59 protein-coding genes (1 of these 59 cut by a window edge) are annotated in these 57,671 nt (G+C 44.4%); 29 read left to right on the top strand and 30 right to left on the bottom strand.

Annotated elements, in window-relative coordinates; genetic code table 11:
* Nucleotides 1-222: 222 nt before the first annotated feature.
* Nucleotides 223-2,238: an NAD-dependent DNA ligase LigA gene (gene ligA / locus L4D09_RS03265; protein WP_428456058.1), complete on the bottom strand. Its 2,016-nt coding sequence runs from the start codon at nucleotides 2,236-2,238 to the stop codon at nucleotides 223-225.
* Between the two features lie 137 nt (nucleotides 2,239-2,375).
* Nucleotides 2,376-3,560: a cell division protein ZipA gene (zipA, locus tag L4D09_RS03260; RefSeq protein WP_428456057.1), complete on the bottom strand. Its 1,185-nt coding sequence runs from the start codon at nucleotides 3,558-3,560 to the stop codon at nucleotides 2,376-2,378.
* 350 nt (nucleotides 3,561-3,910) lie between these two features.
* On the opposite strand from zipA, the gene cysZ reads away from it, so the two are divergent.
* The 5 genes from cysZ to crr all read left to right on the top strand — a co-directional run bounded on the left by cysZ (nucleotide 3,911) and on the right by crr (nucleotide 8,667).
* On the top strand, nucleotides 3,911-4,672 hold the full coding sequence (cysZ, locus tag L4D09_RS03255) for a sulfate transporter CysZ (protein ID WP_428456056.1): 762 nt from the start codon (nucleotides 3,911-3,913) through the stop codon (nucleotides 4,670-4,672).
* A gap of 122 nt (nucleotides 4,673-4,794) precedes the next feature.
* Nucleotides 4,795-5,763, top strand: a complete 969-nt coding sequence (gene cysK / locus L4D09_RS03250; protein ID WP_428456055.1) for a cysteine synthase A — start codon at nucleotides 4,795-4,797, stop codon at nucleotides 5,761-5,763.
* Between the two features lie 313 nt (nucleotides 5,764-6,076).
* Nucleotides 6,077-6,334, top strand: coding sequence for an HPr family phosphocarrier protein (locus L4D09_RS03245; RefSeq protein WP_428456054.1), 258 nt, complete (start codon nucleotides 6,077-6,079; stop codon nucleotides 6,332-6,334).
* A gap of 54 nt (nucleotides 6,335-6,388) precedes the next feature.
* Complete coding sequence (ptsI, locus tag L4D09_RS03240; RefSeq protein WP_428456053.1) at nucleotides 6,389-8,116, top strand: phosphoenolpyruvate-protein phosphotransferase PtsI; 1,728 nt, start codon at nucleotides 6,389-6,391, stop codon at nucleotides 8,114-8,116.
* Between the two features lie 41 nt (nucleotides 8,117-8,157).
* Nucleotides 8,158-8,667, top strand: coding sequence for a PTS glucose transporter subunit IIA (gene crr, locus L4D09_RS03235; RefSeq protein ID WP_428456052.1), 510 nt, complete (start codon nucleotides 8,158-8,160; stop codon nucleotides 8,665-8,667).
* A gap of 177 nt (nucleotides 8,668-8,844) precedes the next feature.
* On the opposite strand, the gene L4D09_RS03230 is transcribed toward crr, so the two are convergent.
* From L4D09_RS03230 to L4D09_RS03220, 3 genes are all read right to left on the bottom strand, one after another.
* Nucleotides 8,845-9,741, bottom strand: coding sequence for a Dyp-type peroxidase (locus tag L4D09_RS03230; RefSeq protein WP_428456051.1), 897 nt, complete (start codon nucleotides 9,739-9,741; stop codon nucleotides 8,845-8,847).
* 202 nt (nucleotides 9,742-9,943) lie between these two features.
* Nucleotides 9,944-10,354 (bottom strand): hypothetical protein, encoded by a 411-nt coding sequence (locus tag L4D09_RS03225; RefSeq protein WP_428456050.1) that lies wholly within the window; start codon nucleotides 10,352-10,354, stop codon nucleotides 9,944-9,946.
* Nucleotides 10,355-10,360: 6 nt separating this feature from the next.
* Nucleotides 10,361-10,813, bottom strand: a complete 453-nt coding sequence (locus L4D09_RS03220; RefSeq protein WP_428456049.1) for a DUF2919 domain-containing protein — start codon at nucleotides 10,811-10,813, stop codon at nucleotides 10,361-10,363.
* 517 nt (nucleotides 10,814-11,330) lie between these two features.
* Here L4D09_RS03220 and L4D09_RS03215 point away from each other — a divergent pair.
* From L4D09_RS03215 to L4D09_RS03205, 3 genes are all read left to right on the top strand, one after another.
* Nucleotides 11,331-11,678 carry a DUF2956 domain-containing protein gene (locus L4D09_RS03215; protein WP_428456140.1) on the top strand — a complete coding sequence of 116 codons (348 nt, stop codon included), beginning with the start codon at nucleotides 11,331-11,333 and terminating at the stop codon, nucleotides 11,676-11,678.
* A 25-nt stretch (nucleotides 11,679-11,703) separates the two neighbouring features.
* On the top strand, nucleotides 11,704-12,183 hold the full coding sequence (locus L4D09_RS03210; protein ID WP_428456048.1) for a DUF1499 domain-containing protein: 480 nt from the start codon (nucleotides 11,704-11,706) through the stop codon (nucleotides 12,181-12,183).
* A 68-nt stretch (nucleotides 12,184-12,251) separates the two neighbouring features.
* On the top strand, nucleotides 12,252-12,449 hold the full coding sequence (locus L4D09_RS03205; protein ID WP_428456047.1) for a hypothetical protein: 198 nt from the start codon (nucleotides 12,252-12,254) through the stop codon (nucleotides 12,447-12,449).
* 66 nt (nucleotides 12,450-12,515) lie between these two features.
* Here L4D09_RS03205 and L4D09_RS03200 read toward each other — a convergent pair whose 3' ends face one another.
* The 6 genes from L4D09_RS03200 to napF form a co-directional block, all read right to left on the bottom strand.
* Nucleotides 12,516-12,650, bottom strand: coding sequence for a TIGR02808 family protein (locus tag L4D09_RS03200; protein WP_428456046.1), 135 nt, complete (start codon nucleotides 12,648-12,650; stop codon nucleotides 12,516-12,518).
* Nucleotides 12,651-12,672: 22 nt separating this feature from the next.
* Nucleotides 12,673-13,248 carry a NapC/NirT family cytochrome c gene (locus tag L4D09_RS03195; RefSeq protein WP_428456045.1) on the bottom strand — a complete coding sequence of 192 codons (576 nt, stop codon included), beginning with the start codon at nucleotides 13,246-13,248 and terminating at the stop codon, nucleotides 12,673-12,675.
* Between the two features lie 31 nt (nucleotides 13,249-13,279).
* The gene (locus L4D09_RS03190) at nucleotides 13,280-13,747 is read right to left on the bottom strand and encodes a nitrate reductase cytochrome c-type subunit (RefSeq protein WP_428456044.1); all 468 of its coding nucleotides are present in this window, start codon (nucleotides 13,745-13,747) and stop codon (nucleotides 13,280-13,282) included.
* Nucleotides 13,748-13,844: 97 nt separating this feature from the next.
* Nucleotides 13,845-16,331 (bottom strand): periplasmic nitrate reductase subunit alpha, encoded by a 2,487-nt coding sequence (gene napA / locus L4D09_RS03185; protein WP_428456043.1) that lies wholly within the window; start codon nucleotides 16,329-16,331, stop codon nucleotides 13,845-13,847.
* A complete protein-coding gene (locus tag L4D09_RS03180) occupies nucleotides 16,328-16,600 on the bottom strand; it encodes a chaperone NapD (RefSeq protein ID WP_428456042.1) in 273 nt (90 codons plus the stop codon). The genes napA and L4D09_RS03180 overlap by 4 nt, the downstream gene beginning before the upstream one ends.
* A gap of 2 nt (nucleotides 16,601-16,602) precedes the next feature.
* Complete coding sequence (gene napF, locus L4D09_RS03175) at nucleotides 16,603-17,091, bottom strand: ferredoxin-type protein NapF (protein ID WP_428456041.1); 489 nt, start codon at nucleotides 17,089-17,091, stop codon at nucleotides 16,603-16,605.
* Between the two features lie 376 nt (nucleotides 17,092-17,467).
* Here napF and narQ point away from each other — a divergent pair, with 376 nt between their 5' ends.
* Genes narQ through L4D09_RS03160 form a run of 3 tightly spaced genes read left to right on the top strand, consistent with a single transcriptional unit; the run spans nucleotide 17,468 to nucleotide 20,136 of the window.
* Nucleotides 17,468-19,165 carry a nitrate/nitrite two-component system sensor histidine kinase NarQ gene (gene narQ, locus L4D09_RS03170; protein WP_428456040.1) on the top strand — a complete coding sequence of 566 codons (1,698 nt, stop codon included), beginning with the start codon at nucleotides 17,468-17,470 and terminating at the stop codon, nucleotides 19,163-19,165.
* 5 nt (nucleotides 19,166-19,170) lie between these two features.
* Nucleotides 19,171-19,797 carry a response regulator gene (locus tag L4D09_RS03165; protein ID WP_428456039.1) on the top strand — a complete coding sequence of 209 codons (627 nt, stop codon included), beginning with the start codon at nucleotides 19,171-19,173 and terminating at the stop codon, nucleotides 19,795-19,797.
* A 3-nt stretch (nucleotides 19,798-19,800) separates the two neighbouring features.
* Nucleotides 19,801-20,136: a DUF4156 domain-containing protein gene (locus tag L4D09_RS03160; RefSeq protein WP_428456038.1), complete on the top strand. Its 336-nt coding sequence runs from the start codon at nucleotides 19,801-19,803 to the stop codon at nucleotides 20,134-20,136.
* 41 nt (nucleotides 20,137-20,177) lie between these two features.
* On the opposite strand, the gene L4D09_RS03155 is transcribed toward L4D09_RS03160, so the two are convergent.
* Both L4D09_RS03155 and ompW read right to left on the bottom strand, forming a co-directional pair.
* Nucleotides 20,178-20,459 carry a winged helix-turn-helix domain-containing protein gene (locus tag L4D09_RS03155; RefSeq protein ID WP_428456037.1) on the bottom strand — a complete coding sequence of 94 codons (282 nt, stop codon included), beginning with the start codon at nucleotides 20,457-20,459 and terminating at the stop codon, nucleotides 20,178-20,180.
* Between the two features lie 226 nt (nucleotides 20,460-20,685).
* Entirely contained in the window at nucleotides 20,686-21,339 is a 654-nt protein-coding gene (ompW, locus tag L4D09_RS03150) for an outer membrane protein OmpW (protein WP_428456036.1), read from the bottom strand.
* A 412-nt stretch (nucleotides 21,340-21,751) separates the two neighbouring features.
* Between ompW and L4D09_RS03145 the strand changes: the two genes are divergently transcribed.
* The 5 genes from L4D09_RS03145 to L4D09_RS03125 all read left to right on the top strand — a co-directional run bounded on the left by L4D09_RS03145 (nucleotide 21,752) and on the right by L4D09_RS03125 (nucleotide 26,835).
* A complete protein-coding gene (locus L4D09_RS03145) occupies nucleotides 21,752-22,150 on the top strand; it encodes an MAPEG family protein (RefSeq protein WP_428456035.1) in 399 nt (132 codons plus the stop codon).
* Nucleotides 22,151-22,322: 172 nt separating this feature from the next.
* Entirely contained in the window at nucleotides 22,323-24,761 is a 2,439-nt protein-coding gene (locus tag L4D09_RS03140) for a DMSO/selenate family reductase complex A subunit (RefSeq protein ID WP_428456034.1), read from the top strand.
* Nucleotides 24,762-24,773: 12 nt separating this feature from the next.
* The gene (locus tag L4D09_RS03135; protein WP_428456033.1) at nucleotides 24,774-25,391 is read left to right on the top strand and encodes a DMSO/selenate family reductase complex B subunit; all 618 of its coding nucleotides are present in this window, start codon (nucleotides 24,774-24,776) and stop codon (nucleotides 25,389-25,391) included.
* Nucleotides 25,392-25,394: 3 nt separating this feature from the next.
* Nucleotides 25,395-26,171, top strand: a complete 777-nt coding sequence (locus L4D09_RS03130; RefSeq protein WP_428456032.1) for a dimethyl sulfoxide reductase anchor subunit family protein — start codon at nucleotides 25,395-25,397, stop codon at nucleotides 26,169-26,171.
* 40 nt (nucleotides 26,172-26,211) lie between these two features.
* A complete protein-coding gene (locus L4D09_RS03125) occupies nucleotides 26,212-26,835 on the top strand; it encodes a molecular chaperone TorD family protein (RefSeq protein WP_428456031.1) in 624 nt (207 codons plus the stop codon).
* Between the two features lie 68 nt (nucleotides 26,836-26,903).
* Here the strand turns inward: L4D09_RS03125 and L4D09_RS03120 are convergent, their stop codons facing one another.
* Nucleotides 26,904-28,148, bottom strand: a complete 1,245-nt coding sequence (locus tag L4D09_RS03120; protein WP_428456030.1) for a leucine-rich repeat-containing protein kinase family protein — start codon at nucleotides 28,146-28,148, stop codon at nucleotides 26,904-26,906.
* A gap of 234 nt (nucleotides 28,149-28,382) precedes the next feature.
* On the opposite strand from L4D09_RS03120, the gene L4D09_RS03115 reads away from it, so the two are divergent.
* From L4D09_RS03115 to L4D09_RS03100, 4 genes are read left to right on the top strand one after another with little or no spacing between them, the layout of a single operon-like run.
* Complete coding sequence (locus L4D09_RS03115; protein WP_428456029.1) at nucleotides 28,383-28,742, top strand: ArsC family reductase; 360 nt, start codon at nucleotides 28,383-28,385, stop codon at nucleotides 28,740-28,742.
* A 14-nt stretch (nucleotides 28,743-28,756) separates the two neighbouring features.
* Nucleotides 28,757-29,887, top strand: coding sequence for a succinyl-diaminopimelate desuccinylase (gene dapE, locus L4D09_RS03110; protein ID WP_428456028.1), 1,131 nt, complete (start codon nucleotides 28,757-28,759; stop codon nucleotides 29,885-29,887).
* A gap of 37 nt (nucleotides 29,888-29,924) precedes the next feature.
* Nucleotides 29,925-30,635: a M15 family metallopeptidase gene (locus tag L4D09_RS03105; RefSeq protein WP_428456027.1), complete on the top strand. Its 711-nt coding sequence runs from the start codon at nucleotides 29,925-29,927 to the stop codon at nucleotides 30,633-30,635.
* Nucleotides 30,636-30,857 carry a DUF2897 family protein gene (locus tag L4D09_RS03100; RefSeq protein WP_428456026.1) on the top strand — a complete coding sequence of 74 codons (222 nt, stop codon included), beginning with the start codon at nucleotides 30,636-30,638 and terminating at the stop codon, nucleotides 30,855-30,857.
* A 77-nt stretch (nucleotides 30,858-30,934) separates the two neighbouring features.
* Here the strand turns inward: L4D09_RS03100 and L4D09_RS03095 are convergent, their stop codons facing one another.
* The 6 genes from L4D09_RS03095 to L4D09_RS03070 all read right to left on the bottom strand — a co-directional run bounded on the left by L4D09_RS03095 (nucleotide 30,935) and on the right by L4D09_RS03070 (nucleotide 37,418).
* Nucleotides 30,935-32,191 carry a glutamate-5-semialdehyde dehydrogenase gene (locus L4D09_RS03095; RefSeq protein WP_428456025.1) on the bottom strand — a complete coding sequence of 419 codons (1,257 nt, stop codon included), beginning with the start codon at nucleotides 32,189-32,191 and terminating at the stop codon, nucleotides 30,935-30,937.
* A 33-nt stretch (nucleotides 32,192-32,224) separates the two neighbouring features.
* Entirely contained in the window at nucleotides 32,225-33,424 is a 1,200-nt protein-coding gene (proB, locus tag L4D09_RS03090; RefSeq protein WP_428456024.1) for a glutamate 5-kinase, read from the bottom strand.
* A gap of 115 nt (nucleotides 33,425-33,539) precedes the next feature.
* Nucleotides 33,540-33,944: a sigma factor-binding protein Crl gene (gene crl / locus L4D09_RS03085; RefSeq protein WP_428456023.1), complete on the bottom strand. Its 405-nt coding sequence runs from the start codon at nucleotides 33,942-33,944 to the stop codon at nucleotides 33,540-33,542.
* Between the two features lie 160 nt (nucleotides 33,945-34,104).
* A complete protein-coding gene (gene frsA, locus L4D09_RS03080) occupies nucleotides 34,105-35,364 on the bottom strand; it encodes an esterase FrsA (protein WP_428456022.1) in 1,260 nt (419 codons plus the stop codon).
* Nucleotides 35,365-35,616: 252 nt separating this feature from the next.
* The gene (gene gpt, locus L4D09_RS03075) at nucleotides 35,617-36,075 is read right to left on the bottom strand and encodes a xanthine phosphoribosyltransferase (protein ID WP_428456021.1); all 459 of its coding nucleotides are present in this window, start codon (nucleotides 36,073-36,075) and stop codon (nucleotides 35,617-35,619) included.
* A 53-nt stretch (nucleotides 36,076-36,128) separates the two neighbouring features.
* Nucleotides 36,129-37,418, bottom strand: a complete 1,290-nt coding sequence (locus L4D09_RS03070) for an NCS2 family permease (RefSeq protein ID WP_428456020.1) — start codon at nucleotides 37,416-37,418, stop codon at nucleotides 36,129-36,131.
* A gap of 1,056 nt (nucleotides 37,419-38,474) precedes the next feature.
* Here L4D09_RS03070 and L4D09_RS03065 point away from each other — a divergent pair.
* Nucleotides 38,475-40,118, top strand: a complete 1,644-nt coding sequence (locus L4D09_RS03065; RefSeq protein WP_428456019.1) for a methyl-accepting chemotaxis protein — start codon at nucleotides 38,475-38,477, stop codon at nucleotides 40,116-40,118.
* A gap of 132 nt (nucleotides 40,119-40,250) precedes the next feature.
* A complete protein-coding gene (locus tag L4D09_RS03060) occupies nucleotides 40,251-41,711 on the top strand; it encodes an aminoacyl-histidine dipeptidase (RefSeq protein ID WP_428456018.1) in 1,461 nt (486 codons plus the stop codon).
* Nucleotides 41,712-41,782: 71 nt separating this feature from the next.
* On the opposite strand, the gene dinB is transcribed toward L4D09_RS03060, so the two are convergent.
* The 10 genes from dinB to bolA form a co-directional block, all read right to left on the bottom strand.
* The gene (gene dinB, locus L4D09_RS03055; RefSeq protein ID WP_428456017.1) at nucleotides 41,783-42,874 is read right to left on the bottom strand and encodes a DNA polymerase IV; all 1,092 of its coding nucleotides are present in this window, start codon (nucleotides 42,872-42,874) and stop codon (nucleotides 41,783-41,785) included.
* A gap of 170 nt (nucleotides 42,875-43,044) precedes the next feature.
* Nucleotides 43,045-43,266, bottom strand: a complete 222-nt coding sequence (gene nqrM, locus L4D09_RS03050) for a (Na+)-NQR maturation NqrM (protein WP_428456016.1) — start codon at nucleotides 43,264-43,266, stop codon at nucleotides 43,045-43,047.
* A 9-nt stretch (nucleotides 43,267-43,275) separates the two neighbouring features.
* A complete protein-coding gene (locus tag L4D09_RS03045; protein ID WP_428456139.1) occupies nucleotides 43,276-44,268 on the bottom strand; it encodes an FAD:protein FMN transferase in 993 nt (330 codons plus the stop codon).
* A 172-nt stretch (nucleotides 44,269-44,440) separates the two neighbouring features.
* The gene (nqrF, locus tag L4D09_RS03040; protein ID WP_428456015.1) at nucleotides 44,441-45,664 is read right to left on the bottom strand and encodes an NADH:ubiquinone reductase (Na(+)-transporting) subunit F; all 1,224 of its coding nucleotides are present in this window, start codon (nucleotides 45,662-45,664) and stop codon (nucleotides 44,441-44,443) included.
* Between the two features lie 24 nt (nucleotides 45,665-45,688).
* Complete coding sequence (gene nqrE, locus L4D09_RS03035) at nucleotides 45,689-46,285, bottom strand: NADH:ubiquinone reductase (Na(+)-transporting) subunit E (RefSeq protein WP_428456014.1); 597 nt, start codon at nucleotides 46,283-46,285, stop codon at nucleotides 45,689-45,691.
* Between the two features lie 7 nt (nucleotides 46,286-46,292).
* Nucleotides 46,293-46,925, bottom strand: coding sequence for an NADH:ubiquinone reductase (Na(+)-transporting) subunit D (locus tag L4D09_RS03030; protein WP_428456013.1), 633 nt, complete (start codon nucleotides 46,923-46,925; stop codon nucleotides 46,293-46,295).
* Nucleotides 46,918-47,712, bottom strand: a complete 795-nt coding sequence (locus tag L4D09_RS03025) for a Na(+)-translocating NADH-quinone reductase subunit C (RefSeq protein ID WP_428456012.1) — start codon at nucleotides 47,710-47,712, stop codon at nucleotides 46,918-46,920. Before L4D09_RS03025 ends, L4D09_RS03030 begins: the two co-directional genes overlap by 8 nt.
* Nucleotides 47,702-48,946, bottom strand: a complete 1,245-nt coding sequence (locus L4D09_RS03020) for an NADH:ubiquinone reductase (Na(+)-transporting) subunit B (RefSeq protein WP_428456011.1) — start codon at nucleotides 48,944-48,946, stop codon at nucleotides 47,702-47,704. Before L4D09_RS03020 ends, L4D09_RS03025 begins: the two co-directional genes overlap by 11 nt.
* Nucleotides 48,947-48,949: 3 nt before the next feature.
* Complete coding sequence (locus tag L4D09_RS03015) at nucleotides 48,950-50,290, bottom strand: Na(+)-translocating NADH-quinone reductase subunit A (protein ID WP_428456010.1); 1,341 nt, start codon at nucleotides 50,288-50,290, stop codon at nucleotides 48,950-48,952.
* A gap of 673 nt (nucleotides 50,291-50,963) precedes the next feature.
* Nucleotides 50,964-51,281: a transcriptional regulator BolA gene (gene bolA, locus L4D09_RS03010; protein WP_428456009.1), complete on the bottom strand. Its 318-nt coding sequence runs from the start codon at nucleotides 51,279-51,281 to the stop codon at nucleotides 50,964-50,966.
* Between the two features lie 259 nt (nucleotides 51,282-51,540).
* Here bolA and L4D09_RS03005 point away from each other — a divergent pair, with 259 nt between their 5' ends.
* The 7 genes from L4D09_RS03005 to L4D09_RS02975 form a co-directional block, all read left to right on the top strand.
* Nucleotides 51,541-52,671, top strand: coding sequence for a methyltransferase (locus tag L4D09_RS03005; RefSeq protein WP_428456008.1), 1,131 nt, complete (start codon nucleotides 51,541-51,543; stop codon nucleotides 52,669-52,671).
* 76 nt (nucleotides 52,672-52,747) lie between these two features.
* Nucleotides 52,748-53,317 carry a YajG family lipoprotein gene (locus L4D09_RS03000; RefSeq protein WP_428456138.1) on the top strand — a complete coding sequence of 190 codons (570 nt, stop codon included), beginning with the start codon at nucleotides 52,748-52,750 and terminating at the stop codon, nucleotides 53,315-53,317.
* Nucleotides 53,317-53,871 (top strand): peptidylprolyl isomerase, encoded by a 555-nt coding sequence (locus L4D09_RS02995; protein WP_428456007.1) that lies wholly within the window; start codon nucleotides 53,317-53,319, stop codon nucleotides 53,869-53,871. The genes L4D09_RS03000 and L4D09_RS02995 overlap by 1 nt, the downstream gene beginning before the upstream one ends.
* A 49-nt stretch (nucleotides 53,872-53,920) precedes the next feature.
* Nucleotides 53,921-54,283: a hypothetical protein gene (locus L4D09_RS02990; RefSeq protein WP_428456006.1), complete on the top strand. Its 363-nt coding sequence runs from the start codon at nucleotides 53,921-53,923 to the stop codon at nucleotides 54,281-54,283.
* A 174-nt stretch (nucleotides 54,284-54,457) separates the two neighbouring features.
* Complete coding sequence (locus L4D09_RS02985; RefSeq protein ID WP_428456005.1) at nucleotides 54,458-55,813, top strand: AmpG family muropeptide MFS transporter; 1,356 nt, start codon at nucleotides 54,458-54,460, stop codon at nucleotides 55,811-55,813.
* 368 nt (nucleotides 55,814-56,181) lie between these two features.
* The gene (locus L4D09_RS02980) at nucleotides 56,182-56,940 is read left to right on the top strand and encodes an outer membrane protein OmpK (RefSeq protein WP_428456004.1); all 759 of its coding nucleotides are present in this window, start codon (nucleotides 56,182-56,184) and stop codon (nucleotides 56,938-56,940) included.
* A gap of 388 nt (nucleotides 56,941-57,328) precedes the next feature.
* Nucleotides 57,329-57,671, top strand: the 5' end (the start) of a protein-coding gene (locus L4D09_RS02975) for a nucleoside-specific channel-forming Tsx family protein (RefSeq protein WP_428456003.1). The gene runs 485 nt beyond the window's last position; the window shows 343 of its 828 coding nt (coding positions 1-343); it begins with the start codon at nucleotides 57,329-57,331; the stop codon falls past the right edge of the window.

The raw sequence follows: 57,671 nt of genomic DNA, 5'->3' as shown, positions 1-57,671 counted from the left end.
ACCCATGATAAGTTTATCTTTGAGATCTCCGTCGGTTATTTATGACTTTAACTGTAATTGATTACATCAAAGATTCACCTCCATATAGCGCATTAACCCCAACTTACATTCAAACCAAAAAAAACATCAATCATGATCGTCACCTTAAAAAAAGCCCCTTAATACCAAGGTATTAAGGGGCTATATTTAAAATGTATTGTAAAAAAAGCGATTTTGACGGTTTTAACGAGTCATCAAATCAACTAATGCCTGTTCATCCCAGACTTCGATCCCAAGATCTTGTGCTTTTGACAATTTTGACCCCGCGGATTCACCGGCCACAAGCAAATCTGTGTTCTTAGATACACTGCCAGTTACTTTCGCGCCTAGCTGCTGAAGTGCTGCTTTCGCATCTGAGCGTGTCAGTTGAGAAAGTGACCCCGTTAATACAACCGTTTTCCCTTCTAGAGGTTGCTCGACCCCCTCTTCAGCTTTTTCAATCGCAGGCCAATGGATACCAACCTCTAGCAGTTCTTGAATAACGGTCAGGTTATGCTCTTCTCTAAAGAAGTTATAAAGGTGCTCTGCAACAATCTCACCGACGTCTTGAACCTTAATCAGCTGGTCTTTATTTGCAGCCTGAATGGCATCAAGGGTTTCAAAATGATTAGCAAGATTTGCTGCGGTTGCTTCACCCACTTCACGAATGCCTAATGAATAGAGAAAACGCGCTAACGTCGTCTGCTTTGATGCAGCTAAAGCGTCGACAAGTTTCTGAGCAGATTTCGGTCCCATGCGCTCCAGCACAGTGACAACGCCAGCAGAAAGTTTGAACAAGTCGGCAGGTGTGGCCACCATTTCACGATCGACCAATTGTTCGATCACCTTAACACCACACCCATCAACATCGAGTGCCTTACGTGAAACGAAATGCTTCAAGGCTTCTTTACGTTGTGCTTGGCAGAAAAGGCCACCAGAGCAACGCGCCACTGCCTCGCCTTCAACCCGCTCCACTTTAGAGTCGCAAACTGGGCACGTTTCCGGAAATACAATCGCTTGGGCATCTGCTGGACGTCGGGATTCTACAACCGAAGCAATTTGCGGGATCACATCACCGGCACGGCGGATAATCACGGTATCGCCGATCATAACGCCAAGGCGCGAAATTTCATCAGCGTTATGTAATGTCGCGTTACTAACGGTTACGCCACCAACAAAAACAGGTTCAAGTTTTGCGACAGGTGTTATCGCCCCTGTTCGGCCAACCTGAAACTCCACATTATTCAATAATGTCATTTCTTCTTGAGCTGGGAATTTATAGGCAATCGCCCATCGCGGTGCACGAGCAACAAACCCTAAGCGTAATTGAATCGCAACATCGTTGGTTTTGATCACGACACCGTCGATTTCATAAGGTAGTGATTCTCGCTTCTCACCGATTTCTTGATGGTAAGCAATCACTTCATCCATATTCGATAATCGACGTATTTCAGGGCACATCGGTAGGCCCCAATCTTTCAGCTGCAATAAGCGTTCGTACTGTCCTTCGGCTAATGCTAAGCCTTCCACAACACCAACCGAATAAGCATAAAAGCTAAGCGGTCGCGTCGCGGTTATTTTCGAATCTAGTTGACGTAAACTGCCCGCAGCAGCGTTGCGTGGGTTAGCAAAAGGTTTGTCCCCCTTCTTCATCGCTTTTTCATTCAACGCTTCAAAGCCTTTTTTCGGCATGAAGACTTCACCGCGAACCTCTAAACGAGTAGGCCAACCATCACCACATAGCTTTAAAGGAATTGAGCGTATAGTGCGTACATTTTCAGTAATATTTTCACCGGTAGCACCGTCACCCCGTGTCGCTGCCTGCACTAATAGGCCATTTTCATACATCAAACTAACAGCAAGCCCATCCAGCTTTGGCTCACAGCAATAGGTTAGTGCTGATTCAGACATAAGGCGATCAAGCATACGCTTTTCAAACGCGACAAGATCGTCATCATTAAATGCGTTGTCCAGTGACAGCATCGGAATTTCATGGGCAATTTGGGTAAAACCATCGAGCGGAGTACCACCGACACGCTGACTCGGTGAGTCTACCGTGATCAATGCAGGATGCTCACTCTCTAATGCCAGTAGCTGCTGCATCATACGATCATACTCAGCATCTGGAATTTCAGGGTTATCTTCGACGTAATAACGATGACCGTGATATGCAAGTTGTTCACGCAGTTCATTAAGTAACTGCTGAATGTCATGACTCATTGTTTTTCCTACCGTAATACGCCCCTGACGAACTAGGGGTACTCAATAATACAAATCTGTATAAGTTAAAAAAAATAAAGCCCTTTATACCGTAATGTATAAAGGGCCAGATTGTTCTCAATAAATAAAAGCTGTCGCTAGTGATTAGCGTACTTTTGGGCTTTTTCTCGATATTCCATAATACGATGTGGCGTGATCAAGGCACGATTTTGATCAAGTACATCGGCACCTAATGTATCGGCAATAAGCTGAACCGTTTGCAACATCTGCTTAAAGTTCAAATCGGCACGGCCAACCTGGCATGGAAGCATCAGATAAAAAGCGACACCTGGAGTTTCAAAATTATCGTTTCCACCTTCAGGGAAATGCGCCGGATGCACCATGTTCGTCACCGAATAAATGACGGGGCCTGTTCCCGCGACGTCGGCATGATAGTGATAAACCGAATTTTCACCAAACACCAAATTATGCTGCTCAAATGCATTAAACAATTTATTGCCACGCAAAGTGTCGCCATTTCGCGCATGAATATTAAGCACGAGGTAATCAGGTGGTAACTGTTCAGGCTCTGGCTCTGGCTCTGGCTCTGGCTCTGGCTGCGTAACAACAACCGATTCAACAACTGGCTCAACCGTTTCAGCCAAGTTTGCACTTGGTTCAACGACGATCATATCCTCAGCAGGTGTTGTTTGTTGATTTCGTTCGATATCTTCTATCGTTAACGCTGGCTCAAATACCGTATCTGGTGACATTGAAGCTGTGCTGGTTGATTGAACCTTGTTAATTGGTTCAGCCTCAACATTAACCTGAGGTTCAAGAGCAACCTCCGATACTGATTGCACGGCTACCGTTTCGGCACTCGGCGCGACTTCCGTTTGCTCTATATTAATAGGCTGCTGGATTGGCTGAGTCGTCTCTTTTGATGCCGTAACTTCATCGACAGTTACATCGACATTTGCTGATGAGACCATAGGCTCTTCAGTCGCAGACATCGCTGGCAACTCATCCTTTTGTTCAGAAACCACGGTTTGAGTATCCATAAGCGGATCTGCTTGCAGCTTTTGACCAAAATGAAGCTCGGGCTCTTTTCTTTCCGGACGGCTTACTTCTGGCTCCTTGCCATCATGGTTCATTACTCTAACATTGCCGATACCATCGTGATCAAAACCTTCTTGGTCACGAGGCGATTTATCCAGCTTTCCTAATGGCTTCTCGCCAAATTTAGCGGGTTTTTCCTTACGGCTGCTCCATAACCCATGCAACAATAAAGCTGCAATCGCTAGTGCACCCACAATAATAAGAACCAGACGCAATTCCTGCATACGAATACTCTGAATTTACATGTTACCCCTAAAGGGGGAAAATCAATTTATTGAGTACCATCAAGGGTTGATTAGAACCTTAAGTGATATCTCTACATTACTGCCCTTCTTGGTCAAAAAAGAAGGGTACAACCTCTAATGTATCAAAACTCAAAACAGAATGAGAAGGCGAATGTGGTTATTCGTGCAAGATAGTGCTCTTGAGCACAAAATCGGGCAATCCTTAAACAATTATTTCGCTATTTCTGCATTTTATCCTAGACCTAATTTGCTTCTAAGTAAGCTACACCGTTAATATCAGCATTCATTAAAGCAAATATGTGCCGCCAGAAACACACCAAGGAGCTAATATGCAACAACACAGTAATTCCCCTACCTCACTGAGTGGTGCGGGCTATTTCTTTAAAGGCATGTCACTAGCAATGCAGCCCGGCACCCGCAGGTTCGTTTTACTGCCTTTAATGGTCAATATTGTTTTATTTGGTACAGCTTTTAGTTTAGTTCTCACCCAGCTTGATACTTGGATTAATGGTTGGATGGGATATCTACCACAATGGATGGAGTGGTTATCATACGTACTATGGCCATTGCTGGCTATCGCAACGTTAGTCACCTTCTCTTATCTATTTAGCACAATAGCTAACTGGATTGCAGCGCCATTTAACGGCTTACTCGCCGAGCACCTTGAAGCTAAACTAACGGGGAAACCAGCCCCTGACACAGGCATGGTAGACATTTTTAAAGATCTACCGCGGATCATGAACCGAGAGTGGATCAAATTAAAATACTACCTCCCTAAAGCACTTGGCCTATTTATCCTGTTGTGGATCCCCGCGATTGGTCAAACCATAGGCCCTGTCTTGTGGTTTTTATTTAGCGCTTGGATGATGAGCATACAGTACGCCGATTATCCATTTGATAACCACAAAGTGCCTTTCCCGACCATGCGTGACGCACTTAAAGAAAAACGTGGGAAATCACTTAGCTTTGGCAGTTTAGTCATGGTTTTCACCATGACGCCATTACTCAACCTTGTTGTTATGCCTGTTGCAGTGTGTGGCGCAACGGCCATGTGGGTCGACCAATACCGTGATCAATATAAATTACATTAACCGTCCGTTATAACAATAAGATATAACCACAAATTCCTTCTCAATCATGAATCTGCGGTTATGCTTATTATCACACACCCAATCGTGTCATTTTTTGAACGTGTTACGAAGGAACGATTATAATGAGCAAGATTTACGAAGATAACTCCCTGACTATTGGTAACACTCCGTTAGTTCGCCTAAACCGTGTTAGTAAAGGTAACGTATTAGCGAAGGTAGAGGCTCGCAATCCAAGCTTCAGCGTCAAGTGCCGTATTGGTGCCAACATGATTTGGGATGCAGAAAAGCGCGGTATTCTAAAAGAAGGTGTCGAGCTAGTTGAACCAACAAGTGGTAATACAGGTATTGCCCTTGCCTTTGTTGCAGCAGCTCGAGGCTACAAGCTTACACTAACAATGCCTGAAAGCATGAGCCTAGAGCGTCGTAAGCTCCTTAAAGCCCTTGGTGCTAACCTTGTTTTAACTGAAGCACCAAAAGGCATGAAAGGTGCCATCGAAAAGGCAGAGGAAATTGTCGCTTCCGCTCCAGAGAAATATTTGTTGCTTCAGCAGTTCAATAACCCTGCTAACCCAGAGATTCACGAGAAGACAACGGGCCCTGAAATTTGGGAAGCCACGGAAGGTGAAATCGATGTCTTTGTATCAGGCGTTGGTACTGGCGGTACACTAACAGGTRTCAGCCGCTTTATTAAGCAACAAAAAGGTAAAGCGATTACAACCGTTGCCGTTGAACCTACTGAATCACCAATTATTACCCAAACATTAAATGGTGAAGACCCTAAACCGGCCCCTCACAAAATTCAGGGGATTGGTGCAGGCTTTATCCCAGGTAACCTTGATGTGTCATTAATTGATGAAGTTCAGCAGGTTAGCTCTGAAGATGCGATAAACATGACACGTCGTTTGATGGAAGAAGAAGGCATTTTAGCAGGCATTTCATCTGGCGCAGCAGTGGTAGCAGCAAATCGCATGGCAGAAAAGCAGGAATTTGCAGGTAAAAATATCGTTGTTATCTTGCCAAGTTCAGGCGAACGTTATCTGACATCTGCACTGTTTGCTGGTATTTTCACCGACAAAGAAACCCAACAGTGATCACACTTTTTGATGTTAAAACATCAATAGCGATTCAAAAGCTCCCTTAAGGGGGCTTTTTTGTTGCATTTGTAGCGTAGCTTTAATATAAATCGTTCGTGCTTTATTTTTAGCTTCGAATTAAAAGACCATTTATTGGTCTTCACGAAGCAATAAAAGAGAGAAAAGTCACAAAAAGTTGACTTAGATTAACCTCTCGCACCGAACTGATGGGGTAATTTATACTCCTAGTTAGCGAGCATAGCTTAAACAGGTTAAGCTTACTTTCAGTTACGTTAATATTAAATAAATAATATCTATATCGGGGTGAAAAATGTATCAGAAGCAAGTTGAGATCACTGCAGAAAACGGCCTACACACTCGTCCAGCGGCTCAGTTCGTTAAAGAAGCAAAATCTTTCGAAGCAGACATCACAGTGACTTCAAACGGTAAAAGCGCAAGCGCTAAGAGCCTGTTTAAGCTTCAGACTCTAGGTCTAGTTAAAGGCACAGTAGTTACTATCGCTGCTGAAGGTGCTCAAGCTCAACAAGCTGTTGACCACCTAGTTGCTCTAATGGACGAACTGCACTAATACGCAGTCTGTTTATTAACTTCCCCTAGTTTTAAGTATATTTAAGGTAAGGCTATGATTTCAGGTATCCTGGCATCTCCTGGTATTGCTTTTGGTAAAGCACTACTTTTGCAGGAAGAAGCGATTGTTTTAAACAAAGCGCCAATTACTGCGGACCAAGTTGAGAGCGAAATTCAGCGTTTCTTCGACGCTCGAAAAAAATCTTCTGAGCAACTAGAAGTAATCAAAGAAAAAGCACGTGTAACCTTCGGTGAAGAGAAGGAAGCCATCTTTGAAGGCCACATTATGTTGCTAGAAGATGAAGAGCTAGAAGAAGAAATCATAGCCTTCATTAAAGATAACAATGCATCTGCAGATCTTGCTATTCACAGCATCATCGAAGAGCAAGCTGTAACGCTAGAATCTCTAGATGATGAATACCTAAAAGAACGTGCAACCGACATCCGTGATATCGGTAACCGTTTTGTGAAAAACGCACTGGGTATCAGCATTGTTAATCTTAGCGCTATCAATGAAGAAGTTATCTTGGTCGCTAACGACCTAACACCTTCAGAAACTGCGCAAATCAACCTAGATTACGTTCTTGGCTTCATTACTGATATTGGTGGTCGTACTTCACACACCTCTATCATGGCGCGTTCTTTAGAGTTGCCTGCAATCGTAGGTACAAACGATATTACAACTCGTGTTCAAAACGGTGACATGCTGGTTCTTGATGCTATCAACAACCAAGTAGTGATTAACCCAACTGAAGGCGAGTTAGCTAAATTCAAAGCTATCCGTGACAAGCACCAAGCTGAAGTTGAAGAACTTGCTAAGCTGAAAGACCTGCCTGCAATTACCCTTGATGGTAAGCACGTAGAAGTCTGCGGTAACATCGGTACGGTTAAAGACTGTGACGGTATCAACCGTAACGGCGGTGAAGGTGTTGGTCTATACCGTACAGAATTCCTGTTTATGGACCGTGATGCGCTACCGACTGAAGAAGAACAGTACAAAGCGTACAAAGATGTTGCAGAAGCAATGCACGGCGAAACCGTTATTATCCGCACAATGGATATCGGTGGTGACAAAGATCTTCCATACTTAGATCTGCCTGAAGAAATGAACCCGTTCTTAGGCTGGCGTGCAATTCGCATCAGCTTAGATCGCCGTGAAATTCTACGTGACCAACTACGTGGTATTCTACGTGCATCGGCACACGGCAAGATCCGCATCATGTTCCCGATGATTATTTCTGTAGAAGAAATTCGTGAACTGAAAGCGGCTATCGAAGAATACAAAACAGAACTACGCGCTGAAGGCCTTGCTTTTGACGAGAACATCGAAATCGGTGTTATGGTTGAAACGCCAGCAGCTGCAGCAATTGCACACCACCTAGCGAAAGAAGTTGAGTTCTTTAGTATTGGTACTAATGACTTAACCCAGTATACTCTTGCTGTTGACCGTGGTAATGAGCTGATTTCTCACCTTTACAACCCACTATCTCCTGCTGTTCTTACCGTGATTAAGCAAGTTATTGATGCTTCTCACAAAGAAGGTAAGTGGACAGGTATGTGTGGCGAGCTAGCGGGTGATGAGCGTGCAACCCTACTACTTCTTGGTATGGGTCTGGACGAGTTCAGCATGAGCGGAATTTCTATTCCACGCATTAAGAAAATTATCCGTAACGCTAACTTTGCTGATGTAAAAGCTATGGCTGAGCAAGCGCTTGCTATGCCTACTGCTGCTGAAATTGAAGCACACGTAGAAAAATTCATCGCAGAAAAGACCATCTGCTAATATAGCAGCAGGTAAAATAACAACGCTTAGGAGCAACGATTATGGGTCTGTTTGACAAATTGAAAAAGCTGGTTTCTGATGATAACTCTGAAGCTGGTGCTATTGAAATTATTGCACCGCTTTCTGGTGAAATCGTAAACATTGAAGATGTGCCAGATGTCGTTTTCGCTGAGAAAATCGTTGGTGACGGTATCGCTATTAAACCTGCTGGCAACAAAATGGTTGCACCAGTAAACGGTACTATCGGTAAAATCTTCGAAACGAACCACGCTTTCTCTATTGAGTCTGACGATGGCATCGAGCTATTCGTTCACTTCGGTATCGACACTGTTGAACTGAAAGGCGAAGGTTTTACTCGCATCGCTGAAGAAGGTCAAACGGTTAAAGTTGGTGATACTATCATCGAATTCGATCTAGCACTTCTAGAAGAAAAAGCGAAATCAACTCTTACTCCAGTTGTTATCTCTAACATGGATGAAATTAAAGAGCTGAACAAGCTAGCTGGTGCAACAACTGTGGGTGAAACTCCAGTTCTACGCATCAAGAAGTAAGAGTTAAATCATCTTACTGAAAGCGCTACCCTCGGGTGGCGCTTTTTTGTTTTTGGGAAGAACCTAAGGGCGAGAGCTTAGTTCCTAGAAACAAAAAATCCCCGATAGATATCGAGGATTTATCATTCACTCTGGTTCTGCTTTTGCTCTTCCTAGGATCTAGAACCTAGGAACTTTTTACAGCGAATTTAGCATCTCAACTGATGGGGCAAAGAAGTACGCACCTGTCACTGCCGTTGTAAAACGCAGTAACTGGTCGGTTTTACCGTCCGTTTCGCCGTACATACTTTCAAGCATTGTCTTGAAGTTATGCTGAGTATGGCAGTATGCGATAAACAATAGGCCATGATCGCCACTTACCGTGCCGTATGGCAGGCTATGGCGGACAATTTTAAGCCCCTTCCCTTCTTCTTTGATATCGACACGGCCAACATGCGATGCCGCTGGCACATCTTCTAATTCAATAGAGTCCGGTTTTGTGCGGCCAACAACCTTTTCTTGGGCCTGAATATTCAAACGGTTCCAAGCTGGTAAGTTATGCACGAAACGCTGGAGCATGACAAAGCTACCACCAGCAAACTCACCGTCTTTGATCAAAGCCACATCTTGGCGCGCTTCTGTCGTCTTTGGATTCTCTGTACCGTCAATAAAGTCGGTCATATCACGTGAATCAAGATACTTGAAACCGTATGTTTCATCGATGATCTCAACAAATTCTGCAATTGGCTCGATAAATTGACGTAGTAGGTAGAAATTCAGATCGTGGCGACTTGAGTTTACATGCAATAAAATGTCACCACCTGTTGCCGGTGCGGTGATATCACCCTGCCCCAGAGGCCTGAAATCGTCAAACCCCGCTGGCGTACCTTTATCCAGCGACGTCCAGAATGCTTTACCAAAGGCAAGACTTGCTCGTAGTTCAGCATGAGGTTGCTGCTCATTCAGTGATGAAACTAACTGATGAAGTTGCTGGCATTGCTTGATCACCGCCGAAGTCTCAGCCTTCACTTTCATCACGACATACAGTGCGAAAGGACCGGCTTCTGGTAAAATCAATGGTTGTGCCGTTGCCATATTTTTCTCCTAAGTGAACAACTTATAATTCTTTGGTCATGGACCTTACTTACATAACCTTAAATTATACCTCGAATAATTAGAGTAACGTTGATCATTGTCAGCGCTTAATCGTAACCATTCTTTATTTCATCGCTTTATAAATAAAAAACGTCCCAAACGGGACGCTCTTATGTCGATCTTTGTTGATAACAACTGGCTTCTATACTGATGTGACTTCAACCTGTAATTTCACTTGCTTGTCACTATTATCATCAATCGTTTCAAATAACGCTGGTGAATTTAATCCAGTCGATAATGTTGGCGCAATAATCGTCCGCCATCCACCATCATCTAAACGTTCCTGTACTTTAAAAGCGATTTTCACTTCTTCAGCAGAGACTTCCAGCAACTCAGCACTGCCTACAAGCTCTCGTGCTGTTTGGTTAGCGACATCACTGGTACCAAAAAATACCGTTTCCTCACCGGGAAGCAAAGAAAGCGACGTGTTCACCGACTGTGTATTACCACTTGCGCCAGTGAGCTCAAAATTTACATCAAGTAGCCAGTCAGCCATCGCTAACGGGCTCAATAGAGCACTAAAAAGGACGAGGCCTTTACTCCATTCATTCATTTGTCTTTACCTCTCTAAGGGCTTATCAGCAAATGTATTTTTTACTCGTGAGCTACGGCATAGGTAAATTCCTATCCACACAGTCAGTAACAAGCTGACTGCACGAGTCCAACTGAACGCCCCTTGGGTTAAGAACAGTTGATACACTTGCAAAGCACAATCTGCCGTATAAGACACCAGCAAAAATGTTTTGCCATGGTGCCAAACGATATTTATTAATTTATTATTTTTGTGTCTTTGTCCGGTTAGCCACATCAAAATGACAGCAGGTAAACCGAGTACCATCGCGAGATATAAATTCTCACGTAATGGATACAATATTTCTAATACTTGAGCCCCCTGTTGACGGCTTGCTCCTGCCATGGCAAAAATCACCCACGCCTTGGCACTGAAAAAAAAGCATAACCACAACATTTTGGATGGCTTCAATAACCCGTGTTTATCATAAGCCTCAATCATATAGTGCAAAACCCGTCCTCATAACTCTCCCGCTTAGTTAGCAATGGAGGTAAGTAAACGTGTTTTCAATAGCTAAGGCTTTCACGCTAAAAATATATGCGACCCATGATGATACGCATCATCAATATTGTGTAGCCACGATAAATCATCCCACTATAACTGCCAGCCATAGAGGTAAATTCTGTGGTTCAACGCACGATTTGAGTAGCCATCTTGCTAAGATGATCACATTTTGCAAAGTGGCAAACTCATTTTTCTAGTTTTATTTCAGAAATCAGCACAAAACAGAAAAGTATAACCAAACCATAACAAACACAATTAAGTCATTATTATTCATAAACTTAACGATATGACTGACATGTTTTCTCCATTTCAATTTTTCATTAAAAAACTGAAATATTCCTACAAAACATTCAATATGGAACAACCGTATGACATAGCAAGAATAGCAATCAGAGATGCCATTCAATGTGGTCAGCGGTATAATTGCAGCAACATAAACTATTTATATCAAGCTATGACCATTAAAAAACAGCAAAGTACCCTGTCACCTGAAACGCAAGCAGAAGCTATGAAAATTGCCAAAGCGACCCAGAAACCAGGACAAACAAAAGAACAGACAAAATTAGTTGCTCAAGGTATTCAGCATGGTATTGAGCTATATAAAAAACAACAAAAAGCAAAATCTCGTGAGCGTGATAAACTTCGAAAAAAACAAGTAAAAGAAAAGACTCAACCTCAACTCGAAACCTCTCAACAAGAAGAAGTTAACGTAGTCGTCGCACCACCAAAGACGCAATGGCTTCCATGGGGGCTACTGGTCATCTCTTGGATAGGTTTTATCGCTTACACTCAATGGCTATAGCATTACTTCAAGCGAGGCGTTCAGGATGATTAAAAAGACCTTCATTGGCTTTTCTACACTCTTTGTTGCCACCTTGATTTCGGGGTGCAGCGACAGCAATAGACATATCAACAGTGAGGACGAAGCCAGTTTTCACTATCAAATAAACCAATTATGTGGCGACAAACCCAACTGTGTTTCTACCTTAGATACACGTAAAGAACACTTCATTGAGAGTTTTGTGCTGTCAGACTCAGGGCTATCACATTGGGATCAAATCAAACAGATCGCACTCACATTACCAGGTGCAGCATTAGCAGCCGAGGCCGATGGCTACTTTCGTATTGAGAATACTAGTAGTATTTTTCGCTTCGTTGATGACTTTGAAGTAAAACTGTCAGGAAAAAAGCTAGATATCCGATCTGAATCGAGGGTGGGATATTCAGACTTTGGTGTAAATCGAGAACGAGCGGAGCAGTTTCGCCAATTACTGCTTAACGCTGGCTACCTTTACAGTCAAAAATAAACCCGACAACAATTGATAATGATTATCAATTGCATATATACTTCACTTATCACCTTGTGGGGTATTGTATGAATAGGATCAGCTTTTTACTCTTTAGTTTGCTTGGCTGTTTATGTATCGCGCTACTTCAACTGGGCGATATCCTTAGTGCTGAGCGCACCATGGCAAGTTTGATCGTCGAATGGGCTTCTATTGATCTGATTTGGCTCGCATTACTCATCTTTGCGATTCACCAGTATTGTGACTATTCCGCAAAAAACGGCTAAACAATAAAAAAGCCACGCCCTAAATATTAAGACGCGGCTTTTCTAATCAATAGACCAATACTTGGACTATACGTTTTTATCTTTACCCAGCGAAAGTAGCCATACAGACAGTACCGCTACAACAGCAAAACCGGATAAAATGATCACTGGCATGGCAGCATAGCCAAGCACATTCCAAATGATTGATTCAAGTGTACTCATCTCACACCTCTTTTAACTCGGGTTACTGCCAGCCTTCAATATCTTTCATATCAGGCAGTTTATGGGCAATACCTTTATGACAATCGACACAGGTTTTATCACCCGAAGCCAATGCCGTTGAGTGTTGTTTCACACTACGAGGGCCTTGCTCGGAGAAGTCCATGAATTCGAATTCGTGACAGTTACGGCACTCCTGCGAATCATTTTCTTTCATCCTATGCCATTCTCGGTTAGCAAGGTAACCCCGCCGCTCCTCAAATTTCTCTTTCGTGTCAATCGTCCCCATGGCATGGGCAACTAATTCTTTTGATGCCTGTACCTTACGAACCATTTTATCGGTCCAGTTGTGCGGTACGTGGCAATCAGAACAAATAGCACGAACACCCGAGCGATTAGCAAAGTGAACTGTTTCACGAATTTCTTCTACGATTGGCGCATGGCAGCCAGCACAGAATTCTTCTGTGTTCGTGGCTTCCATTCCGGTGTTAAACGCACCCCAGAATAGTAGACCGCCCATAAAACCCATAAACAGCACTAAGCCAACAGCAACTTTACTTGGTGACGTTATCCTGCGCCAAAATGTTTTTAATAGCTTCATCTTATAGCCTCTCTTTGATTAATGGCTATAACTAGCGCAGTGCATCAACACGCTGGAAGTCATTTTCAACCAGTGGCTTAGCATCAGCTTGAGGCACGTGACACTGCAGGCAGAAATAACGAGCCGGTGATACATCAGACAATACTTGGCCTTCACGCGGTGACTGATAGTGGGTCACACTGATCTTAGTTGCGCCCATTTCATTCGCGTTCTTCCAGCTGTGACAAGCCAGACACTTATTTGCGTTTTGAGATACTTCATAGTTACGAGTTGTGTGTGGGATCAGTGGTGGCTGATACACGTAGTCACTATCAATCGTGCCTTGATCTCGCGGGTAACGTTTCATTGGATCAGCAGCACGTGTCGCTTCAAGCTCACTTGCACCTCGTAACGATTCTACCCCGCCAATACCACCAGGGTTATGCAATGCTTCTTCACTGTGTACCGTACCGGCCAGCATCATACCGATAGCCATGACTGCTAAGACTAGTCGTTTCATTTTTTTCTCCGCCTACAGGCTAAATTCGAGTCAAAGATGGTCTGTCTATCGCTTAAATCTTGAGATAGACAGCCAGCCTTTTCATAAAATTGAATCGTTATACTTTGGTAATCTTAATTGGGCACTTCTTGAAATCGGTCTGCTTCGACAGCGGATCGGTTGCATCCATGATCAATTTGTTCACCAAAATACGTGCATCAAAGAAAGGTACGAAAACCAAACCTACTGGTGGGCGGTTACGACCACGCGTTTCAACACGACAACGTACTTCACCCCGGCGAGATTCTAACAACACTTCATCACCGCGACGTAAACCACGCGCTTGTGCATCCGTTGGGTGCAAATAACACAGTGCATCTGGTACCGCTTTGTATAGCTCAGGAACACGGCGCGTCATGGTACCGGTATGCCAATGTTCAAGTACTCGGCCGGTACATAGCCACAAGTCATATTCGCTATCTGGCACTTCTGGAGCGGGTTCAAACGGCGCAAAGATAATGTCTGCTTTGCTGTCTGGCTTACCATAGAAACTAAAACCAGCGCCTTTCGGCACATACGGATCATTGCCTTCAGAGAAACGCCACTGGGTTTCTTTGCCATCAACAACCGGCCAACGAAGACCACGAACTTCATGGTAAGTATCGTAAGGGGCTAAATCATGCGCCTTACCGCGACCAAAGGCAGCATATTCTTCGAACAAGCCTTTTTGAACGTAGAAGCCCTGTGCTTGAGCATCATCGTTAAGTGCTTGTGCTTCTGATAGCGGGAACTTATCAATCTGGCCATTCTTGAACAGCACATCGTACATTGTTTTGCCACGGTACTGAGGTGCGTTAGCGAGTAGTTCATCGCCCCACACTTCTTCGACAGTGAAGCGCTTTGAGAACTCCATGATTTGCCACAGATCAGACTTTGACTCGCCCTGTGTTTCTACCTGCTGGTACCAGGCTTGAGTACGACGTTCTGCGTTACCGTATACACCTTCTTTCTCTACCCACATTGCTGTTGGTAGAATAAGATCAGCGGCTTGTGCCGTTGCGGTTGGGTACGGGTCAGAACATACAATGAAGTTCTCAGGGTTACGGTAACCCGGTAGACGCTCTTCATTAATATTCGGGCCGGCCTGCATATTGTTATTACACATAATCCAGTAAGCGTTTAGCTTGCCGTCTTTCAACATACGGTCTTGCAATACAGCATGGTAGCCAGGTTTTGGTGGAATTGTACCTTCAGGCAATTTCCAAATTTTCTCAGCAACTGCACGGTGCTTAGGGTTTGCAACAACCATATCGGCAGGTAAACGGTGAGCAAACGTACCCACTTCACGCGCAGTACCACATGCAGAAGGCTGACCGGTTAGCGAGAATGGGCTGTTACCTGGTTGAGAGATCTTACCGGTTAGCAAGTGAATGTTGTAAACAAGGCTGTTCATCCACACACCACGTGTGTGCTGATTCATACCCATTGTCCATAGTGACATTACTTTGGTTTTCGGATCAGCATACTGTTTCGCCATTTCAATCAGTTTTTCTTGCGAAACGCCTGACATTTCAGATGCTTTTTCTACCGTATACTCAGCTACCGAGGCTTTATACTCTTCGAATGTCATTGCATGCATTGCGCCAGAGTTCGCGTTTTTCGCTTCCTGCTGCAGTGGGTGCTCATCACGAAGACCATAACCAATATCAGTTTCAGCACGCTTGAAGTTAGTGTGCTTATTCACGAAATCCCAGTTCACTGCATCATTCTGGATAATGTAGTTAGCAATAAAGTTCGCAATTGCTAGATCGGTTTGAGGTTCGAAGATCATACCGTTATCAGCCAGTTCGAACGAACGGTGATAATAAGTAGACAGCACATTCACTTTAACATGCGGATTGCTTAAGCGACGGTCAGTAATACGCGTCCATAGCACAGGGTGCATTTCTGCCATATTTGAACCCCAAAGCACAAACGAATCTGCATGTTCGAAATCATCGTAACAACCCATTGGTTCATCAATACCAAAAGTACGCATGAAACCAACAACAGCAGACGCCATACAGTGACGCGCATTTGGATCAATGTTATTTGAACGGAAACCCGCCTTCATCATTTTTGATGCGGCATAGCCTTCCATTACTGTCCACTGACCAGAGCCAAACATACCAACGCCAGAAGGGCCTTGCTTCTTCAGGGCTTCTTTCCATTTGTCAGCCATTACATCAAAAGCTTGATCCCAAGAGACAGGTTGGAAATCACCGTCTTTAGCATACTCACCATCTTTCATACGCAGCATTGGCGTTTGTAGACGATCCCTTCCGTACATGATCTTTGACAGGAAGTAGCCTTTAATACAGTTAAGGCCCTTGTTAACTGGTGATTCAGGATCACCCTGAGTAGCTACAACACGACCATTCTGTGTACCCACTAACACTGAACAACCTGTACCACAAAAACGACAAGGCGCTTTGTCCCACTTAATTTTTGTTTCATCAGAGCTAACAATTAAGTTAGTCGCTGTTGCTGGCAGTGAGATGCCTGCGACAGCTGCTGCCGATGCAGCGGCGTTTGCTTTCACAAACGCACGTCTTGTCATTTTCATGAATCATCCTCAGATTGCGAGTCAAAGTGTTCAATTTGGTGATACACTAAAAACGTCGTTAATACGTGTTCTAAGTTATTTATTTTATCTATTGTGTCAGTTACATAGCCTTGATTTTCTGTTTCCAAAACTACGATAACCTTCCCTTCTTCACTGTCGCCGTATATTTCTGCATTTGGCATTGCCGAAATCTGGGTCTTTATCGATGCCAAATATTCCGGCTTTACATGAACAACTAAGCTTGAGATGTGTACTTCTTGTAATGCCATCGCTAATTCTCTTCGTTATTATTCATTACCATGGTGATTGCCGATGTCGGACAAACCGACACACATGCGCCACACCCCGTACAATCCACCCAATTCAACTCTGGCTTAGCCACCCCGCCAAACTGGAGCTTAAAATGAATGGCTTGTACATCACACATATCCCCACAGCTGCGGCACTCAATATTTTTATGGGCTAAGCACCCTTCATTGATTTGTGCCACCAACGGCCAAGGTTGCTCCGTCTGTGGTTGGAATAGTGGCTCTGGGCAACTATCTGCACAGCGGTAGCAAAACGTACATTCACCACGGTTAAAGTCGACAATAGGAAACCCACCATCGCCTTTAGTAATAATTTGTGTTTCACAGGCACTAATGCATTTATTGCAGCGTGTACAACTGTCAGTAAATACATCTTCATCCACGACCCAAGGCATTCTCTGTAAGTCAGGTCGGCGCCGAGTTAGCAAGCGGCGACGGGAGCGATCAAACATAGATTCTATCCTCGTGAAATATTATGAATAAAAATGGGTATTACGAGCTAATTGTGACCCGTTGAAATAACATAATACCTGTGACCAACGAATGAACATTCAAAACCATTCATAAGTTGTCTTTTTTTTACACGGCAAGTTTAAATCTAGTAATAAATGCTTAAATACCCACTTAGGGCTAAATACCGGGGTAAATTGTTTTGGATCAATAAATTTAAACAGCAACGCTCACACTATGAGCCCAAAAACACTTTTGAGCCGGAACAAAAAATCACTCACCAAAGTTAAAAAAACACAACTTATAATTAATATAGACCAGCCATGATTTAAAATGGCCTTTGCTTACGAGTAACCCAACGATTCATAAGGAAAATACGTGCAAAATAGGCCGCTTAAGCCCGTTACCACTACGATTGCCCGTGCGATGCTCGCAATTTTATTGCTATCGGTCGCTACCACGAGCTTTGCGCTACTCACATTAGCCTCAAGCTTGAATGATGCAGAAGCTGTTAATGTCTCGGGCTCACTCCGAATGCAAAGCTATCGATTAGCATATGATATAGAAACAGAGTCACCGACCCTGATCGAGCATCTCGACCAATTCGAACGTTCCCTGTTTTCTCCCTCTATGGCAGCACTAGAACACTGGACAGTGCCAACCGACATAAAAGTACATTACTACAACCTGATCGGCCGCTGGGAGAGTCTTCACCCACTGCTACACAATGGTAATGAGCTGGCTTTTTTAGGGGAAGTGAAACAGTTTGTTGATCGCATTGATCAGTTTGTTTACGAGCTACAAGAATTTTCTATCATCAAACTGCAAATACTCTCTGTTGTCGGAGGTCTTGGCCTTAGCCTGATATTGATCGTGGCACTGTTTACCATTCACTTTACTCGACGAAAAATTGTTACCCCACTCAACCAATTAGTGAGTGCGAGTGAACAAGTTCAAGAAGGCCAGTTTAACCTGAACCTCAACGTTAAAAGTGATAATGAACTTGGGATCCTCGCAGAGGCTTTCACCACAATGACCTCAGAACTGGGCAAACTTTATCGAAATTTAGAACAAACCGTCGATGAGAAAACACGTCGATTACAGCAAGCCAATGACTCATTGCAGGTACTTTATGACTGCTCACAAGAACTAAAAGAAAGCCGATTAACATCAAAAAATTTCTCAGCTATGCTCGACACGCTATTAGCTATCGAAGGCCTTACGGCAACCAAGTTAGTTATCGAAGAAAGCAATGGGCTTAACACTGAGATTTCCTCTGGACACCCTTCAAATGCAACTTGGCATTTTCAAGATCTAGAGTTGGATGGCCAAATCCTTGGACAACTTTGGTGGCAATACACCCTACCTTGCCCAGATAAGATCCTACTGGAAAATATATCGCGAACACTGGCTCGAGGTATCTATTACAACAGAGCACAAAAACAAGCTGAGCAATTATTATTAATGGAGGAGCGTGCTACGATAGCCAGAGAGCTTCATGACTCACTCGCCCAATCTTTATCGTATTTGAAAATTCAGGTGACCTTGCTTAAGCGCCAACTTGGGAAAGATGAAATGGAAAATGCGATGGCGATTATTGGTGATATTGATACGGGGCTGTCTAGCGCCTATACACAGTTACGTGAATTGTTAAGTACATTCCGCCTGACCATTAAAGAGGCTAACTTTGGTGAAGCCTTAGTTGAAATGCTCACTCCTCTTGAAGAGCAGAGTGATGCTTTATTAGTGATTGATAACCAAATTTCATCACTGAATCTGGATGCACAACATCAAGTTCACCTATTGCAGCTGATCAGAGAAGCAGTACTAAACGCGGTTAAGCATGCTAAAGCTGATGAAATTATTGTCACTTGCCATCAAAACAATAATGACATCACCATCAGCATTAAAGATGATGGTGATGGGTTTGATCCTAACACCGAAAAGCTTAATCATTATGGTCTGACGATCATGGCTGAACGATCTTCGCGACTAAACGGTAAGCTCGATATTAAAACAACCCAAGGTGCAGGAAGCGAAGTCATTCTAGATTTCCAGCTTGAGCCTCAAGGATAAAAATTATGACGTGTTGGAAAATTATGATTGTGGATGACCACCCGCTTATGCGCCGTGGAATAAGCCAGTTATTAAGCTTTGAGAGCGATTTTGAGATCATTGGAGAAGCCAGCAATGGGGCTGATGCCGTCCTGCTCGCCTGCGAAACCGAGCCTGATTTAATTCTATTAGATTTAAATATGAAAGGCATGTCTGGTCTTGATACGCTCAACGCAATGCGAGCAGAAGGTGTACAAGCCAGTATTGTCGTATTAACGGTATCAGACAGCCGATCTGATGTGAAAGCACTCATTAATGCTGGTGCTGATGGCTATTTACTTAAAGATACCGAACCCGACCAACTGATAGAGCTACTTAAACAAGCCTTATGTGGTGGTAAAGCCTATAACGATATCGTGCGTGAGTACTTGGAAGAAAGCGATGAGCAAGACTCGCTTCTCGATAGTTTAACAGACCGAGAAACGCAAATATTACAAGAGGTTGCAAAGGGCTATCGCAATAAACAAATTGCTGATACGTTGTTTATTTCAGAAGCGACGGTAAAAGTACACATGAAAAGCTTGTTGAAAAAGCTGCAGGTTAAATCACGCACAGCGGCAACCGTGTTATACCTTGAGTCGCAAGGCCAATAAACAGTGAAATTATCTCGATGCTTGGTACCACTGATTGGACTGACACTCTCTGGCTGTGCTGTGAAGCCGCTCATGCCAGAGGCTCAGTCTGTTGATATTCGCTGGGGAAATCAGCCAGAGCTGTCGAGTTGTATTAAGCAATCTGACTTGATCGGCACCGAAGGACATTGGTATACATTCTGGTTTATCAGCAATAAAGATTTAATGCAGGGTGCGCTTAACGACCTACGTAACCAAGCCTATTTGTCCGGCGCTAATACGGTATTACTGTATAGCCCACAATCGTTTGATACCTCAGTAACAATCCTAGGTAACAGCTACCACTGTGCGAAACCTTAAGAAAATAGAGCATAAAAAAACCGCATCACTGCGGTTTTTTATTAGCAAGAGACCGAAGTGATGATATCCCTCTCTCTCGACTCAACCCATTGGAGATCAAAAGGCCCCCAATCGCTTAACTGATAATAGCCATCATTGTGGCGCTTACCATCCTGAACAAAAGCCAATTCAATACCAAAGCCTGGCAGGGCTTTCAATACATCTTGAATGGTACGACGTGGCCAGCCAGTGATTTCAATCAGTTTAGGAACGTTGGGACGTTCTAGCTGCTCAACCAATAATGCGAGATAAAGACGACGGGCAAAAACCGGATTCAATTCCATTGAGACCTCCATAATTTGAGGTTTCATTATTCCGACTTCTACAAAATGGTTGTTGAGTTTGATCAAAATGAGGGAGGATTCCCCCATTTATCAAAAGAAAATTAGTGATCCAACTCTCACTAACGATTATCACTCACAATCTTAAAACAAAAAGTAACATGCAATCAATTACTTGCAAGATGAACATTTAAAGGTCATTTGCATTTTGAATCCATGTCATTAAGGGTTAAAAAGTGTAACCAACAGCAAGCATAAAGACCCAGGGGTCAATATCTGTACTCACTTTCTTCTGAACGCCATCCTGTTTGAACTTTACATCGGTACTAATATCAGCATACCAAATCGATGCGCCTGCAAACCATTTATCGTCAATCATGTAATCAAGCCCGACATTTGCCGCCAGCCCCCATGAATCATCCAATGAAAGATCGCTTAAACCAACACTTTTCCCCGTGCCGTTAAACTCTTCATTGAAGAAAGTGGTGTAGTTCACACCAGCCCCAACATAAGGGCGGAACTTGCTTCCACTGTCCATAAAGTAGTACTGCAACATAAAGGTCGGTGGTAGATGCTCGACCTCAGCAATATCACCAGTTGCATCAAGTGATACCTTGTGTCTGAACGGTGTGGCGGCTAACACTTCCAAGCTAATATTATCAGTCAGCATATAGCCAAAGGTCAGGCCGAGTTGGGTATTTGACCCAACGCCAAACTCACCCATATTACCGGCACCATCAAGAATAACATCATCGCTACTTTCGTTAGGCACAACGGCTGCCGCGCCAGCACGGACGAGGATGTCCCCTTTCTTATGAGCAAATGCTTGAGGGGCTGAAACGATAGCGGTCAAAATCGCTAAAGTACAAAGGGTCTTTTTCATTATTATTGACTCCATTCATGTGTATAAATAAACAAACCATTTTTATGGCTTTTCGACATTCACTTTTGAATGGAGCAGAATGTAACCAGTTTAATATGCAACAACAYTGATTAAAATCAATTTACAAAAATTAACAATAACAAATAACTTTTGATACAGATCAACAACCTTAAATCACCATTTAACCATGTAGAAAAACACGTCCAAAATGTCACCAAAGCTCCCCTTAATGCCTAGCCCAGCTCACAGAACAGACACATAAAATACACGCCTGACTATATAACCTTGGCAAATAATGCACTTAATTGCTTTCTCAAAAAATCTGAATACAGCATCAGCTTTAACAAGCTTTCACTTTGGATGGTCTCACCTAAACTAATGGCATGTACTTCCCGTTCGTTGAGAAGCCGATATGACCCCTGCATTCTGGTGCATCCTGATCATTATTTTTATCAACTATCTACTTGCTGGAATTGGTGGCTGGCTGACCATCAAACAAACAGGCAAGTTTGATATCAATCAGCCGAGGATCCAAGAACGTGAGCTCACAGGCGCAGCCGCGAGAGTCAAAGCCGCCCAAGCAAATGGCTGGGAAGTCACAATCGTATTTGCAAGCTGTGTGTTTATCGCACACTTAGCGGGAGTTCCCGAAGCAGAAGCCACTTTACCAGCCTCGGCTTTCGTTATCTCCCGTCTGGTATATATGATCTGCTACGCGTGTAAACTCAGTCCATGGCGAACCATTGTTTTCTTGGTTGGTATTGCTAATTGTTTATGGCTTATCAAACTCGCTATGGTTTACAGTACTTAAGCCCTCCTTCCTCGTCATCAAACTGATTTACACCCTGCCTTACCTGAGCCTCATTAATAGCGTGTTACAAATTATGACGAGATATGAAAACCCTCTTGATGATGATCATATTTGTATACCTCTAAATAGTTAATAGTTAATAGTGCTCATAAGTAATATAGAGGCATTATTAATGACAATAACCAATAAAATAAAATCGCACCTATTAAGTCGCCGGAAGTTCATGCAAAACTCAGCTGTCCTATCTGGAGCGGCCGCAGCAGCAAGTGCAATCTCACTCCCATTTAAAACTCACGCAGCCTCAGTCGACGTTCAAACTGAAGAAAGCATTAAATACAGCGCTTGCTTAGTCAATTGCGGCAGCCGTTGTCCATTTAAAGTACACGTTCAAGATGGTGTCGCCGTTAAGATCTCCCCTGAAGACGGGGTTAATGAAGCCATCTTTGGACAGCACCAAATTCGTCCTTGCCTCCGCGGCCGCTCAGCCCGCTGGCGTACTTATAACCCTGACCGCTTAAAGTACCCAATGAAACGTGTGGGTAAACGCGGTGAAGGTAAATTCAAGCGTATTAGCTGGGATGAAGCGACAACCATCGTGGCAAAAGAATTACGTCGCGTGATTGATACACATGGCAATGAAGCAATTTATTACCAATACGGTTCGGGCCTAACGGGTGCCAACCTGCAAGGCCGTAATACCTGTAAGCGTTTACTCAACTTAGCTGGCGGCTTCTTGGATATGCATAATACATATTCAGAAGCGCAGCTAAATACTGTCCAGCCTTATATTTTTGGTCAAGCTGGCAACATCTACGGCACGGAGCAACAAACGTTATTTGCCGAGATCAAAAACTCGGATTTAGTCGTTATGTTTGGCCAAAATTTGGCTGAAACACGTATGTCGGGTGGCGGCCAAATTGCTGAAATTTATCATGCTTTAGAGCAAAGTAACGCCAAGGTCATTATCATCGACCCACGCCGTACCGATAGCGTGACAGCCTTTGACAGTGAGTGGCTACCAATCCGTCCGGGTACCGATGCAGCACTGGTTGCCGCTATGGGTTACACCCTGATCACCGAAGAACTGATCGACGATGAAATGCTTAATCAGTATGCCATCGGCTGGGATGAAAATACCCTTCCAGCTAGCGCCCCAGCTAATTCATCTTACAAGTCTTACATTCTTGGCTTAGGCGAAGATAACACACCGAAAACGGCTGAATGGGCGAGTGAATTAACAGGGATCCCTGCGGTACGCATTAAACAATTGGCTCGTGAAATTGCCAATGCCAAAGCTGCCTGGATATCTCAAGGTTGGGGGGTACAGCGTACCCAAACGGGTGAGCAAGCTTCCCGTTCAATCATGATGCTGCCAATCATGACCGGTCAGTTCGGCCGCCCAGGTACCAACATCGGCACATGGGGCGGAAGCGTGCCTTACGGCCTTTCTGGCTTAGCGCTTCCTAACCCAATAAAAGTCTCTATTCCTTGCTTCTTATGGACTGACGCGATTGTTCGCGGTAAAGAGATGACCGCGAAGGATGATTACGTCCGTGGCCGTGAAAAGCTGACTACCAATGTCAAAATGCTCTGGAATTACGCGAGTAATATTTCAGGGAATCAGCATTCCGACCTAAACCGTACCCATGAAATCCTCACGGATGAATCGCTGGTTGAGTTTAATCTGGTTTGGGATAATCACATGACCCCAACCGCAAAATATGCCGATTTGCTGCTACCTGATGTCTCGACATTAGAGTCGGATGATCTGATCAATAACTCATACCAGTCAGGCTCATACCATTACCTTGTGCGCCTACAAAAAGCCGTTGAGCCTATGTGGGAAAACCGCCCGACCTATGATGTATTAGCTGAAATCGCGGGGAAAATGGGCCTGAAGGAGCAGTTTACTGAAGGCCGCACTTATCAAGAATGGGTTGAGCATGCCTACAACGAAGTTCGCAAGAATAATCCTGCCCTCCCAACATTTGCAGAGACTGATGGTATGGGGATCATCGATCGCCGTATTGCCGACAGCAGCCAGCATATTGCGCTGAAAGATTTCCGAGATAACCCGAAGGCAAACCCTTTGAAAACGCCATCAGGAAAAATTGAGATGTACTCAGAAGCACTCGCACAGCTTGCTGAAGTACGTACGGTACTTGAAGGTGACAAGATCTCACCCATTGCAGAATACCACCCTGCAATTGAAGGCATTGAAGATGTTGAAACACTCAAGAGCTACCCACTGCAATTAACTGGATTCCATACCAAGGGCCATTGCCACTCGACCTACTCTTCTGTCGCACAACTGCAAGAAGTTGCGCCTGATGTTGTATGGATCAACGACATTGATGCCCAGCAACGTAACGTCAAGAATGGTGATGTAGTCGAAGTGTTTAATCATCGAGGCCGATTGCGTATGCCTGCGAAAGTAACGGCTCGAATGATGCCGGGCACTGTGGCTATCCCCGAAGGCGCTTGGGCACAGAAAAACAAAGATGGCGTTGATGTCGGTGGTTGTATTAATACATTAACGACGCAACGCGCGACAGCCTTAGCGAAGGGTAACCCACAGCACACCAATCTAGTTGAAATCAAGCGAGTCTAAGGAGAATAACAAATGAAGCAATACGGTTTTTTCGTAGACTCAGCGAAGTGTACTGGCTGTAAAACCTGCTCGGTAAGCTGTAAGGATGAAAAGGATCAAGATATTGGTCCTAAATTCCGTCGCGTGTACGAATACGGTGGCGGTATCTGGAAGAAAGATGGCAATACTTGGACTCAAGATGTTTTCAACTATTACCTGTCTATTTCATGTAACCATTGTGACAACCCAACCTGTGTTGAAGGCTGTCCAACGGGGGCGATGCATAAACGTAAGGAAGATGGCCTTGTGGTCGTCAACCAAGATGCGTGTGTGGGTTGTCGTTACTGTGAAATGCGCTGTCCGTATGGCGCACCGCAGTTCGATGCCGAGAAGAAGGTGATGTCTAAGTGTGATGGTTGCTTTGAGCGTGTCGCAGAAGGCAAGAAGCCAGTATGTGTAGACTCATGTCCACAGCGCGCACTGGACTTCGATGAAATTCAGGTGCTGCGTGAACGCCATGGCCAGCAAAATGCCTTTGCTCCACTACCCGATCCAGGTCTGACTCAACCGAACTTGATCGTTAAACCACACTCTGATTCTCGCCCTAGCGGCGATGAAACAGGTGCAGTGCAAAACCCGGCGGAGGTATAAACAATGCATGAATTACCATTAGTTTTCTTTACGGTATTTGGTCAAGCCGCTGCCGGTATTTTTGTTTTATCTTTACTGGCGCACACAACAAAGCAAATTGACGCAGAGCAGCTCAAAAAAGCCAATCTTGTCGCTGCCATTTTACTGGTTATCGGCTCTGCAATTGGCGGTTTACACATGGGCCAACCACTGCGTGCTTTTAACTTACTCTTCGGCTTAGGCCGTTCACCAATGAGTAACGAAATCGTACTGAGTGGCTTGTTCATGGCCAGTGCCGCAGCGACTGTTGCACTCAGCTACTTACCAGGAAAAGAAACCCTGCATAAATTCAGCAATCAACTGGCCGTTGTTAGTGGGCTACTTTTTGCGGGTTCTATTCCTCAGGTTTATCAACTCACCACCGTTGCGAGCTGGGATACCGCCCATACCACACTACAAATGTGGCTATCGGTATTGGTGATCGGCGGTGCTTTCTCGTTAATGCTCGGTGCACATAAACTTGGCGTTGCAACATTAACGATTGGCGCTTTAATCTCATTGTTCGCTAAACCAGACTACATTGGTTTTGTGACGAAAGTTGTGCCTGATTTGGCCGTACAACAATATGGCCTTTGGGGTATGCAAGCCGCAGCGTTATTGATTGCAGTCGCGATTGGTGGCTATGCCTTAACTCAAAAAACGGTTGCAAAACCCTTGTTGATGACAGGTGCAGGTGTGGTATTGGCAGGCGAATTAATCGGACGTATCGCCTTCTACAATTTGTGGGCTATCTCAATGTAATATCATTGCCCGGCGTTAAGCCGGGCAATCAAGCAGACACATGACACAACAAATCCGTTCAGGAGAAAATAGGATGATAACCGTTGTACCGAGAATCTTAGGTTTTCTCTTTTACTATTCCCCCTCGCACCCAGCAATGGCAAACATTCTTCCCGCAATTTCAGAGCTGACTGACTTTTTTGAAGACGCACAGCAAGAGAACATTCGGCAACACATTGCGCCCATTAACATCGATGACAGATCATTGCTTGAGCATGATTACAGTACGCTCTTTGAAGGTATCGGAGAAATGCCAGCACCACCTTGGGGCTCGGTGTATCTTGAGCCTGAAAATATCGTGATGGGGGCAACCACGTTACGTTACCGTCAGTTTCTTAACCAACATGCTATAGCGCTCAACACCGAGATGAATGAGCCTGATGATCAGTTTGGTTTAATGCTTCTGGCTTTCGTGGAAATGTTGGAATCAGAGAAATACGACGCGGCAGCAGAATTACTGCAAGTACATCTACTGCCATGGGGAGACCGGTATCTACAGGCCGTACAAGAGACAGAAAAACTCTCGTCTTTTTACCCGCAACTCGCGAAAGTGGCTCAGGTTTATTTAGCGGATATTGCCAAGTTATTTGAGGTTACACCGGCTAAAAGCCAGCTATACCGATAACGGCAGCGCTAATCACAGCAAATAATCGCTCGGTTTTCTATATTCCGAGCGATCATTTCAAGTCGACATCACGACGTTTGTATACGTCGCTTTAATTGGCAGATCGTTTCATGGTTTCGATCCGCCTCAACACAAACACTCACCAAATCATCAATAAAATGCACTAAGGCACGCTGTTCAATCTGTTTGATTTTTTGCTGCTGATCGGCTGTTAACATGTGGTACATCGATGCGGCACCGAAGTCACCAAAGATGATATTGGCAGCGTCATCAAACAAGGTGTTATGTGCATATAAATCACCATGGCACACTTGGTTGTCATGCAAATGGGCAAACACCTCTTCCATTTGAGCCACCATTTTCTCGATTTGATCGGCCTTCAGAGCAAAACCGGTAGGAAAAGTATCGCGAGTACAGGTCTCGAAATTTGGCGGTAAACCCAAATTTTTGTAGTGCTGAGGGATCAAATTCATGAGCAAGGCGCGATAGCCAGCTTCATCAACCTGTGCCAGCGATTGAACCAAGCTCGGATGATTCCCCACTTTCAAACACGCCTGTAATTCATCTTCAGGGTAGCCATCGCTCGTCACTTCGCCTTTGAACACCTTCACTGCGATATCATCAGGGAAGGCGGCTTGAGCTTGATGCCAAGTTGCCTTTGAAATAACGCCGGATGCACCTTGTCCAAGTACATCACCAAGCTTGAAACTCGAAGCAGACACTGTCGGGACAGACTGAATATTCACATGTTCCTGGCAGAATGGATTACCCGCAAAAGCAAACCAAGCCAGTTTCGGTAATCCCAGCAATTGCTCTGGGCAGTCAGTCAGCCTGTTCGCGGATATCCGCAGCAACTCAAGGTTTTCTAGTTTACTCATAGTCTGCGGCAGCGACGTTAAACAATTCCCCGCCAATGCCAGCTTTTGTAGACGTGTTCTGTCACCCAACGAATCCGGTAACACTTCGATTCTATTGTCAGTCAGTATTAACCAACGTAGCTTTAGAGGCAGTGAACCTTCCGGTACTTGGTTGATATGGTTTGATTTGAAACCAATCATTTCCAGCTCTGGGCACTGACCAAGGACTACAGGTAGCGTGTCAAATAGGTTATTTGATGCAAAAAGGATCTTTAATTTTTTGAGTTGACTCAGTTCTTCTGGAAGTGCGCTTAATTGATTATCCGATAAATCCAAGATCTCCAAGCTGTCAGCCAACGATAAAATTTCCAAAGGAAACGTTGTCAGGTTTTCTGATAATTTTAAACGTTTGATACCTGTCAGTTCGCCAGATTTAAGCTGAAAAAGTGTCTGCACAATGATGGATCCATGGTTAAAGGGGGAATCGAAAGCGGCGGCTAGTGTACTCGAAAGCGAAGCCTGATTAAAAGGTACGCCGTGTCTGGATCACACTCTTGCGTCTCTCAGTGGGATAAGTCAGTATTAGGCACATAACTAGATAACAACAAAGACTGTATCTTTGATAGCGATAACGTCACTTTTATGCTTTTCAAACACATGTCTTATCAGCACTTTAAGGACAATTACAAGATGACGACTAATACCGTTGCCTATGGAATTAAAAACTGCGACACCGTAAAGAAAATGAAGAAGTGGATGGAGGCTGAAAATATTCAATTTAGTTTCCATGACTACCGCGTAAACGGTTTAGATCGTGACATGCTCGTCCAGTTCGAAGCACAGCTTGGCTGGGAAGCCATGGTAAACAAACGCGGCACCACGTATCGCCAATTAAGCGATGAGCAAAAAGCGGGTCTTAACCAAGAAACCGCTATTGAGCTAATGCTGGAGTTTCCAGCCATGATCAAACGCCCGCTGCTGGTACATAACGACAGCTACCACCTTGGCTTTAAGCCTGCCCAATACCAACAAATTTTCCAAACTAGCTAATGAAGGATACAAGGATGTCAGATAGCCCAGTCATCGCGCTTGCGAAAGATTTTATCAGCCGCCAATCAGTAACCCCAGAAGATGCCGGCTGCCAAGACGTGATGATTGCACGCCTAGAGCAGCTTGGTTTTACCATTGAAACCATGGTGTTTGAAGATACAACCAACCTATGGGCACGTCGCGGTACAGAAGCCCCACTGTTTGTATTTGCAGGCCATACCGATGTGGTACCAGCAGGATCGCTCCAGCAGTGGCATACGTCGCCTTTTGAACCGACCATTATCGATGGTTACCTTCATGGCCGTGGCGCTGCCGATATGAAAGGATCACTCGCCTGCATCATTGTTGCGGTTGAACGTTTCCTCGCAGAGCACCCTGATCATAACGGCTCAATTGCCTTGTTGATCACCTCTGATGAAGAAGGCCCATTCATTAATGGTACGACCCGTGTGATTGACACCCTTGAAGCACGTAACGAAAAAATCGACATGTGTATTGTCGGTGAACCATCAAGTACCCATGCTGTTGGTGATGTGGTGAAAAATGGACGTCGTGGTTCAATTACTGGTGATGTTAATATCAAAGGGATTCAAGGCCACGTTGCTTACCCTCACCTTGCGGAAAACCCAGTACACCGTGCTATGCCTGCATTGGCAGAGCTAGCCGCAACAACATGGGATAACGGCAATGCCTACTTCCCACCCACCAGCTTCCAGATCGCAAATTTATCTGCTGGAACAGGCGCTTCAAATGTGATCCCTGGGGAGTTCCATGTTCAGTTCAACTTCCGTTTTAGCACTGAATTAACCGCTGACGATATTAAGCGAAAAGTGCATTCAGTTCTTGATGCTCACGGGCTAGACTATGATCTAACGTGGACATTCAGTGGGCATCCATTCCTTACTGACGAAGGTACACTGCTGGCTGCAGTGGTAGAGGCAATTGAAGAAGTTAACCATAAGAAGCCTGAGCTGCTCACTACTGGAGGGACGTCTGATGGACGCTTCATCGCTCGTACTGGTGCTCAAGTTATCGAACTAGGTCCTGTCAATGCCACTATCCATAAAGTCAACGAGTGTGTAAAAGTTGCTGACTTAGAGAAGCTCACCGACATGTATCAGAAAGTGTTGGAAAAAGCCCTTTGATTGAACATTCAATCAACCATGGATACTAACCATCTTCATGATTAAACACCCAACGAATGTCCGGCAGCATACTGCCGGACAACTTACCGGACAACTTACCGGACAACTTGACACTCACTTGGTGCCATTTGGGCAACATTTCGTGCACCAGCAAGCAGCTCCAGCCTTGCAGGCGTTAAAAAATGCCGCGCTCAAAGCTGGATTTGATCTTCAACTAGCCAGCGCTTTTCGCCCTTTTGAACGGCAACTATTGATTTGGAATGCGAAGTTTTCCGGCCAACGGCCGCTACTCGATAGTAACAGTCAACCATTAGATCCAAGCGCGTTAAGTGAACTCGATAAAATTCACGCCATTATGCGTTGGTCAGCCTTACCCGGAGGCAGCCGCCACCATTGGGGCACCGACGTTGATGTCTACGCGGCCAATTGCCTGCCTAATGGTACCCAGTTACAGCTTGAACCTTGGGAGTATCAAGGCCAAGGGCATCAGGCTGAATTCAGTCTTTGGTTAACAGAAACCATGCCTGAATACGGCTTCTACCTCCCCTATCGTGAAGACCGAAATGGGGTTGCCGTTGAGCCGTGGCACATAAGCTACAGTCCAGTAAGCAATATACTGCTTCATCAATTCACTTCTGACATGCTCAAGCGCACACTTAGCAAGGCCGACATAGAAGGAAAGTCGCAGATATTGATAAACCTTGATAGTCTTTATAGTAAGTACATAGAGAATATCTGTGAGGTGTAAATGGAATGGCTACTAAACCCGTGGGTAATCAGCATCGTCATCGTTAGTGTGGTGGTCAGTAATATTGCGGCTTTGAAGTACACCGCTAACATGAAATTTGGCGTTAAGGATAAGGCTGAATACATGCAAAACAAGCAATCGCGTGAACAAGAGCTTGATGAGCTAATACATAAACAAGCCATCAACGACCGCAAGAAAAAAGAAAATGAAGACAAGGCATAAAAAAACGGGAACTCGAGGTTCCCGTTTTCTTAATGGTTAGTTCTAAGCCAGAGTTTACGCGAGCAAAGAAATAGCTATCAAGAACGTGAGAGATAGTCTGCGATACCCACCCACTTATAACTCGTCAGCTCTTCCAAGCCCATAGGTCCGCGTGCATGTAGCTTTTGGGTTGATACCGCAACTTCAGCCCCTAACCCAAACTGCGCACCATCAGTAAAACGCGTTGACGCGTTAACATATACAGCAGCTGAGCCTGCTGCGTTAACAAAACGCTCGGCAGCTTGCAGGTTATCGGTCATGATAGCATCTGAGTGGCTAGCATTATGCTTACGCATATGAGCAACGGCGTCTTCGACTCCACTAACGACTTTGATGCCTAGGGTGTAGCTTAGCCATTCGGTATCAAAATCACCATCGACTGCTTTACGCAGGCTTGCTGCTTTACCTTCAAGCAAGGCGTACGCCGCATCATCGGCAACTAAGTCAACCTTACTGCTATTCATTCGTTCTGCAAGGCGAGCAAGGAATGCTTCAGCAACTGGTTCATCCACGAGTAAAGTATCAAGTGCATTACAAGCCGAAGGTCGCTGCACTTTGGCATTTTCTACCACATCAAGCGAACGTGAAAGATCTGCTGAAGCATCGACATACACATGGCTGATACCAAAACCACCGATGATCACTGGAATAGTACTGTTCTCTTTACACATTTTATGTAAACCAGCACCACCGCGCGGGATGATCATATCAACATACTGATCCATTTTCAGTAACTGAGAAACCAAGTCGCGATCCGGCTTTTCGATATATTGTACTGATGCTGCTGGTAACCCTGCTTTCTCCAGTGCCACTTGGATCACTTTTACCAATTCCATGTTTGAATGGAAGGTCTCACGCCCACCACGCAGAATACTTGCGTTGCCCGTTTTCAAGCACAGTGCTGCGATATCAATGGTGACGTTTGGTCGAGCTTCGTAAATCACCCCAACAACACCTAACGGTACACGGCGTCGGCTTAAGCGCATCCCGTTTTCTAATACTTTACTATCTAGCTCTGCACCAACTGGATCATTCAAGCTGATCACGTTACGTACATCGTTAGCAATACCACTTAAACGCTCGGCATTAAGCAATAAGCGATCAATCAACGCATCAGTCATGCCTGATTCGCGAGCGGCTGCAATATCTTTTGCGTTTGCAGCAAGAATCGTGTCTTGGTTCGCTTCTAGCTCATCGGCGATAATCGCCAATGCTTGATTTTTCTGTTTCGTTGCTGCGGTTGCCAATTCAAACGCGGCCTGTTGCGCCTGCTGGCCCATCAGTTCAAGATTCATTTTCTATTCCTTTAATTCGATTGATTATCACGTTTAAATCACAACAAGATCGTCGCGGTGCACAGCGACTGGACCATACTCATAACCCAACACCTGATGGATATCTTGACTATGTTTACCGGCAATTTTAGCCAGATCATAACTAGAATAACGGCTGATCCCACGTGCTAGTAGCTCGCCTTTCGCATTAAAGATACGAGCCACTTCACCACGCTCAAAATCACCGTCTACACGAGCAATCCCTTTTGACAGCAAACTACTGCCCCGCTGCTGAACAGCCATTGCGGCACCATCATCAATCACAATATCACCCGCTGGTGGGGGCCCGGCTAAAATCCAACGCTTACGGCTTTCTAACGGCGACTCTAACGGCAAGAAACGTGTACCAACAGACTCACCTTTAACCAGATCAGCAATCACATCGGTACGGCTACCCGCCGCAATAATGACTTCAATCCCTGCACGGCGAGCAACATCTGCAGCTTGTAATTTGGTTGCCATCCCCCCCGTGCCTAAACCACCGGCACTACCGCCAGCTAATTTACGTAAGGTTTCATCAATAGTATGAACCTCACGAATAAGCTCGGCATCTGGGTTATTACGCGGATCGGCAGTAAATAAGCCGGGTTGATCGGTCAGTAAAAGCAGTTTATCAGCGCTCGCTAAAATGCCAACTAGCGCAGACAAATTGTCGTTGTCGCCCACTTTAATTTCTGTGGTTGCCACAGCATCGTTTTCATTTACAACGGGAATAATGCCATTATCAAGCAGCGCAACAATCATATCGCGCGCATTAAGGTAGCGCTCACGATCATCCAAATCTGCGCGAGTTAGCAGCATTTGTCCAACATGCAGATTATAGATGCCGAATAGGCTTTCCCATTCTTGGATCAATCGGCTTTGACCCACAGCAGCCAACAGTTGTTTACTTGCCATGTTTTTGGGCAGTTCGGGGTAACCTAAATGTTCACGTCCGGCGGCAATTGCGCCTGACGTTACAATAATCACTTTATGCCCCTGACGGCGAAGCAAGGCGCACTGCCTTACAAGCTCAACCATGTGTGCGCGATCAAGTTGAAGTGTGCCACCCGTTAAAACGCTGGTGCCGAGCTTCACAACAATCGTTTGTTGATCAGGGGAGGATTGCTTGACCGCTTGACTGCGTTGCTCTGATTGAGCGTTATCTGCTGCCAAGCCTGTCGTTTGTACATTTAGGGAGTTGGTATCTGCCATTGGGATCAAACAATAAATAAGAAGTAGAGCATTGTTGTATCAATACACTTATAAAATCACAAGAAAAATGCGCCTTTAAGGCGCATTTTTCATCATAAGTTTATTCTAAACCCACTTAAGCCGCACTTCCCAGTACTGCTTCCTTAAGTGTTTTAGATGCACTTAGTGTCAATTCAAACTCTTTTTCCAATAGACCCGTCAATTTAGGGTAAAAGTCATCAAGCGTTTGCTGTACAGCTTGAACATGTTTAGCAGGTACCGCTTCTTTTTTCCATTCTCCTTTAGCATCAAAGCGGCCAAAGTAGTATTGGTATTCAAACCCAGTCTCTGTTGCGTCAAGTTCTAGCCACCAGCCCCAGAATTCACGCTCTTCTGGTGCTTTTTTAGCACTAATGCAACTAGAGAGGCAGTCAAAAAAGAAATGGCCTTCAGACGAATGCTGCTGACGCAAATATGGACCAATGGCCGTCAGTTTTGTCATGAGGCGGCCATGAGGAGGAAAAGTTGTTGGCGTTGTCATAGTATATCTCCATCCCTAGCAATAACTGTGAAGCAAACATGCTGGCAAAATGCTGGCACCTACTTTACGCGTAAGTACCATTTAAGCTATAAATCGCTGCCATGGCAACAATTTATTTACATTTGCCATCTCAATTCTCGTTATTAGCAGGTTGGAAACGCTATGCCAGCTTTTCTTTCAACCAATCCACTACTGCTTCCATCGAACGGTGATAACCATCATGAAGTGGCTTTTCTGGCAAGATCAGCGCTTTACCACCTCGACTCGACATTGCAATTAATTGGTTATCCATCTCAGTACTAACCGGATCGCCTTTTAGGCAGATACCCAACATTGGAACATCGACCTTACGCCTGCCCAGTAATCCTTGTAGTTTCAACGACCATGCCGGCAAATGAGACATTAAGCTGGCTTTAGATACCCCGTGCTTACCCATTCGAGAAGCGATCATATCAAGGTACATGCGGGGTAACGCATCAAGCCGCTTGGGCTCGGTAAGTAAGCTATTGACGACACCACCAACACTGATGCAGGTTTTCAACCGTGACGGCTCAAGAAAACCTAATCGAATCGCGGCATTACCGCCAAAACGGAACCCCAACATCGCAACACGATTATGATCAACCCAAGGCACGTCTTTTACCTGTTGTAACAAGGCTTGATGCAAACGGCTGGTATCTTCATTTAAAGACCATGGGGCACTATGCCCAACCGATGGCATATCCAGCGTGATCATGGCAAATCCTGCAGGGCCGAGGTAATCATGATACAAACGCCATAAATCAGATTGCAGCGTATCTAATCCACCGCTCACAATAACGGTGGGTAATAATTTATCAGTACGAGGTAAGTGAATAAAAGCTTGAAAGGTTTTGTTTTCGTATTTCACATCAATAGTGCGCATTTGATGCGGCATACCTTCCATTGCTTCGCGGTAAGTCTGGTTGGCTTGAAGTTCAGCTTGAGCTGCCAGATCATCACCTTTAATGTGCGGGTAAGCGGCAATACTATAATACATACTGGCTTTTAGTAGGCTCTCTGCCGCTTTGGCTTTATCACCCGATTCCAATAAAGCGCGCCCCACCTTTTGATAAGCAGCGCCAGAAGAACACCATTCATATACCCAGTTTCCTGGTTTATAGCCAATAACGGTATCAAGCAAGTCATCACGGGTGCGAGCTGCATCGGAGTGCGCCATTCGCGAAAAAATGGCTTCCATTTCTATCGGATCAATCCCCTGCCATGCCCATTGAGGCCGGCGTAAGACACGATACCAACCCGTTTCGCTATCCCCATCAAGCGCATTATGGACAGGCTTATCGACGATATTCGCTAGCTTAACCAAGCTTGAGGTTTCTTTTGAGGTCTGCCTTGGGGCAAACAGCTTTTCAGATAGATTCTGTTTAGAGGTGTCAGACACGGTAAGCTCCACTGATTAATAACATGGACAGATTTATAAACGAGTGAAGCACATTACATAGCGATGTTGCGACACTAAAAAGGCATCTGTACATTGATCGCCAAAATACATAAACGATAGTATCTTGGGTTGAATATCAAAAGTATACCACTCAATAGGGTGCTCTTGAGATATCTCAATCAAAGAGTCAAATCGCAGACAAAAAAAAGGAGCCTAATGCTCCTTTTTTTTCAGTGACCGTAGTTGCTAGAATTACTTCTTCGCAATTGGATCAACGTATGTAATCGCCATATCCCAAGGCTGCTCAATCCAAGTATCTTGAGCAATATCGACAACGTAGTCGTCAACAAGATGCTTACCAGCAGGTTTAGCACATACTGTCACGAATTTTGCCTTCGGGTACATCTGGCGAATCAACTCAGCAGTACCGCCAGTATCGACTAGATCATCGATTACAATGAAACCTTCACCGTCACCGTCTACTTTCTTTAAAACTTGCATTTCGCGCTGATGATCGTGGTCGTAGCTTGAGATACAAACCGTATCAACATAACGAATACCAAGTTCACGAGCCAAGATTGCAGATGGAACTAAACCACCACGGCTAACGGCAATAATACCTTTCCATTGATCGGCAGGAAGAAGTTTTTCTGCTAGCTGGCGGGTATACATTTGCATGTTGTCCCAAGTGATGATGAACTTATTACTCATATCCGATGAACCTCTGAGTCAGCGATATAGCCGCTGGATGTATTTATAAACTGTTATAGGAAAATAATTTTAGCAATAAATAGGGCTGAAATAACCCAAACGCTAATATTAACATCTCTTCCCTTGCCGCTCATTACTTTGACAGCAGCATAGGTAATAAAGCCAAGGCCAATGCCTTCAGCAATAGAATATGTTAACGGCATCAGTAGGCAAACTACAACTACTGGTGCTGCTTCTGTTAGGTCGCGCCAATCTATGCTGACCAATCCTGACATCATCAAGATAGCAACATAAAACAAAGCACCAGCGGTTGCATATGCTGGAACCATACCTGCAAGAGGTGCAAAGAATAAAGCAAGCAGGAACAATACGCCAACAGTAACTGCAGTTAATCCTGTTCGACCACCGACAGCGACACCTGAAACACTTTCAACAAATGATGTCGTGTTCGATGTGCCCAATACTGCACCCACTGATGTTGCAGTACTGTCAGCAAGCAGTGCGCGGTTAAGACGTGGAAGCTTACCGTCTTTGTCCATTAGGTTGGCTTTATTCGCAACACCGACCAAGGTACCTGCGGTGTCGAACAAATCGACAAACAAGAAAGCAAAAACAACTGAGATTAAGCCAACTTCAAGTGCACCTGAGAAGTCCATTTGCATAAATGTCGGCGCAATACTTGGTGGCATAGACACGATACCGCCATATTGGATGTCACCAAACAGGATGCCAAGCACGGTTACCGCTAAAATTGCAATCAATACTGCCGCTTTATAACCACGGTGAACCAGCGCAATAGTTAGGAAAAAGCCCAACGCAGCCATTGCCGCAGGGAAGCTTGTGAAATCCCCCACTTGAACCAATGTGGCAGGGTTTGCGACAACAATGCCAGAACTCTGTAAGCCAATGAATGCAAGGAATAAGCCGATACCCGCAGAAATGCCGGTGCGAAGTGACAGTGGTATCGCATTGATGATCCACTCTCGCACGCGAAGGATGCTTAATAGAATAAAGCATAAGCCCGAAAGGAATACCGCAGCCAGTGCTACCTGCCACGTATGCCCCATACCGAGTACAACGCCATAGGTGAAGAATGCATTCAAGCCCATACCTGGCGCTTGGGCAACTGGGTAGTTAGCCACAAAACCCATGATGAAACAGCCAACAACTGCCGCTAAACACGTTGCAACAAATACTGCACCCGCATCCATCCCTGTTGCCGACAACATTGTCGGGTTAACGAAGATGATATATGCCATGGTTAGAAAGGTCGTTAAACCAGCCAACAGCTCTGTACGAACATCCGTACCGTGCTCTTTCAGTTTGAATAATTTCTCAAGCATTGCTCTCGATTCCTTGGAGATCTTAACCAACAGTTAAATCAAACCCTGTTTCAGTGAATACTCTGCAGTCACACTCAACAAGGTTCGTAAAAAGTAAAATAGAAAACGTTTGCGCCCTATTTTTGGAGGCGATTATAGGCATGTTACCCACCGATTTCCAGCAAATAACGCAATTATCACTAGTACATTATTACAACCGGATAAAAAACCAACCAATGCATCGTTCACTAAATAATAAGTTATTCAAAATCAATGAATTAACATCTCATTATCATGGTTATTTTTTAACCTAATAATATTTTTTACTGCCACGCAATCGTTTAATATGCACTAAGTTAATATTGAATTTAGCCACTCGAACAGAATGTAATGGAATACACCGAAAAGGATAAGAATTAGGTAAGAGTGAATTTGAATTTTAAGATCAAGCAGATAAAAAAACGCCACTTCAAATGGAAGCGGCGTTAAGAATGTCACTATAACCCAAAGGGGGTTATAAAAATTCTCAAATAAGGGGGTGAACAATACTGTTGCTATACCCTGCTCGACTCAATAAAGCGTCGAGCAAAATACAAAATTAGTAGCCGAACGAGCTTGGATAATGGAAATTGCTAGTGTAAACAGCGCGTGTGTTCCAAAAACTTGTTACAGATTTAAATACTTTCATTTTTATCACCTTAATTATTAAGTTGTCATAACACATCAACGTTGTGCTCAGCCATCATGGCTTGACTTAATCTCGGTTCCTTGGAGGCGATATATCGGGCTCATCCTAGAGCGGTTTGCTGTGTCGTTCATTCTTCAATCAGAAGTTGAAGAAACTATAACCGAATGGTTGTAAACTTTCAATAATTATTTTAACTGCGTCACACTTTTAGCCATAAAAAGCTACCACACCACCAAAAATGTAAATTAGTTACACTTTCGCATTAAGCCATCTTTATATAAGACAAGACTAAAGTGTAACCCTATGCCTCTTGATTCACTATGCATATGCAACATATCCTATTGCACAGGAACAAAATGGATAATGATAATAAAGGATGAAGTACTAGCATGGAGCGATTTCATACACTCAGAGCCATTTCTATCAGTAAGCGGCTATATCTACTTGGTATCACAATTACCCTTTTAACATTGCTACCACTGCTATTGTTTGCCAGCAATTACCAACAAAACCTAATGGAGCAAAAAAGGGTTAAAACCCGCCATCTCGTCGAGACAGTTCATTCATTGGTTGACTACTATCACCAACAAGAGCAACAAGGTGTACTCTCACGTGAAGCAGCTCAACACCAAGTAAAAACAGCGCTCTCACAGTTACGCTACGAGCAAGAAGACTACTTCTGGATTCATGATCTAACACCGAACATGATCATGCACCCTTTCAAGCCCTCGCTTAACGGCACGAGCTTAGCCAACTTTACCGACCCGCATGGCACCCCCCTTTTTGTTGAGATGACCAATCTCGTTCGGCAACAAGGTAGTGGGTTTATTGATTATTACTGGGAAAAACCAGGACACACTCAGCCAATTGAAAAGATATCTTATGTAAAAGGGTTTACCGCTTGGGGCTGGATCATTGGCTCTGGTATTTACATTGATGATGTAAAAGCCCTCTTTTGGGGCGAAATAAAACAATTAGGATGGATATTGCTTGGAACATTGAGCATTACGTTTGTGCTAGCATGGTCTATTGGCCGTTCAATTACCGTTCCTTGCCGCGAAACGCTAAAAGCTATGCAAGACATCGCTGAAGGGGATGGCGATCTCACCAAGCGTCTGCCAAGTAATGGCAATGACGAGTTAACCCAACTGGCGCATGCTTATAATCGTTTTGCCAACCACCTTGGAAAGATGCTCAATGATATCGCCCCTGTCAGTGAGCAAATCAGTGCAGCCGCCACTCAGCTGAACTCTGTCGCCAGCGAAACAGCCCACAGTGCCAAGGCATCTCATCATGGTATTGATAGTGTCGCTGCTGCCATGCACCAACTACATACCAATAACCAAGACATTGCAAAATCAGCTCAACAAGCTGCTGACTCAGCCATAACAGCTCACCGTCACAGTGACAGTAGTATCGCGATTGTCACCAATTCTTCCAATGAAATGCATGCCCTACTATCATTACTCGACGAAACCAATGACAGTGCTCACCACTTGGAAAAAGACTCACTCGCAATAGGCTCGGTATTGGATGTTATTCGCAGTATTGCCGAACAAACCAACCTACTAGCATTAAACGCCGCTATTGAGGCAGCAAGGGCTGGTGAGCAAGGACGAGGATTTGCTGTTGTTGCAGACGAAGTACGCACATTGGCAACACGTACTCAAACAAGCACCAATGAAATAGAAGAAATCATCAGTAACCTGCAATCCAGAGCTAACTCCGTCAGTAATGCACTTACCCAAACCCGTGAGCAATCGGCCAGTACCGCAGAACATGCCAACCATGTCGCACAAACATTATCTGAAATTGGCGAGCACATTAGTGAAATAAAGATCCTCAATCAGCATATTGCCGATTCAAGCGATCAGCAAAGCTCGGCAGCAGAGGAGATTAACATCAACCTCAATCAACTCACCGAACATAGCCAAAAAACAGTACAGCAAGGTGATCATATTGCCAGTGCAAGCGAACAACTGCTAGCCAATGGTCGCAACCTCGCAAATCACGTCGGGCACTTTAAGATTTAACTGTTACAGTTTCAGACACAGTGGTATTCTTTAGGTTAACCGTGATAGACAATAATGCTGGAATCATTAACGATAAGTTAAATTTTCCACTACAAAATCACCAAAGACCAAAAGTTTATAAAGGAGACTGCTGTGTCTGAAATCAGTCAACTGTCACCACAACCTGTGTGGCAATTCTTCGATCAAATCTGCTCAATCCCACACCCTTCTAAGCACGAAGAGCAATTGGCTCAACACATTATTACCTTCGCTAAAAACGAAGGTCTTGATGTACGTCGTGATAGTGTTGGTAATGTATTTATTAAAAAACCAGCCACTCCGGGTATGGAAGATCGTAAAGGTGTTGTACTTCAAGCACACATTGATATGGTGCCACAGAAGAACGAAGACACTGACCACGACTTCACAGTAGATCCTATCCAACCATTCATCGATGGTGAGTGGGTAACGGCGAAAGGTACGACCCTTGGTGCCGACAACGGTATGGGTATGGCTGCTTGTTTGGCTGTACTGGCATCGAAAGATATTGAACACGGTCCACTAGAAGTCCTGCTGACCATTGATGAAGAAGCAGGTATGACTGGCGCATTTGGCCTAGAGCAAGGTTGGTTAGAAGGTGATATCCTCCTTAACACCGATTCAGAGCAAGAAGGCGAAGTCTACATGGGCTGTGCTGGTGGTGTTGACGGCGCACTATCGCTGACAATCAACCGTGAAGAAACACCTGCTGGTTACCAAGCGGTTAAGCTGGTAGTTAAAGGTCTTAAAGGTGGTCACTCTGGCTGTGATATTCACACCGGCCGCGGTAATGCCAACAAAATCCTTGGTCGCTTCCTCTTTGCTCATGCAGAAGAGCTAGGCTTACGCCTAACATCTCTGACTGGCGGTAGCCTTCGTAATGCAATTCCACGTGAAGCTAACGCTGTGGTTGCCCTACCCGCTGCAAATATTGATAAGCTTAATGAGCTATTCGCTTACTATCAGGAACTCTTAGTTGCTGAGCTAGGCCGCGTAGAAACCGACATTAACCTATTTACTGAAGCTGTTGATGTACCTGCTGATGTTATTTCGACAGCAGACCAACAACGCTTCACAAGCATGCTGAACGCTTGCCCTAACGGTGTCATTCGTATGAGTGACGACATTGAAGGTGTTGTTGAAACATCACTGAACGTTGGCGTGATCACGACCGAAGCAGATAAGATCACCGTACTGTGCTTGATCCGTTCATTGATCGATTCAGGTCGCAGCAATGTTGAAGGTATGCTTAAAGCTGTGGCATCGCTTGCTGGTGCAACCTGTGAGTTCTCTGGTACTTACCCAGGCTGGAAACCAGATGCTGACTCTGAAGTGATGCAACTATTCCGCGAAACCTACGAAAGCATCTATGGCCGCGTACCAAACATCATGGTGATCCACGCGGGTCTTGAGTGTGGCCTGTTCAAGAAACCTTATCCAAATATGGATATGATCTCTTTCGGCCCTACGATTAAGTTTCCACACTCGCCTGACGAGAAAGTACAAATCGAAACCGTTGCCCTATTCTGGGAGCAGATGGTTGCGATCTTGAAAAATATTCCAGTTAAGGCATAAGCTCATAAGCTACCTTTGGAAACGACAAAAGCAGGCCTCGGCCTGCTTTTTTAGTTCGTAAATATCGGTTCTTAAAAGCCCTCAAACGACAGTTGCTGCGCCTTGATTCCGACTTCTAAACCAACACTGATACCAATCAGCCTTATTTCGCGACTCTTTTGCCGCGTTAGAGCTTCCGTTAATAGCCCCATAAACTGATTCTTATCTAAAACCGCCTGCGTATGCTCAACTGTGGTTTGCTGGAAATCCGCAAATTTGACCTTAACTCCTTGCTTTGCAATGTTGAGTCCTGGACGAACTTGCTTTAAACGTTTTTCAAGCTCAGGATACAAACGCTCAATCACCGCCCAACATTCATCATAACTACGAATGTTTTTAGAAAACGTTCGCTCAACACCAACCGACTTTCTTGTTCGCTCTACCACGACTTCTCGGGTATCAATACCGTGTGCGCGTGACCAAAGTGACTGACCAAACTTACCAAACTCTTGCAATAACAAATGGCGATCATAATGTTGGACATCACGCCCAACATACAGCCCTCTATCGTGCAATTTTTGAATGGTGACTTTGCCAACGCCAGGTATTTTTTCTAATTGTAGGTCAGCGACAAAAGCTGGTACTTGATCAGGGGTCACGACATACTGGCCATCCGGTTTGTTTAAATCGGATGCCACTTTCGCAATAAACTTCACAGGGGCGATCCCTGCAGAGGCGGTTAAGTCGAGTTCGTCTTTAATTGTACGGCGAATATCTTCTGCTATTAACGTCGCAGAGCCATGCAGCAGCGTACAGTCAGTAACGTCCAAATAGGCTTCATCTAGCGAAAGTGGCTCAATCTTATCGGTATACCGCTGAAAGATTTCTCTAATGTGTGTCGAGACCTCTTTATAGACTGCCATTCTTCCCGACACTAACGTCAAATGCGGACACAGTGCCATTGCTTTGCCCGTTGGCATCGCTGAACGAACACCGTATTTACGCGCAAGGTAATTACAGGTACTGATCACACCTCGCTGTTCAGAGCGTCCCCCTATCGCAATCGGGATATCTTTTAGCGCGGGGTTATCACGCATTTCAACCGCCGCATAAAAGCAATCCATATCAACATGGATGATTTTACGCGATATGGCATTGTGCTGTGATATCGATGGCTGCTGCATATAACCCAAACTAACTGTTTTTTTATACAGTATCTATTATAGATATAGCAACGCGCTGTGTGAAGCGCCATTATGACGAAAGAGTTGATTGAAACGCGACATATAGAAACAGGTAACAAAAAGCCCGAGCAGGGTCGGGCTTTAGAGGTAGAACGTGAAAGCGTTAAAGATTAAATAATCTGATTTTTCTTCCACTCTTCTTGGCGAGCAGCGCGTGCTTCACGTTTCTTACGTGCATCACAAGGTTCAGGGCAATCGCACTCTTTGACAATACCGATGCCATCAAGACCACCACAGCTACCACTTACTGTTTTACGCTGGAAAATATAACCAACAGCCATTGCAGCAATGACCAACAAAAATACAGCAAACGTTGTTAAATATATCGCCATGATAGTTCTCTATTTCTTTTGCAAGTAAGGTGCAAAGGCATCAGAGATAAACTCTTTATACCCTTGCTCAGTTTTCACTACTAGCAAGACTGGTAAGTTTTCTTGCTCGGCCAATGCTATCGACTTTTCTTCACCCATCACCGAGAAGGCCGTTGCTAGGGCATCTGCCGTCATGCTCGATGGATGTAATACTGTTACTGATACCACATGATTCGAAATAGGGGTACCACTAATAGGATCGATTAGATGCGAATAACGCACACCATCTTCTTCAAAGTAATTACGATAGTCACCCGATGTTGCCACAGCCATGTCACCCGGTTCAATCACTTCTTGAATAGCACGACGACCATCTTCAGTGGGTTTCTCGATGGCAATACGCCATGGCACACCTTCAAGGTTATTACCTTTAAGGCTTAATTCACCACCAATTTCAATAAGATAGTCATCAGCCCCTAAGTCATCAAAATAGTCAGCGATAACGTCAACACCAAAGCCTTTTGCGATTGATGATAAATCAACATAAAGCTCAGGAATATCTTTGGTTAGCATATTTCCTTCAACGCTTAGATGGTCAATACCCACAATAGCACGGCGCTCTGATAACTCTAAATCTGTTGGCGTTTTTTCCGGACGTGCTTCAGGGCCAAAGCTCCACAAATTCACAATTGGACCAACGGTTACATCTAACGCGCCATCGGTTAAGTTTGCCAAACGAATAGCCTCTTTTACCACAGTCGCCGTATCAGCTGAAACTTCAAATGGCTCTAGCGTACGTTGCTGGTTAAATTGACTGAGCTCGGAATGCTTACGGTAAGTCGACATCTGATCGTTCACTAACTCTAGTCGACGATCAATTTCGGCTTGCATATCGCTTGCTTCAGGTAAGCCTTCCTGCTTAATCAACTTAATAGAGTAATAAGTCCCCATCGTAGAGCCATCAAGCTGGACTAATTCACGTTGATCACTACAGGCCGACAGGGTAAAAGCCAAAACAAGCATCAATAGTGCTTTGTTTAGAAACGTCTTCATTAACCACTCCCAAAATGAAAGACTGTTTATGGCCTCTCTAAAACTAGAGAACTATAACCACAAAGAAAATAGATTTATTACATCGTTACTACGAAAAAAGGCTGACCCTAAGGGTCAGCCAATTTTTCTAGGTCGCAGCTAATTAGCCACCGAAGTCATCCAGAAGGATGTTTTCATCTTCAACACCAAGGTCTTTCAGCATGCCGATAACAGCAGCGTTCATCATTGGTGGACCACACATGTAGTATTCACAATCTTCAGGCGCATCATGATCTTTCAAGTAGTTCTCGTAGATCACGTTGTGGATGAAGCCTGTATAACCGTCCCAGTTATCCTCAGCAAGAGGATCAGACAGTGCAACATGCCATTCAAAGTTCTCGTTATCTGCCGCTAGCGTATCGAAATCTTCAATGTAGAACATTTCACGCTTAGAGCGAGCACCGTACCAGTAAGTCATCTTACGCTTAGATTTCAGGCGTAGAAGCTGGTCGAAGATGTGAGAACGCATTGGTGCCATACCAGCACCACCACCGATGAATACCATTTCGTTGTCAGTTTCTTTCGCGAAGAACTCACCGAATGGACCAGAGATAGTACACGTGTCACCAGCCTTAAGCGACCAGATGTACGATGACATAATGCCAGGTGGTACATCAGGGTTGTTTGGCGGCGGAGTTGCAATACGTACGTTAAGCTTAATCAGGCCTTTCTCTTCTGGGTATGACGCCATAGAGTAAGCACGGATTGAATGCTCTTTTACGATAGACTCGTAACGGAACAGGTTAAACTTGTCCCAGTCTTCACGGTATTCTTCCGGTACATCGAAATCAGAGTATTTGATGTGATGAGGTTCAGCTTCAATCTGAATGTAACCACCCGCACGGAAAGGTACTTCCTCGCCATCAGGGATTTTAAGAACCAACTCTTTGATAAAGGTTGCTTCGTTATCATTCGAAAGAACTTCACATTCCCACTTCTTAACACCAAAGATCTCTTCTGGAAGCTCGATGTCCATATCAGATTTAACATTAACCTGACACGCTAGACGTTCGCCTTCACGAGCTTCACCTTTTGTGATGTGGTCAAGTTCAGTCGGAAGGATATCGCCACCGCCAGACTTCACTTTAACGCGACACTGACCACAAGAGCCACCGCCACCACAAGCAGATGATACAAAGATACCGCTAGCTGAAAGAGCATTTAGCAGTTTGTTACCGGCAGCGGATGTAATCGCTTTTTCCGGATCGCCATTTACTGAAATAGTAATGTCGCCTGATGGTACCAGCTTAGATTTAGCGAAAAGGATCACTAAAACTAGAGCCAGGATAATCAAGGTGAACATGACTACGCCAAGAATAATATCCATTGATTTTATTCCTTATTATCCTGATTACAGCTGAACGCCGGAGAAGGACATGAAGCCCAACGCCATAAGGCCAACGGTGATGAATGTGATACCTAGGCCACGAAGACCAGGAGGTACATCTGAGTATTTCATCTTCTCGCGGATACCCGCAAGAGCAACGATTGCTAGCATCCAACCGATACCAGAACCAAGACCATATACTACAGATTCAGCAAAGTTATAATCACGCTGCACCATGAAAGATACACCACCGAAGATTGCACAGTTAACTGTGATCAGCGGTAGGAAAATACCTAGTGCGTTATATAGCGGCGGGAAGAAGCGGTCCAGAACCATTTCCAGGATCTGTACCAGTGCCGCGATAACACCAATGAACGTGATGAAGTTCAGGAAGCTAAGGTCAACACCCGCAACAATAGCGCCATCTTTCAGTAACAGGTTATAGATAAGGTTGTTCACCGGTACAGCAATCGTTAGTACAACGATAACTGCTACACCCAGACCGAAAGAAGTTTTCACTTTTTTCGATACCGCTAGGAATGTACACATACCTAGGAAGAACGACAGTGCCAAGTTCTCGATAAAGATCGAACGAACCAAAAGGCTTAGATAATGTTCCATGTTCCCCTTACTCCTTCGCTTCGATTTGTTCTGGACGGATAATACGGATAGCCCAGATCATGAAACCAATCAGGAAGAACGCTGATGGTGCTAGGATCATCATACCGTTTGGCTGGTACCAACCACCGTCAGACACTAGCGGCAGAATTTCCACACCGAATAGTTTGCCTGAACCAAATAGCTCACGGAAGAAAGCAACTGTGATAAGTACGAAACCGTAACCTAAACCGTTACCAATACCATCAACAAGTGATGGAAGTGGTGCAGACTTCATTGCGTATGCTTCTGCTCGACCCATAACAATACAGTTAGTAATGATCAAACCAACGAATACAGAAAGCTGCTTAGAAATATCGTAAACAAATGCTTTCAGTACCTGGTCAACCACGATTACCAATGATGCGATAATAGCCATCTGAACGATGATACGAACGCTGTTTGGAATGTGGTTACGGATCATAGATACGAACAAGTTAGAGAACGCACATACGAATGTTACCGCAAGGGTCATTACGAATGCTGTTTCTAGTTTGGTGGTTACTGCAAGCGCAGAACATACACCAAGAATCTGAAGCGCAATCGGGTTGTTATCGATAAACGGCGCAAACAGAATCTTCTTCATTTCTTTAGTATCAGCCATTGTTTAGGCCTCCTTCACGAACTTTAGTTAGGAATGGACCAAAGCCCATGTCACCCAACCAGAAGTCGAAGGTGTGCTGAACACCATTCGCTGTCAAGGTTGCGCCAGACAAACCGTCTACGCCATGGATATCACCTTCTGGTGCTCCACCTTTAACAACACGAATTGCTGGCTTGTTGTTTTCATCAAACAGTTGCTTACCAACAAACTGAGCGCGCCAGTTCGGGTTCTCAATCTCACCACCAAGTCCAGGTGTTTCACCTTGCTCGTAGTAAGTAATACCAGCTAATGTATTACCATCAGTTTCAACAGCAATGAATGCATACATTGTCGACCATAAACCGCCACCGTGAACAGGTAGGATTAATTTTTCGACATTGTTATCAGCATCTTTCACTAAATAAACCGTTGCAACATTTGCACGACGAATAATTTTCGCCAGATCATCACCTGCATCCAAACGGATTGACTGGCTTGGATCTTTCGATGCGTTACGCTGGTTATATTGTGCAGCTGTTTCGCCTGCTTCTGTGGTTTCAATGAACTCGCCCGTCGTAAGATCAAGCAATTTAGGTTCAATGAACTCACCATAAGCTTCTTGAATGTTGCTTACGCCATCAAGAATACCAGCAACAGAAAGGATATTACGCTGTACATCCTCTACTGCATTTTTTTGCTGTAATGGACGCAGAGCAACAGCTGCAGCCGATACCACGATAGAGCACACTAGGCTCAGTGCGATAACAACAATCAGCGTTTTTTTAATGCTATCGTTATTACTTGACATGACGAGCTAGTCTCCGTTTGATATTGCCCTGAACCACTAGGTTGTCAAATAGAGGTGCGAATAAGTTAGCAAATAGGATTGCTAGCATCATACCTTCTGGGTATGCAGGGTTAACTACACGAACCATAACAGCCATTGCACCGATTAGCGCGCCGTACCACCACTTACCTTTGTTGGTAAATGAAGCAGACACAGGATCGGTTGCCATGAACATCATACCGAATGCAAAACCACCTAGAACTAGGTGCCAGTGCCAAGGCATGCTGAACAGTGCATTAGTGTCAGAACCAATGATGTTGAATAGCGTCGCTGTCGCGATCATACCAATCAAAGTACCTGCGATGATGCGCCATGAAGCAATGCCCATGTACACAATCATTGCACCACCAAGAAGGATAGCAAGCGTTGAAACTTCACCAATAGAACCAGGGATACGACCAATGAAGGCATCCATCCAGCTAACAGCTTCGCCAGTTACAACGTTGATAACGCCAGACTGACCACCGATAGCCCACTGACTTAGAGCCGTTGCGCCTGAGAAACCGTCTGCCGCAGTCCATACTAGATCACCAGAGATCTGAGCTGGGTATGCGAAGAACAAGAACGCACGACCTGCCAATGCAGGGTTAAGGAAGTTACGACCAGTACCACCAAAGATCTCTTTTGCTACAACAACACCAAAGGTAATACCTAGTGCTGCCTGCCAAAGTGGTAGTGTTGGCGGTACGATCAATGCGAAAAGAATCGAAGTAACAAAGAAACCTTCGTTAACTTCGTGCTTACGCACCATACAGAAAAGTACTTCCCAGAAACCACCTACCGCGAAAACAACTGCGTAGATAGGTAGGAAGAATGTCGCACCGAGTAGCATTTTGCTACCCCAGCCAGCATCCGCCGACAAAGTGCCACCTAACATTTCTGTTAGCCAGTAATGCCAGTCACCTGCAATGATAGCTACCAATTGCTCACCCACATACATGTGGTTAAGCGCAGTAATTGCTTGGTGACCAGTGTTGTACATACCCCAGAACATTGCTGGGAAAACGGCAAACCACACCATGATCATGATGCGCTTCAAGTCAACGCTATCACGAACGTGTGCACTTGAACGTGTTACTTGGCCTGGTGTGTACATAAGAGTTGCGAACGCTTCGTAAAGCGCAAACCACTTCTCGTGTTTACCACCTGGCTCAAAGTGGTGTTCAACTTGCTCGAGTAAATTCTTGAGACTCATGAATTACCCTTCCTTCTCAATTGTGTCCAGGCACTCACGTAGCATAGGACCAAATTCATACTTACCAGGGCATACAAATGTACATAGCGCTAGATCTTCTTCATCTAGTTCTAGTGCACCTAGCTGCTGAGCACTATCAACATCACCTGCACACAGGTCACGCATTAACAGTGTTGGTTCGATATCAAGCGGCATTACTCGCTCGTAGTTACCGATTGGCACCATTGAACGCTCAGAACCGTTCGTCGTAGTCGTCATATTAAACAACTGACCAGGGAAGAACTGGCTAAGGAAAGAACGAGTAACAGAGAACTTGTTTTTACCTGGTACGATCCAGCCTAGGAACTCTTTCTCACGACCTTCACGTAGTCCAGTTACCTGTAAGTGGTAACGGCCTAGGAAAGCATGAGGACCAGCGGCATGAATACCGTTCAATACTGAACCAGAAAGCACACGTAGCTCGCCTGGCATCATTTCTGAATCAGCAATTTGCTCGATAGATGCACCGATCTGAGTACGCACTAGACGAGGGTTGTTAACAACCGGCCCAGCCAGAGATACCACACGATCTGTAAAGATTTCACCAGTCAGGAACAACTTACCGAAAGCGATAACGTCCTGATAGTTGATATGCCAAGCCACATTTTCAATGCTCGCACCGAACAATGTATGAATATGCGTACCCACTAGGCCAGCTGGATGCGGACCATTAAATACGTGTTCTTCAACATTAGATTCGTTAGAACGAGGAAGGCTAGCACCAGACTTACATACCAATACTTTGCCGCTTGTTAGGCGAGACAATAGTGTCAAGCCAGCAACGAAAGCATCGTTCTGCTCGTTAATAACAACTTCTGGGTTTGCTGCTAGAGGATTAGTGTCGATCGCAGTAACAAAGATAGCCTGAGTTTCAGCATCGATGGCAGGCACCTTGCTAAATGGACGCGTACGAAGCGCTGTCCACATACCAGACTCAACAAGCTGATCAACAATTACCGCACGCTCAAGTTGAGCGATTTGGTTTGCTTCATAGCTGTTGAATGTTACTTGCTCATCGCCTTCTACATCGATCACTACCGATTGTAAAACACGCTTCGCACCACGGTTTACTTCTGCAACCTTGCCGCTGGCTGGAGCAGTGAACTTAACGCCTGGGTTCTTTTTATCTTCAAAAAGAACCTGACCTTTTTTCACTACATCCCCTACGCGGGTATGCATTGTAGGACGCATACCAACATATTCTTCGCCAAGCAAGGCGACACGTGTGATGGTTTTACCATCATTTATCGCCTGGGTAGGAGTCCCTGAAATTGGGATATCCAGACCCTTTTTTATTGTAATCATACGCACTTGCACTACATTAACGGGAAAAAAAATTTTCTATTGCGCAATTAGACACGACTTTCCTTCGTCCGAAGCCAGTTCGATCCGCGACCAGCACCGCAACATCCTATTCATCTACTCGCAACATATTTTGTTTCGAGTAAAATTGAGGTCGGGATTCTAGCATTATTTCGATGGAATTTACTATGCCAAACCATGCTAATCGGACTAAAAATCGGCTAACATTTTAAACGCAATATGTTTATATGCTTATTATTTTGAGCTAACGCACAAATGTACAAAGTCACACGATTTATCATGTTTTTTGCACTTGCACCAACAAGTTAATAAGCCCACAACATATAGAAAACACTCACAACAAAGGGGCAATATGCCCCCTACTTTTGTATATTTCGTTTTTGGTTCAATGTTAAAGACTTTGTACCACCTGATCTTCGGTGTTACACAATAATTGAACCAAATCATTCATTTTTTAGCCTTGCATTCAGTTTAACGCTGCGCTTGTATACGTCGCTGCCAAATATGCAGTCTCCAGTATAGCTGTTATCTGCGCCCCTTCAGCCAGCAAGGGGACTATTCTACGCAATCACCACAACTAATGATGCAGGGTATTTCAAACTTCGTGCATAAAAAAACCGCCCCGTGTGCGGTTTTTTATTTCATACTGAATGGATTAGCTCAGCTTTGAGCCACCACGACATGCCGGTGACGATGGCGCCCCATCATTAAGGTTTTGCCATTCACTTTCAGTATAAGTGTGCATAGCCAGCGCATGGATATGGTTTGCTAACTCATCCGCAAGTACACCATTTACCGCTCGATGGCGACCAATCAAACGGACACCTTCAAATTGCTCACTCACGATAATAACTTTGAAGTGGCTTTCTGAACCGTCAGGCACTGCATGCATATAACTTTCATTAATCACTTCCAAGTGTAAGGGTGAGAACGCGTGTTGTAACTTTTCTTGTATACGTTCTTTAATAATCATAACTTTACCTTCTTATACGATTTATTCTACGCAGTAATACCCAACAGTCTTATCCCACACTCGCATGATAGTGTCGCTTCCAAGCAATAGCGTACACCTTAAATCATCATGATTTAGACCTTCATTTCACAATAAAAGACGGTGAAGTGGATATGGTACAGCAAGGCTATAGCAGGTAAGACATAAAATAAGTTTGCAGCGATGGCTCGTTCTGCGAAAATAACCATCAAAGAGTAAACATACCGTAAAGTAACCATCAATGAAACCAGAGCTAACCTTGCATGAACGTACACTACAGCTTCAACGCTACCCTGTGCGTCAGAACGATCCCCTGCAAGCATGGGATGCCGCAGATGAATACATCATTAACTATGTCCAAGAGCTAGACATCAGCCTTGATCCTCAACGTCCAATTTTGATTTTTAATGACAATTTTGGGGCGTTAAGCTGCTGGTTTGCCAATGATGGTAAAGTCACAACTGTCACTGATTCCTTCATCGCTAAGCAAGGTATTATTGCTAACCTAACCGACAATCACTTGCCGCCAATCAACATCATAGATGCGCTTACCGATTTGCCGGAGCAACCACAGCTCGTTTTGATGAAGTTGCCGAAAAATAATCGCCTGTTGGTATGGCAACTGCAGCAACTCTGCCAACTACTACCAACCGATTGCACAGTGATTGCAGCGGATAAGGCAAAAGCCATTCACAGCTCAACCTTAAAACTGTTCGAAAAACACCTTGGCGAAACCAAAACGTCATTGGCGGTTAAAAAGGCTCGCTTAGTCTTCTGCCAACCAAATAACGCGTTGTCTACACCTTTGCCCGCCCCACAACAGTGGGATGTGCCTGAACACGACATGACGATTGCTAACTATCCTAATGTGTTCTCTAGTGACAACCTAGATATTGGTGCCCGTCTACTGCTAGATAATATTCCAAGCAACGCCAAGTATCGCGATATTATTGATCTGGGTTGCGGTAATGGCGTTATTGGAATTAAAGCGGCACGCCTTAACCCACAAGCCAATGTAACCTGTGTTGACGAAAGCTACATGGCTGTCGCGTCATGCCAGCTCAACGCAGAGCAAAATTTATCAACAACCGATCAATTCAACGCGAAGGTAAATAATTGCTTAGATGATTTTCCTGCGAATAGTGCCGATCTTGTGTTGTGTAACCCACCATTTCATCAGCAAAATGCGATTACTGGACACATTGCATGGCAGATGTTTTGTGATGCTAAGCGCGTTCTTCGACCTAAAGGTCAGCTAATTATCATTGGAAACCGTCACCTCGGCTATGATGACAACCTGAAGCGCTTATTCGGCAACGTAACTACTATTGCTAAAAATAATAAATTTGTTGTTTACCAAGCGAATAAATAATCGGGTAAATAAACAATAATTTTCGAACTCTCAGGCTGCTGATACAGCAGCCCTTTTATTTAAGGATAAAGTCATGATGAAAAAGCTTCTTGTTGCGGCGTCGGTTCTCGCCCTTACCGCCTGCTCAACACCGTCAGAGCCACAGCTGACCATTACCCCAGAGCCCGTTATTGCTGCCCAGCCAATAGCCAATGGTCAAGCAATTTCAATCGATAGCCGTGACCTACGTACGGCGCAGTTTATTGCAGTTGTCGACAGTGGGCGCCAAAGTGTTCAGCCATTGCATGCAACGCAAAACCTTCGCGTTACACTGGAAGAAGCTCTATCTCGCCAACTAAGCGCACAGGGCTATAGCGTAACAGAAAAGAGCAATGGCACACTTCGCCTTGATATTTTAGAAGCCATGGTTAACGTTAAACATAGTGTGATGAGCCATGATTTAAACAGCAAGATTCAGCTACAGCTGGTTGTTGAATCGCCAAAAGGTAAGTTTGTAAAACGCTACTCGGGTAAGTCTGAACGCAATGGCGCAATGAGTGCCTCAGTTAAAGATATGGAGCTCGCGATGAACAATTTAATCACTGCGGTATTAAAAGATATTTACGCAGACCCAGAGCTTAATGCTTACATGCAGGAGAACCTATAATGCCTCGTTTTCTGATTGCGCTAATGTTGTGTTTTGCCCTTCCAGTGAGCGCGGCAACACAAGTACTGGTTACAACCAGCCTTGGGGATTTCACCATAGAACTGGATGAAGCAAACGCCCCTATTTCCAGCCAGAACTTTCTTCGTTACATTGAAGATGGTAGCTATGTTGACACCATTTTTCACCGTGTGATCCCAGGTTTCATGGCTCAAGGTGGCGGTTTTGATCAAGATATGAAACGACGCTCAAGCTATGAACCCATTAAAAATGAATCAATGAATGGTATCAGCAACGCACGTGCGACAGTTGCTATGGCACGTACACAAGCACCTGACTCTGCAACTCGTCAGTTTTACATCAATTACCAAAATAACAGTTTTTTAGATGCGAAAGGCAGCCAGCCGGGTTATGCCGTGTTTGGTAAAATTGTGAAAGGCTTCTCAGTTATTGAAAAAATGACGGAAATTCCCACTACAACCATACGGTCTATGGGTATGAAAGATGTACCTCAGCAGCCTATAGTTATTACAGATATTAAAATTATCAAAAACTAGGCATAGATAGATTGTCACCTGATTATCTGTTTATGATCAGGTGACAATTATGCTTACGCTCGTTTCATCTCATCCTGAGATCCCTTCTGAACAAATCAGCCAACATATTGCTGATTACGCGCCGGCCATCGCGCTCAGTGCCTTAGGTACTGTTAATGGCGATGTCTATTATGAATCAATGAAAGTGACCGTGACTGAGCACCTGCATGACTGGTGGAGGCTGTCTGTCCCCTCTGGCACTCCAATCAGTGATTATGAGTCGGCCTATTGGTACCTCATCCATTTACTCGAATCTCTGGAAGAGCACGAGTTACTGGGTAATAATTTCATGCAACTTAAAGTCACCTCAACCGCACAATACCTCTTGGGAGTCGGCGAGCACCAAGATAAAATGCAGGGTATTCGACCTTAAAAGTCTTCCTCTCACAACCGATTAAAATCATTTTCATTACCGCCTTTATTGCCTATCCTTGCCGCAATATCTTGTGGGTGTGCTGTTTCAACATATTTGACTGTATTTTTACTTAAGAACCCAGTAGCTTAGCCTTATAATTGGCAAGTCTGTTATAAGTAAATAGAGGAAAGCATGGAGCAACCAATCGTTGACAATCAATTAGGCTGGCGAGTCTACCTAGAAAAAAAAGTCCTAATTTTGTTGGCGCTAGGTTTTTCTTCTGGCTTACCACTATTATTGGTTTTTGGTACCTTATCGTTCTGGTTACGCGAAGCAGAAGTCAGCCGTACCGATATCGGATTTTTCAGCTGGGTGGCACTGGCCTATGGTTTCAAATGGGTATGGTCACCGTTAATTGACCGCTTTCCGGTGCCTATTTTATCGTCATTACTGGGCCGCCGTCGTGGTTGGATGGTGTTCTCACAGCTGCTCATTATCGCCTCGTTATATGGTATGGCGATTAGTAACCCGCAAGTTGATTTAATTCAGTTAGCTATCTTTGCTGTCATTGTCGCTTTTTCATCGGCCTCACAAGATATCGTGATTGATGCTTATCGTATCGAAATGGCATCAGAACGGTTGCAAGCGGCATTAGCTGCGGCTTATATGACCGGTTATCGACTCGCAATGATCATGGCTGGCGCCGGTGCTCTCGCCTTTGCAGCCTGGTTCGGTTCAGATACGGAGTACGACCCAACGGGTTGGAAATACGCTTACTTAATCATGGCAAGCTTTATGCTGGTTGGATTAATTACCGCCCTCTGCATCCATGAGCCAGAAATCGACAACTCGCAAATGGACAATATTGAACAGCAATACCGACAACAACTCCTCGACAAAGGCGCTAACCCTAAAGTTGCTCGCCTCACGGCTTGGTTCTACACCGCCGCAGTTATGCCCTTTAAAGACTTTTTCGACCGTTATGGAAAACAAGCACTCATTATTCTAGCCTTGATTAGCTGCTATCGAATTTCAGACGTCGTAATGGGAGTCATGGCAAATGCATTCTATGTCGATATGGGATTTAGTAAAACCGAAGTGGCATCGGTATCAAAAATCTATGGCGTAATAATGACACTGGTGGGTGCTGGGATCGGCGGTATATTAGTAAGTAAATATTCCACCATGAAGACACTAGCGCTTGGTGCAATTTTAGCCGCAGTGACCAATATGGCCTTTATGGTATTTACTCATGTAGGTAACAGCCTACCAATGCTAACACTGGTCATCTCATTAGATAATCTAAGTGCTGGTATCGCAACAGCCGCTTTCATTACTTATATGTCGAGCCTAACCAATGTTGCTTTCTCTGCCACACAGTATGCGTTGTTCAGCTCCATTATGTTGTTGTTCCCTAAATTCATCGCCGGCTTCTCAGGCTTATATGTCGATCTATATGGATATAATGTCTTCTTTTTCACCACGGCGTTAATTGGCCTTCCTGTTTTAGGCTTGATCTATATTGTCAATAAACACAATCCACATTGAATCTAAATCACAGCATTTAGGTGCGCATATACGACAAAATAAATTAAAGAAGCATTCCTGTTGATTAGGCATGCTTCTTTTTTCTTTTACGTCCTTTTTATGCTTCTCTCCAATAAAAATTCCTGCCTTAGATAAGGCTGCTCACACTTAGTTCAGAAAATCCACAAAATAACACCAATAAAATTCGATCAAGATCACTAAAACCCGAACCTGCAATCGATTACAGGCGATCAAGATCACATTTAGCAAAGGTTTGCGCAAACGTTACATTCACAAAGGTGACATAAAGCAATAGAATCTCCGCCAACAAGACACGGACCCCATAAAAAAGTCCGGTTTATAAACATAATTAGCGAGAGTTTACCCCCATGCGTAAATCACTAGTAGCACTAAGCGTACTTGCAGCAGCAGCAGCAGTTCCAGCACAAGCTGAATACCTATACGGTTTCGGTAACGTATATGTTGATTACCTTTCTTGGACGAATGGTACTCAAGGTTACAACGGCGTTGATGTTAGCGATGGTCGTGATGACCACATCACACTAGGTGCTGAAGGTGGTGCGGGATTTACATGGGGTGAAATCTACGGTTTCTACGAATACGAAAAACTAAACAAAGGTTCAAGCGAACGTAGCCAAGCAGCTAAATTCTCTATGCACTACAAACTTGTAGGTGACTTTACAGCATACGGTCAAGTTTACGATTACTCTGAAAGCGGTGCTGGTGTTGATTTCTCTGAACAAAACCGTGTTCTTGGTTTTGGTTACACAGGCCTTGCAAACGAAAACGGTTGGTTCAAGCCTTGGATTGGTGTTCATGACCTAACTACAGGTAACTCTGAAGCTGCTGGTCTAAACGGTGGTATGTTTGGTTGGAGCGCTGGCTACAACTTCGAAATCGCTGGTCAGCCATTTATGGTTTCTAACTGGAACGAAATTGAATTCGCTCGTAACGACGAATACAAAGAAATGCAAAATGGTTCTACTGGCCTAAACGGTGCAGTTGGCCTTTGGTATGACATTACAGATACGATTTACACAGGTGTCCAATATCGTTACTTTGCCAATAAGCTTGGTGTAGATGGTTACGGTGATGCTGTAATCTTCCGTATCGGTGCTCACCTTTAATAGCTTTGATTCCAAATAAAAAAAGCACCTTCGGGTGCTTTTTTTGTTTTTGACTTAGCCTATTTCTGCTCGACTCTCAAAAGTAAGATAATAATTACCTTCGAGACAAATGCGCTTTATTATTCATTTTCCACACTTTTTTACCCCTTCTCATTTTTTATACGCAAGAACCTTGCCCAGTCTTTAAGACCGTGCTCCAACCTTAAGAAATTACGCTAGCCTTTATAACTATAGGGGAAGCCATATTTCGCTCCCTCTTAATTCACCTTCTCTACCGTCGTGATGACTTCTATTCATAAAGAAGCATTTCACTACGCCTAAAAAAAGAATGCAGTCGATTATAGGTAGAAGAAGACAAGCAATGGCAAATGGTTAGCGAGACGTGATCATGCATAAAACATTGACAGCAATTAGTATCTGCTCTGCCTTGGCCTTATCTGGCCACAGTTTCGCCGTCGACTATTCTGACGATATTCATAAAAATGACTATAAGTGGTTCCAATTTAATATTATGTACGCCCTTGAAGAGCTACCGCGTTCTCCCGATGCACGCTCTGGGCATGATTACTTGGAAATGGAGTTTGGTGGCCGTTCTGGTATTTTTGATTTATATGGTTATGTCGATGTGTTTGATTTAACGAACCACGATGCCAGCGATAAGCACGAGCGGCCCAAGATATTCATGAAATTCTCGCCACGTATGTCGCTTGATGCCATGACAAAAAAAGACT

The organism is Photobacterium makurazakiensis, from assembly GCF_050336715.1.
Lineage (GTDB): Bacteria > Pseudomonadota > Gammaproteobacteria > Enterobacterales > Vibrionaceae > Photobacterium > Photobacterium makurazakiensis.
The sequence above is the reverse complement of the archived record's forward strand: the minus strand, read 5'-3'. Positions and strand labels throughout refer to the sequence as shown.

Coding starts and splice junctions, on each gene's coding strand:
- ligA (WP_428456058.1), bottom strand. CDS start 2,238: ATGAGTCATGACATTCAGCAGTTACTTAATGAACTGCGTGAACAACTT.
- zipA (WP_428456057.1), bottom strand. CDS start 3,560: ATGCAGGAATTGCGTCTGGTTCTTATTATTGTGGGTGCACTAGCGATT.
- cysZ (WP_428456056.1), top strand. CDS start 3,911: ATGCAACAACACAGTAATTCCCCTACCTCACTGAGTGGTGCGGGCTAT.
- L4D09_RS03245 (WP_428456054.1), top strand. CDS start 6,077: ATGTATCAGAAGCAAGTTGAGATCACTGCAGAAAACGGCCTACACACT.
- ptsI (WP_428456053.1), top strand. CDS start 6,389: ATGATTTCAGGTATCCTGGCATCTCCTGGTATTGCTTTTGGTAAAGCA.
- crr (WP_428456052.1), top strand. CDS start 8,158: ATGGGTCTGTTTGACAAATTGAAAAAGCTGGTTTCTGATGATAACTCT.
- L4D09_RS03230 (WP_428456051.1), bottom strand. CDS start 9,741: ATGGCAACGGCACAACCATTGATTTTACCAGAAGCCGGTCCTTTCGCA.
- L4D09_RS03225 (WP_428456050.1), bottom strand. CDS start 10,354: ATGAATGAATGGAGTAAAGGCCTCGTCCTTTTTAGTGCTCTATTGAGC.
- L4D09_RS03220 (WP_428456049.1), bottom strand. CDS start 10,813: ATGATTGAGGCTTATGATAAACACGGGTTATTGAAGCCATCCAAAATG.
- L4D09_RS03215 (WP_428456140.1), top strand. CDS start 11,331: ATGACCATTAAAAAACAGCAAAGTACCCTGTCACCTGAAACGCAAGCA.
- L4D09_RS03210 (WP_428456048.1), top strand. CDS start 11,704: ATGATTAAAAAGACCTTCATTGGCTTTTCTACACTCTTTGTTGCCACC.
- L4D09_RS03205 (WP_428456047.1), top strand. CDS start 12,252: ATGAATAGGATCAGCTTTTTACTCTTTAGTTTGCTTGGCTGTTTATGT.
- L4D09_RS03200 (WP_428456046.1), bottom strand. CDS start 12,650: ATGAGTACACTTGAATCAATCATTTGGAATGTGCTTGGCTATGCTGCC.
- L4D09_RS03195 (WP_428456045.1), bottom strand. CDS start 13,248: ATGAAGCTATTAAAAACATTTTGGCGCAGGATAACGTCACCAAGTAAA.
- L4D09_RS03190 (WP_428456044.1), bottom strand. CDS start 13,747: ATGAAACGACTAGTCTTAGCAGTCATGGCTATCGGTATGATGCTGGCC.
- napA (WP_428456043.1), bottom strand. CDS start 16,331: ATGAAAATGACAAGACGTGCGTTTGTGAAAGCAAACGCCGCTGCATCG.
- L4D09_RS03180 (WP_428456042.1), bottom strand. CDS start 16,600: ATGGCATTACAAGAAGTACACATCTCAAGCTTAGTTGTTCATGTAAAG.
- napF (WP_428456041.1), bottom strand. CDS start 17,091: ATGTTTGATCGCTCCCGTCGCCGCTTGCTAACTCGGCGCCGACCTGAC.
- L4D09_RS03165 (WP_428456039.1), top strand. CDS start 19,171: ATGACGTGTTGGAAAATTATGATTGTGGATGACCACCCGCTTATGCGC.
- L4D09_RS03155 (WP_428456037.1), bottom strand. CDS start 20,459: ATGGAATTGAATCCGGTTTTTGCCCGTCGTCTTTATCTCGCATTATTG.
- ompW (WP_428456036.1), bottom strand. CDS start 21,339: ATGAAAAAGACCCTTTGTACTTTAGCGATTTTGACCGCTATCGTTTCA.
- L4D09_RS03145 (WP_428456035.1), top strand. CDS start 21,752: ATGACCCCTGCATTCTGGTGCATCCTGATCATTATTTTTATCAACTAT.
- L4D09_RS03140 (WP_428456034.1), top strand. CDS start 22,323: ATGACAATAACCAATAAAATAAAATCGCACCTATTAAGTCGCCGGAAG.
- L4D09_RS03135 (WP_428456033.1), top strand. CDS start 24,774: ATGAAGCAATACGGTTTTTTCGTAGACTCAGCGAAGTGTACTGGCTGT.
- L4D09_RS03130 (WP_428456032.1), top strand. CDS start 25,395: ATGCATGAATTACCATTAGTTTTCTTTACGGTATTTGGTCAAGCCGCT.
- L4D09_RS03125 (WP_428456031.1), top strand. CDS start 26,212: ATGACACAACAAATCCGTTCAGGAGAAAATAGGATGATAACCGTTGTA.
- L4D09_RS03115 (WP_428456029.1), top strand. CDS start 28,383: ATGACGACTAATACCGTTGCCTATGGAATTAAAAACTGCGACACCGTA.
- dapE (WP_428456028.1), top strand. CDS start 28,757: ATGTCAGATAGCCCAGTCATCGCGCTTGCGAAAGATTTTATCAGCCGC.
- L4D09_RS03105 (WP_428456027.1), top strand. CDS start 29,925: ATGATTAAACACCCAACGAATGTCCGGCAGCATACTGCCGGACAACTT.
- L4D09_RS03100 (WP_428456026.1), top strand. CDS start 30,636: ATGGAATGGCTACTAAACCCGTGGGTAATCAGCATCGTCATCGTTAGT.
- L4D09_RS03095 (WP_428456025.1), bottom strand. CDS start 32,191: ATGAATCTTGAACTGATGGGCCAGCAGGCGCAACAGGCCGCGTTTGAA.
- proB (WP_428456024.1), bottom strand. CDS start 33,424: ATGGCAGATACCAACTCCCTAAATGTACAAACGACAGGCTTGGCAGCA.
- crl (WP_428456023.1), bottom strand. CDS start 33,944: ATGACAACGCCAACAACTTTTCCTCCTCATGGCCGCCTCATGACAAAA.
- gpt (WP_428456021.1), bottom strand. CDS start 36,075: ATGAGTAATAAGTTCATCATCACTTGGGACAACATGCAAATGTATACC.
- L4D09_RS03070 (WP_428456020.1), bottom strand. CDS start 37,418: ATGCTTGAGAAATTATTCAAACTGAAAGAGCACGGTACGGATGTTCGT.
- L4D09_RS03065 (WP_428456019.1), top strand. CDS start 38,475: ATGGAGCGATTTCATACACTCAGAGCCATTTCTATCAGTAAGCGGCTA.
- dinB (WP_428456017.1), bottom strand. CDS start 42,874: ATGCAGCAGCCATCGATATCACAGCACAATGCCATATCGCGTAAAATC.
- nqrM (WP_428456016.1), bottom strand. CDS start 43,266: ATGGCGATATATTTAACAACGTTTGCTGTATTTTTGTTGGTCATTGCT.
- L4D09_RS03045 (WP_428456139.1), bottom strand. CDS start 44,268: ATGCTTGTTTTGGCTTTTACCCTGTCGGCCTGTAGTGATCAACGTGAA.
- nqrF (WP_428456015.1), bottom strand. CDS start 45,664: ATGGATATTATTCTTGGCGTAGTCATGTTCACCTTGATTATCCTGGCT.
- nqrE (WP_428456014.1), bottom strand. CDS start 46,285: ATGGAACATTATCTAAGCCTTTTGGTTCGTTCGATCTTTATCGAGAAC.
- L4D09_RS03030 (WP_428456013.1), bottom strand. CDS start 46,925: ATGGCTGATACTAAAGAAATGAAGAAGATTCTGTTTGCGCCGTTTATC.
- L4D09_RS03025 (WP_428456012.1), bottom strand. CDS start 47,712: ATGTCAAGTAATAACGATAGCATTAAAAAAACGCTGATTGTTGTTATC.
- L4D09_RS03020 (WP_428456011.1), bottom strand. CDS start 48,946: ATGAGTCTCAAGAATTTACTCGAGCAAGTTGAACACCACTTTGAGCCA.
- L4D09_RS03015 (WP_428456010.1), bottom strand. CDS start 50,290: ATGATTACAATAAAAAAGGGTCTGGATATCCCAATTTCAGGGACTCCT.
- bolA (WP_428456009.1), bottom strand. CDS start 51,281: ATGATTATTAAAGAACGTATACAAGAAAAGTTACAACACGCGTTCTCA.
- L4D09_RS03005 (WP_428456008.1), top strand. CDS start 51,541: ATGAAACCAGAGCTAACCTTGCATGAACGTACACTACAGCTTCAACGC.
- L4D09_RS03000 (WP_428456138.1), top strand. CDS start 52,748: ATGAAAAAGCTTCTTGTTGCGGCGTCGGTTCTCGCCCTTACCGCCTGC.
- L4D09_RS02995 (WP_428456007.1), top strand. CDS start 53,317: ATGCCTCGTTTTCTGATTGCGCTAATGTTGTGTTTTGCCCTTCCAGTG.
- L4D09_RS02990 (WP_428456006.1), top strand. CDS start 53,921: ATGCTTACGCTCGTTTCATCTCATCCTGAGATCCCTTCTGAACAAATC.
- L4D09_RS02985 (WP_428456005.1), top strand. CDS start 54,458: ATGGAGCAACCAATCGTTGACAATCAATTAGGCTGGCGAGTCTACCTA.
- L4D09_RS02980 (WP_428456004.1), top strand. CDS start 56,182: ATGCGTAAATCACTAGTAGCACTAAGCGTACTTGCAGCAGCAGCAGCA.